General features: G+C 42.1%; 58 protein-coding genes (2 of these 58 cut by a window edge). 38 read left to right on the plus strand and 20 right to left on the minus strand.

The window, feature by feature from the left end:
* The 3 genes from MKY77_RS04205 to MKY77_RS04215 form a co-directional block, all read left to right on the plus strand.
* Positions 1-106, plus strand: the 3' portion of a protein-coding gene (locus tag MKY77_RS04205; protein ID WP_339149040.1) for a spore germination protein. 1,346 nt of this gene lie to the left of the window's left edge; only the last 106 of its 1,452 coding nucleotides appear in the window; the start codon falls outside the window, past its left edge; the stop codon is at positions 104-106.
* A 63-nt stretch (positions 107-169) separates the two neighbouring features.
* Positions 170-1,264 (plus strand): endospore germination permease, encoded by a 1,095-nt coding sequence (locus tag MKY77_RS04210; protein ID WP_339149041.1) that lies wholly within the window; start codon positions 170-172, stop codon positions 1,262-1,264.
* Positions 1,261-2,382 (plus strand): Ger(x)C family spore germination protein, encoded by a 1,122-nt coding sequence (locus tag MKY77_RS04215; RefSeq protein WP_339149042.1) that lies wholly within the window; start codon positions 1,261-1,263, stop codon positions 2,380-2,382. Before MKY77_RS04210 ends, MKY77_RS04215 begins: the two co-directional genes overlap by 4 nt.
* Before the next feature lie 638 nt (positions 2,383-3,020).
* Here MKY77_RS04215 and MKY77_RS04220 read toward each other — a convergent pair.
* From MKY77_RS04220 to MKY77_RS04230, 3 genes are all read right to left on the minus strand, one after another.
* Complete coding sequence (locus MKY77_RS04220; protein WP_339149043.1) at positions 3,021-3,890, minus strand: cation diffusion facilitator family transporter; 870 nt, start codon at positions 3,888-3,890, stop codon at positions 3,021-3,023.
* Between the two features lie 149 nt (positions 3,891-4,039).
* Complete coding sequence (locus tag MKY77_RS04225; RefSeq protein WP_339149044.1) at positions 4,040-5,416, minus strand: HAMP domain-containing sensor histidine kinase; 1,377 nt, start codon at positions 5,414-5,416, stop codon at positions 4,040-4,042.
* Between the two features lie 10 nt (positions 5,417-5,426).
* The gene (locus tag MKY77_RS04230) at positions 5,427-6,137 is read right to left on the minus strand and encodes a response regulator transcription factor (protein ID WP_339149045.1); all 711 of its coding nucleotides are present in this window, start codon (positions 6,135-6,137) and stop codon (positions 5,427-5,429) included.
* A gap of 182 nt (positions 6,138-6,319) precedes the next feature.
* Between MKY77_RS04230 and MKY77_RS04235 the strand changes: the two genes are divergently transcribed.
* From MKY77_RS04235 to MKY77_RS04245, 3 genes are read left to right on the plus strand one after another with little or no spacing between them, the layout of a single operon-like run.
* Positions 6,320-7,087: an ABC transporter ATP-binding protein gene (locus MKY77_RS04235; protein WP_339149046.1), complete on the plus strand. Its 768-nt coding sequence runs from the start codon at positions 6,320-6,322 to the stop codon at positions 7,085-7,087.
* Positions 7,074-8,936, plus strand: coding sequence for an ABC transporter permease (locus tag MKY77_RS04240; protein ID WP_339149047.1), 1,863 nt, complete (start codon positions 7,074-7,076; stop codon positions 8,934-8,936). The genes MKY77_RS04235 and MKY77_RS04240 overlap by 14 nt, the downstream gene beginning before the upstream one ends.
* Entirely contained in the window at positions 8,936-9,301 is a 366-nt protein-coding gene (locus tag MKY77_RS04245; protein ID WP_339149048.1) for a YxeA family protein, read from the plus strand. Before MKY77_RS04240 ends, MKY77_RS04245 begins: the two co-directional genes overlap by 1 nt.
* A gap of 130 nt (positions 9,302-9,431) precedes the next feature.
* Here MKY77_RS04245 and MKY77_RS04250 read toward each other — a convergent pair whose 3' ends face one another.
* Positions 9,432-9,797, minus strand: a complete 366-nt coding sequence (locus tag MKY77_RS04250) for a helix-turn-helix domain-containing protein (protein ID WP_339149049.1) — start codon at positions 9,795-9,797, stop codon at positions 9,432-9,434.
* A gap of 157 nt (positions 9,798-9,954) precedes the next feature.
* On the opposite strand from MKY77_RS04250, the gene MKY77_RS04255 reads away from it, so the two are divergent.
* Entirely contained in the window at positions 9,955-11,184 is a 1,230-nt protein-coding gene (locus tag MKY77_RS04255; RefSeq protein WP_339149950.1) for an MFS transporter, read from the plus strand.
* A gap of 4 nt (positions 11,185-11,188) precedes the next feature.
* A complete protein-coding gene (locus tag MKY77_RS04260; protein ID WP_339149050.1) occupies positions 11,189-12,031 on the plus strand; it encodes an aldo/keto reductase in 843 nt (280 codons plus the stop codon).
* Between the two features lie 30 nt (positions 12,032-12,061).
* On the opposite strand, the gene MKY77_RS04265 is transcribed toward MKY77_RS04260, so the two are convergent.
* On the minus strand, positions 12,062-12,340 hold the full coding sequence (locus MKY77_RS04265) for a hypothetical protein (protein ID WP_339149051.1): 279 nt from the start codon (positions 12,338-12,340) through the stop codon (positions 12,062-12,064).
* Between the two features lie 183 nt (positions 12,341-12,523).
* Between MKY77_RS04265 and MKY77_RS04270 the strand changes: the two genes are divergently transcribed.
* The 3 genes from MKY77_RS04270 (at position 12,524) to MKY77_RS04280 (ending at position 13,747) form a co-directional block, all read left to right on the plus strand.
* Entirely contained in the window at positions 12,524-13,180 is a 657-nt protein-coding gene (locus MKY77_RS04270; protein WP_339149052.1) for a hypothetical protein, read from the plus strand.
* A gap of 1 nt (position 13,181) precedes the next feature.
* Positions 13,182-13,424 carry a hypothetical protein gene (locus tag MKY77_RS04275; RefSeq protein ID WP_342515657.1) on the plus strand — a complete coding sequence of 81 codons (243 nt, stop codon included), beginning with the start codon at positions 13,182-13,184 and terminating at the stop codon, positions 13,422-13,424.
* A gap of 140 nt (positions 13,425-13,564) precedes the next feature.
* Positions 13,565-13,747, plus strand: a complete 183-nt coding sequence (locus MKY77_RS04280) for a hypothetical protein (protein WP_339149054.1) — start codon at positions 13,565-13,567, stop codon at positions 13,745-13,747.
* A gap of 147 nt (positions 13,748-13,894) precedes the next feature.
* Here MKY77_RS04280 and MKY77_RS04285 read toward each other — a convergent pair whose 3' ends face one another.
* Positions 13,895-14,446 carry a hypothetical protein gene (locus tag MKY77_RS04285; RefSeq protein ID WP_339149055.1) on the minus strand — a complete coding sequence of 184 codons (552 nt, stop codon included), beginning with the start codon at positions 14,444-14,446 and terminating at the stop codon, positions 13,895-13,897.
* 169 nt (positions 14,447-14,615) lie between these two features.
* On the opposite strand from MKY77_RS04285, the gene MKY77_RS04290 reads away from it, so the two are divergent.
* Together MKY77_RS04290 and MKY77_RS04295 are read left to right on the plus strand one after the other, a co-directional pair.
* The gene (locus MKY77_RS04290; RefSeq protein WP_339149056.1) at positions 14,616-15,029 is read left to right on the plus strand and encodes a VOC family protein; all 414 of its coding nucleotides are present in this window, start codon (positions 14,616-14,618) and stop codon (positions 15,027-15,029) included.
* Between the two features lie 320 nt (positions 15,030-15,349).
* On the plus strand, positions 15,350-16,573 hold the full coding sequence (locus tag MKY77_RS04295; protein ID WP_339149057.1) for an MFS transporter: 1,224 nt from the start codon (positions 15,350-15,352) through the stop codon (positions 16,571-16,573).
* A gap of 27 nt (positions 16,574-16,600) precedes the next feature.
* On the opposite strand, the gene MKY77_RS04300 is transcribed toward MKY77_RS04295, so the two are convergent.
* Positions 16,601-17,071 carry a hypothetical protein gene (locus MKY77_RS04300; RefSeq protein WP_339149058.1) on the minus strand — a complete coding sequence of 157 codons (471 nt, stop codon included), beginning with the start codon at positions 17,069-17,071 and terminating at the stop codon, positions 16,601-16,603.
* Between the two features lie 625 nt (positions 17,072-17,696).
* Here MKY77_RS04300 and MKY77_RS04305 point away from each other — a divergent pair.
* From MKY77_RS04305 to MKY77_RS04315, 3 genes are all read left to right on the plus strand, one after another.
* Positions 17,697-19,367, plus strand: coding sequence for a T7SS effector LXG polymorphic toxin (locus MKY77_RS04305; protein WP_339149059.1), 1,671 nt, complete (start codon positions 17,697-17,699; stop codon positions 19,365-19,367).
* Positions 19,368-19,424: 57 nt separating this feature from the next.
* Positions 19,425-19,733 (plus strand): hypothetical protein, encoded by a 309-nt coding sequence (locus MKY77_RS04310; RefSeq protein ID WP_342515658.1) that lies wholly within the window; start codon positions 19,425-19,427, stop codon positions 19,731-19,733.
* Between the two features lie 1,496 nt (positions 19,734-21,229).
* Entirely contained in the window at positions 21,230-21,934 is a 705-nt protein-coding gene (locus tag MKY77_RS04315) for a hypothetical protein (RefSeq protein ID WP_339149060.1), read from the plus strand.
* A 59-nt stretch (positions 21,935-21,993) separates the two neighbouring features.
* Here MKY77_RS04315 and MKY77_RS04320 read toward each other — a convergent pair whose 3' ends face one another.
* Complete coding sequence (locus tag MKY77_RS04320) at positions 21,994-22,677, minus strand: type II CAAX endopeptidase family protein (protein ID WP_339149061.1); 684 nt, start codon at positions 22,675-22,677, stop codon at positions 21,994-21,996.
* Between the two features lie 85 nt (positions 22,678-22,762).
* On the opposite strand from MKY77_RS04320, the gene MKY77_RS04325 reads away from it, so the two are divergent.
* The 3 genes from MKY77_RS04325 (at position 22,763) to MKY77_RS04335 (ending at position 25,547) form a co-directional block, all read left to right on the plus strand.
* Positions 22,763-23,506, plus strand: coding sequence for a MerR family transcriptional regulator (locus MKY77_RS04325; RefSeq protein ID WP_339149062.1), 744 nt, complete (start codon positions 22,763-22,765; stop codon positions 23,504-23,506).
* Between the two features lie 119 nt (positions 23,507-23,625).
* Positions 23,626-25,020: a VanZ family protein gene (locus tag MKY77_RS04330; RefSeq protein ID WP_339149063.1), complete on the plus strand. Its 1,395-nt coding sequence runs from the start codon at positions 23,626-23,628 to the stop codon at positions 25,018-25,020.
* Between the two features lie 131 nt (positions 25,021-25,151).
* Positions 25,152-25,547 (plus strand): VOC family protein, encoded by a 396-nt coding sequence (locus tag MKY77_RS04335; protein ID WP_339149064.1) that lies wholly within the window; start codon positions 25,152-25,154, stop codon positions 25,545-25,547.
* A gap of 196 nt (positions 25,548-25,743) precedes the next feature.
* Here MKY77_RS04335 and MKY77_RS04340 read toward each other — a convergent pair whose 3' ends face one another.
* Entirely contained in the window at positions 25,744-26,310 is a 567-nt protein-coding gene (locus MKY77_RS04340) for a TetR-like C-terminal domain-containing protein (protein WP_339149065.1), read from the minus strand.
* 904 nt (positions 26,311-27,214) lie between these two features.
* Between MKY77_RS04340 and MKY77_RS04345 the strand changes: the two genes are divergently transcribed.
* Together MKY77_RS04345 and MKY77_RS04350 are read left to right on the plus strand one after the other, a co-directional pair.
* The gene (locus MKY77_RS04345; RefSeq protein WP_339149066.1) at positions 27,215-29,158 is read left to right on the plus strand and encodes an MMPL family transporter; all 1,944 of its coding nucleotides are present in this window, start codon (positions 27,215-27,217) and stop codon (positions 29,156-29,158) included.
* Complete coding sequence (locus MKY77_RS04350; RefSeq protein WP_339149067.1) at positions 29,158-30,963, plus strand: YhgE/Pip domain-containing protein; 1,806 nt, start codon at positions 29,158-29,160, stop codon at positions 30,961-30,963. The genes MKY77_RS04345 and MKY77_RS04350 overlap by 1 nt, the downstream gene beginning before the upstream one ends.
* A gap of 58 nt (positions 30,964-31,021) precedes the next feature.
* Here MKY77_RS04350 and MKY77_RS04355 read toward each other — a convergent pair whose 3' ends face one another.
* The 5 genes from MKY77_RS04355 to MKY77_RS04375 form a co-directional block, all read right to left on the minus strand.
* Positions 31,022-31,546, minus strand: a complete 525-nt coding sequence (locus MKY77_RS04355; RefSeq protein WP_339149068.1) for an FtsW/RodA/SpoVE family cell cycle protein — start codon at positions 31,544-31,546, stop codon at positions 31,022-31,024.
* 20 nt (positions 31,547-31,566) lie between these two features.
* Positions 31,567-32,319 carry an FtsW/RodA/SpoVE family cell cycle protein gene (locus MKY77_RS04360; protein ID WP_339149069.1) on the minus strand — a complete coding sequence of 251 codons (753 nt, stop codon included), beginning with the start codon at positions 32,317-32,319 and terminating at the stop codon, positions 31,567-31,569.
* The gene (locus tag MKY77_RS04365; RefSeq protein ID WP_339149070.1) at positions 32,316-32,753 is read right to left on the minus strand and encodes a PadR family transcriptional regulator; all 438 of its coding nucleotides are present in this window, start codon (positions 32,751-32,753) and stop codon (positions 32,316-32,318) included. Before MKY77_RS04365 ends, MKY77_RS04360 begins: the two co-directional genes overlap by 4 nt.
* A 3-nt stretch (positions 32,754-32,756) precedes the next feature.
* The gene (locus tag MKY77_RS04370; protein ID WP_339149071.1) at positions 32,757-33,305 is read right to left on the minus strand and encodes a sigma-70 family RNA polymerase sigma factor; all 549 of its coding nucleotides are present in this window, start codon (positions 33,303-33,305) and stop codon (positions 32,757-32,759) included.
* Positions 33,306-33,521: 216 nt separating this feature from the next.
* Positions 33,522-33,668: a hypothetical protein gene (locus tag MKY77_RS04375; protein ID WP_339149072.1), complete on the minus strand. Its 147-nt coding sequence runs from the start codon at positions 33,666-33,668 to the stop codon at positions 33,522-33,524.
* Between the two features lie 191 nt (positions 33,669-33,859).
* On the opposite strand from MKY77_RS04375, the gene MKY77_RS04380 reads away from it, so the two are divergent.
* The 3 genes from MKY77_RS04380 to MKY77_RS04390 all read left to right on the plus strand — a co-directional run bounded on the left by MKY77_RS04380 (position 33,860) and on the right by MKY77_RS04390 (position 37,142).
* Positions 33,860-35,986, plus strand: a complete 2,127-nt coding sequence (locus MKY77_RS04380) for a catalase (protein ID WP_339149073.1) — start codon at positions 33,860-33,862, stop codon at positions 35,984-35,986.
* A gap of 147 nt (positions 35,987-36,133) precedes the next feature.
* Entirely contained in the window at positions 36,134-36,493 is a 360-nt protein-coding gene (locus MKY77_RS04385) for a PadR family transcriptional regulator (protein WP_339149074.1), read from the plus strand.
* Positions 36,477-37,142: a permease prefix domain 1-containing protein gene (locus tag MKY77_RS04390; RefSeq protein ID WP_339149951.1), complete on the plus strand. Its 666-nt coding sequence runs from the start codon at positions 36,477-36,479 to the stop codon at positions 37,140-37,142. The genes MKY77_RS04385 and MKY77_RS04390 overlap by 17 nt, the downstream gene beginning before the upstream one ends.
* A gap of 150 nt (positions 37,143-37,292) precedes the next feature.
* Here the strand turns inward: MKY77_RS04390 and MKY77_RS04395 are convergent, their stop codons facing one another.
* Entirely contained in the window at positions 37,293-37,862 is a 570-nt protein-coding gene (locus tag MKY77_RS04395) for a biotin transporter BioY (RefSeq protein ID WP_339149075.1), read from the minus strand.
* A gap of 151 nt (positions 37,863-38,013) precedes the next feature.
* On the opposite strand from MKY77_RS04395, the gene MKY77_RS04400 reads away from it, so the two are divergent.
* From MKY77_RS04400 to MKY77_RS04425, 6 genes are all read left to right on the plus strand, one after another.
* Positions 38,014-38,397, plus strand: a complete 384-nt coding sequence (locus MKY77_RS04400) for a VOC family protein (RefSeq protein ID WP_339149952.1) — start codon at positions 38,014-38,016, stop codon at positions 38,395-38,397.
* A gap of 111 nt (positions 38,398-38,508) precedes the next feature.
* Entirely contained in the window at positions 38,509-39,291 is a 783-nt protein-coding gene (locus MKY77_RS04405; RefSeq protein WP_339149076.1) for an SDR family oxidoreductase, read from the plus strand.
* 215 nt (positions 39,292-39,506) lie between these two features.
* On the plus strand, positions 39,507-40,034 hold the full coding sequence (locus MKY77_RS04410) for an RNA polymerase sigma factor (protein WP_339149077.1): 528 nt from the start codon (positions 39,507-39,509) through the stop codon (positions 40,032-40,034).
* Positions 40,009-40,740: a hypothetical protein gene (locus MKY77_RS04415; protein WP_339149078.1), complete on the plus strand. Its 732-nt coding sequence runs from the start codon at positions 40,009-40,011 to the stop codon at positions 40,738-40,740. Before MKY77_RS04410 ends, MKY77_RS04415 begins: the two co-directional genes overlap by 26 nt.
* A gap of 141 nt (positions 40,741-40,881) precedes the next feature.
* Positions 40,882-41,415, plus strand: a complete 534-nt coding sequence (locus MKY77_RS04420) for an RNA polymerase sigma factor (RefSeq protein WP_339149079.1) — start codon at positions 40,882-40,884, stop codon at positions 41,413-41,415.
* Positions 41,405-42,244, plus strand: a complete 840-nt coding sequence (locus tag MKY77_RS04425) for a hypothetical protein (protein WP_339149080.1) — start codon at positions 41,405-41,407, stop codon at positions 42,242-42,244. Before MKY77_RS04420 ends, MKY77_RS04425 begins: the two co-directional genes overlap by 11 nt.
* 426 nt (positions 42,245-42,670) lie before the next feature.
* On the opposite strand, the gene MKY77_RS04430 is transcribed toward MKY77_RS04425, so the two are convergent.
* The gene (locus MKY77_RS04430; protein ID WP_339149953.1) at positions 42,671-43,576 is read right to left on the minus strand and encodes a macrolide 2'-phosphotransferase; all 906 of its coding nucleotides are present in this window, start codon (positions 43,574-43,576) and stop codon (positions 42,671-42,673) included.
* Positions 43,577-44,011: 435 nt separating this feature from the next.
* Between MKY77_RS04430 and MKY77_RS04435 the strand changes: the two genes are divergently transcribed.
* The 3 genes from MKY77_RS04435 (at position 44,012) to MKY77_RS04445 (ending at position 47,322) form a co-directional block, all read left to right on the plus strand.
* On the plus strand, positions 44,012-44,647 hold the full coding sequence (locus MKY77_RS04435; protein ID WP_339149081.1) for a lysoplasmalogenase: 636 nt from the start codon (positions 44,012-44,014) through the stop codon (positions 44,645-44,647).
* A gap of 125 nt (positions 44,648-44,772) precedes the next feature.
* Positions 44,773-45,513, plus strand: a complete 741-nt coding sequence (locus tag MKY77_RS04440) for a hypothetical protein (protein WP_339149082.1) — start codon at positions 44,773-44,775, stop codon at positions 45,511-45,513.
* Between the two features lie 246 nt (positions 45,514-45,759).
* Positions 45,760-47,322, plus strand: a complete 1,563-nt coding sequence (locus tag MKY77_RS04445) for an ATP-binding protein (RefSeq protein ID WP_339149083.1) — start codon at positions 45,760-45,762, stop codon at positions 47,320-47,322.
* A 33-nt stretch (positions 47,323-47,355) separates the two neighbouring features.
* On the opposite strand, the gene MKY77_RS04450 is transcribed toward MKY77_RS04445, so the two are convergent.
* On the minus strand, positions 47,356-47,868 hold the full coding sequence (locus MKY77_RS04450; RefSeq protein WP_339149084.1) for an acyl-CoA thioesterase: 513 nt from the start codon (positions 47,866-47,868) through the stop codon (positions 47,356-47,358).
* 356 nt (positions 47,869-48,224) lie between these two features.
* Here MKY77_RS04450 and MKY77_RS04455 point away from each other — a divergent pair, with 356 nt between their 5' ends.
* Entirely contained in the window at positions 48,225-49,673 is a 1,449-nt protein-coding gene (locus MKY77_RS04455; protein ID WP_339149085.1) for a YdiU family protein, read from the plus strand.
* A 190-nt stretch (positions 49,674-49,863) separates the two neighbouring features.
* Here MKY77_RS04455 and MKY77_RS04460 read toward each other — a convergent pair whose 3' ends face one another.
* Positions 49,864-51,609, minus strand: coding sequence for an ABC transporter ATP-binding protein (locus tag MKY77_RS04460; protein ID WP_339149086.1), 1,746 nt, complete (start codon positions 51,607-51,609; stop codon positions 49,864-49,866).
* 117 nt (positions 51,610-51,726) lie between these two features.
* Positions 51,727-54,192, minus strand: coding sequence for an excinuclease ABC subunit UvrA (gene uvrA / locus MKY77_RS04465; protein WP_339149087.1), 2,466 nt, complete (start codon positions 54,190-54,192; stop codon positions 51,727-51,729).
* 147 nt (positions 54,193-54,339) lie between these two features.
* On the opposite strand from uvrA, the gene MKY77_RS04470 reads away from it, so the two are divergent.
* Positions 54,340-55,056, plus strand: coding sequence for a MerR family transcriptional regulator (locus tag MKY77_RS04470; protein ID WP_339149088.1), 717 nt, complete (start codon positions 54,340-54,342; stop codon positions 55,054-55,056).
* A gap of 70 nt (positions 55,057-55,126) precedes the next feature.
* Here the strand turns inward: MKY77_RS04470 and MKY77_RS04475 are convergent, their stop codons facing one another.
* Positions 55,127-55,294, minus strand: a complete 168-nt coding sequence (locus tag MKY77_RS04475; RefSeq protein WP_339149954.1) for an AI-2E family transporter — start codon at positions 55,292-55,294, stop codon at positions 55,127-55,129.
* Between the two features lie 152 nt (positions 55,295-55,446).
* On the opposite strand from MKY77_RS04475, the gene MKY77_RS04480 reads away from it, so the two are divergent.
* The 3 genes from MKY77_RS04480 to MKY77_RS04490 all read left to right on the plus strand — a co-directional run.
* Positions 55,447-55,800 carry a PadR family transcriptional regulator gene (locus MKY77_RS04480; protein WP_339149089.1) on the plus strand — a complete coding sequence of 118 codons (354 nt, stop codon included), beginning with the start codon at positions 55,447-55,449 and terminating at the stop codon, positions 55,798-55,800.
* Positions 55,787-56,776, plus strand: a complete 990-nt coding sequence (locus MKY77_RS04485) for a hypothetical protein (protein WP_339149090.1) — start codon at positions 55,787-55,789, stop codon at positions 56,774-56,776. The genes MKY77_RS04480 and MKY77_RS04485 overlap by 14 nt, the downstream gene beginning before the upstream one ends.
* Positions 56,777-56,889: 113 nt before the next feature.
* Positions 56,890-57,671, plus strand: the 5' portion of a protein-coding gene (locus MKY77_RS04490) for an STAS domain-containing protein (RefSeq protein WP_339149091.1). 55 nt of this gene lie beyond the right edge of the window; 782 of the gene's 837 nt are visible here — the first part of the coding sequence; it begins with the start codon at positions 56,890-56,892; its stop codon lies beyond the right edge, outside the window.

The raw sequence follows: 57,671 nt of genomic DNA on the forward strand, positions 1-57,671 counted from the left end.
CAAATTGGAGTCCTTTAAGACTCCGTATATGTATCCAATTGCCCCTTTAGATTTTAATGGAATTAATAATGAATTTGTGCGTAATAGAAAAAAAGTTCATTCGTGAATGTGAATATGAAATTTTATCAAGATTAAAATAAATGGAAAGTGATAATGAGGTCTGAGTATTATGGGCACAAAACTTGGGTTAACAAAAACGCAAATTTTCTTCTTGATTGTTCATACACAGATAGGGATTGGAATGCTTAACTTGCCACATAAAATACAAGGTACCGCTAAACATGATGGCTGGATATCAATCTTATTGGCAGGGTTATGTATTCAAGGGATTTTATTTCTTTATTGGCTACTGATGAGGCGCTTTCCAAATTCTGATTTTTATAAGATAACGCAGAGTGTTTTGGGGATCCATTTAGGAAGAGTATGTAATTTAGCCATTTATGTCTACTTAATCATAACCTCTGCATTTGTACTGCTGGTAGCTACACAAATGATCCGAGAAATCCTATTAAATCGGACACCCTATTGGGCAGTAGGGCTATTAATTTTTATTATGTGCATGTACATATGTAATAGCAGCATACATGTATTGGCTAGAATCCTAACTGTTTTGTCCGTGACCTTTTTGTTTTTATTTCTTCTATCGTTGTTCCCCTTTACTCTGGACATGGATTTAAAGAATCTATTGCCGATTGGAAGTTCAGGGGTTAAAAATATAGTATTCGGAGTAAATGATTCCTTAATATCTTTATTCGGATTTGAAATTATATTGTTTCTATATCCACTCGCAGCCGAGAAAAACAAAGCGTTTTTAAAAAATATTTCGTATATTAATTTGTTTGTCGTTTGCATAACCGTATATTTAACGATCCTTGCGATGGTGGTGTTTTCCAATAAAGTTATAGCACAAGTGAAATATCCGGTGATCTACATATTTAGACCAATACAGCTTATGTCTTTAGACCGGATTGATCAATTATTTTTTTCTATTTGGTCCATTCCCATGGTATTATCCGTCTCCGTCTATGTCTTTTTTGCAAGTAAGTTCTTAAAGAATAATCGTAAACACAGATCAATACCGATTTTACTTACTGGTGGTTTGGCGTTTGTGTTATTTCTTCTGGCAGAAAAAACAGATGCCATGATAGAACAATATTCAAATATTGTTACCATATTTGGTTTTTTGATTATAGGTATTGTTCCCCTAGTACTTTTAGTGACGTCCATACTATTGAGAATTGAAGAAAAGGAGGATACAATTTGAAACCATTCCAATTGGCTGTTTTATTCATTTTAGCTACATTGATACTAGCTGGGTGCTGGGACAAAAGAAATATAAAAGACACAATCATAATAAATGGTCTGACTTTTGATACTTTTGAAGAAGATCCTGAAATGATCCAATCTTCCGTTCGAGCATTAAACATACAAGGTAGTGGTGGGGGGAAATTTAACATAAATGATGAACTGGTTACAACAGAAGGAAAAGATGTAATTGAAATAGATATCAACTTTACTAATGGAATTTCCGGTGAAATGGATATCAGTAAGGCCCATGTAGTCGTTATCGGTGAAGATTTAGCTAAATCAAAAGGGGTCTTACCATTATTGGAACCGGTAGTGAGGTCCAGGTTTGGTTATATCTCATCAAAATTGCTGATCGCTGAGGGTAGAGGCATGGATATCCTCTCTGTACAAATGGATAGTAGTCCCATAGCCTTTAGATTATTAAAGATGTTCAAATCCGCAGAAGAAAGGACACATATACCAGATGAAACGGTTTTTTCCATTTGGAACACAATTGAAGATGTTCAGCGAGATCCCATAATCCCTCTCGTGAAAAAATCTGGTGCCAATGAGATTGAAATTTCAGGAACTGCTCTTTTTAACGGGGATAAATATAGCGGGTATTCTCTTTCGCCTGAGCAATCAACTTTACTACTATTTATGATGGACCATTTTAATAAATTGAATTTCTTCCACATAGAGCACAATGAGGAAGATATGTCCCCATTTAGTATTATAATTAATGAAGTAAAACAAAAGAAAAAGTTAAAGTTAGATGAAGTGAATGATGTTGAGGAAATTGTGTATGAAGTAGATATTAAATTATTGGCTGAAATCAATAATTATGGTGGCAGTATATCCAAAACAGATATGAAAAAATTCAACAGTCTAGCTTCTCAATACATGACCGAAAAAGCGAAGGAAGTGGTAAATATATTAATTGCTGCTGAAAGTGATGTTCTAGGCATCCAAAAGGAAATCTCCGTCCATTATCCACAATATCTAGACAATAAAGAATGGAAAAATGTTTATAGTAACATTCAAATCAAACCGAATATTACTGTAGAAGTAACTGGTTCCCTAAATATAAAATAATACCATTTCAAAAGTCCTATTATTTCTTGGGTTTCGTTTGTTATATTTTTGTTTATTACCATTTACAGCAATTTTGCCACGAGTTTATCGTTTACCCCTATTATCCCATTTATTTAATTTTATGTAAGTGTAACCTATCAGTATACATGCAATCCCTATCTATTTTCCCATATGAATGTAATGAAGTCCTGATTACTTATTGTCTTTCATGATTTCCCCCCAATGCTGCAGTTTCATAAGTTATAATAAAAAAATTCCAACAGGTCATTGATGACTTGGCGGTCAGTAAGGTACGCTTTGTTTGAATGTACATGCAATCATTACGAAAATGGTTTGATGGAATTAGTGGATGTGGCGGACTTATCCAAAAGAATAGGAAATATGGAAAGATTTAAAAAGTGCCTGTTAGCATTTTGGCAATATAGATTCTATGCTACTCCTAGACATGAAGAAAAAGATACCCAACTATTGAGAACAGGGAACAATCCACAAAAATCATAAATAGATATAGTGTCAGTGATTTGACAGAGAATTGTTACCTAGGTTACTTTTTGTACTTCTTAGAAAATAAAAGACAGTTTCCCTTTAGTAGGGGGAATGGGTCAGCGTGCCTCACTCCCCCCGGGAACCCTGTCCTCTTAGTTCGGCTCCACATGTACATGAACGTCATGAACGCCATGCTCCATCATCAAAATCGTTTCCACACGGGTTGCGATATCATGTGCTTCTACTATATCCAGTGTGGATTTTACGAGGATGACGACATCGATGACTTCGTTGTTTCCGTAGTTGCGTCCGCGGATTTCCTTTACGCCTTTTACCCCATCAAGCTGTAAGATGATTGTGCGATAATGTTGGATCTTTTCTTCATCAAATCCGTCAGACAGTTCATGAGAAGCTTCACGAAAAATTCCCCAAGCCGTTTTACATATCAGTAATCCAACAAGAATCGCTGCCACACTGTCCAACCAAGGCATTCCAAGCTGCGAGCCGACTATCCCAATGGCCGCCCCGATACTCACCCAGGCGTCAGAAATATTATCTTTTGCCGCGGCCATCACGGACTTGCTTTTAATTTTTATGGCAAGCTTCTTGTTATAGATGTATACCAAATACATGACGACAGCTGAAAAGAAAGCAACATATGCTGCCATCACATTTGGTGCTTCCTTGCCACCTTCGAACATGGTGCGAAATGCATCTAAAACCACTTGAATCCCGACTGCTGCCATAATAAAAGAAGCAATCATGGCGGCGATGGTTTCACTTTTCCAATGGCCATAGCCATGGTCTTTATCTGGAGGTCTCTGCGAAAGTTTAAGCCCTATAAGCACGGCGAGAGATGCGATGATATCGGTGGTATTATTAAGTCCGTCCGCCTTTAAGGCAGCTGAATTGGTCATAAAACCAACCACTAGTTTTAGGATGGATAGACATATGTATGCGACAATGCTGATGATTGCTCCGCGTTCCCCTAATTTAAGGTTATTATATTTTTCTTGTTCCATGGTTTTCCTCCCTGATTTGCACTTACATATAATAGCAAGCAGCAATCGAGTGGGTCTAGAGCAACCTTTTTGCCCTGTGGTATATGAATGGGAGGCTTGCAAATAAGTTGTCTTAGGGAAAAATAAAAAAGTAGGGATTTGCTCCCTACCTACCCTAACAGCACCTTAACGGTAGTTCCACTACCAAGCTCACTTGTTATGGTGACTTTTCCGCCATGGGCTTCGGCTATATCTCTGGCGATGGCCATTCCGAGGCCGGTGCCACGAATGTTTTGGGTGTTTGTTCCGCGGTAATATCGTTCAAAAATATGCTCTAAATCGTGTGGTGGGATTCCTTTTCCAGTATCTTTGATTACGATGCCATTTGACATAACCTGTATGCTCACTTCAATATCCTCCTCATTATGAATGAGCGCATTATAAACAAAGTTAAGTATGGCCCTCTTCATTAAATGGCGGTCCATATTCCATTTTAATTCTGGTGACAAGCTCTCAAAAGAAATATGGTATTTGCCGAATTGAGGGTCATTCAATAGGTCGATGACGATTTCTCTTATAAAGCTCTCCACCCGTGTTTCCTCTAAATTTAGTGGCATCTCATGATTCCTCAATCTTATCGTGAGATTAAAATCATCAAGCAAATCCTTCATATAGATGGATTGCCGTTCTATGACTTCCGCATATTCCAATCGCTCTTCTAAAGTTAAATCCTGATAGCAGAGTAACTCCGCATATCCCCTGATGGAAGCAAGTGGTGTTTTTAAATCATGAGAAACGTTGCTGATCCAATCATCTCTCAATTTCTCAAGCTTTAATCGTTCATTCTCATGGTCTTGGAGGGTTTTGGATACATCATTCAGATTGGCGAATACAGGCTTGAAAATACCCATTCTCTTCATTTCCAAAGTAGAAAAATTACGTTTTTTCAATTGTGTTATACGGTCGATCATCCTTGTTATCGGCCTTGTTAATATAGTACTGAACAGTAACCCTACAATGGATGCAATGAGTAGGTCCACGATAAGAATGACAAGTATGGATTTGGAAAGAAAAGTGAAAATAGATTCAGCTTCCAGCATGAAGACCACACGTTGCTCTTTAGAGTTTGGAACTCCAATTAGATAGTCATATGGTTTAAACTCCCCAATAAAATACGTGACGAACTGATCATCCATGTATTTATAAATATGTATAAGTTCTAAGGGACTATAATGGTCAGGCGCATTTTCTGGTGCTAAGGAAGAGGTGACGACATTCCCGTTGGCATCAAGTATTTGAATCCATGCACCAAATGATTGCAGAGCTTCCATTCCTTCTTCGGAGACAGCAGGCTGTCCGTTTTCCATCACTAAGTACTTGTAGAAATGACGGGAAAACACCTCTCCAGAATGGCTTGAAACATCATCCATTCCTTGTCCTTGTTGATGAATGAACATACCGATAAGAATTACGGTGTTAATCAAGATCACAATAAAGACAATGATGAGAACAGACACTAAATAACGCCCGGTCAGTTTCCATTTCACAAGTACTCACCTACCTTGGGATGAATCGATAACCAAGCCCTTTTACAGTAATGATATAGGTTGGCTTGGACGGTGTATCTTCTATTTTTTCTCGTAAACGTCTGATATGTACCATTAATGTATTGTCCGCACCGTAAAATTCTTCTCCCCACACTCGATTAAAAAGTGTTTCTTTACTGAGAATATGATTTGGGTTTCTCATGAAGCATGACATTAACCCAACTTCTTTGGCGGTTAATTCTAGCATTTCCCCATCCTTCATCACTTCCGTTTCCTCATGATTGATGGAAAAGGGACCAACGGAAATCACTTTTTCAATTTTGTTGGAAGTTGGTTCGCTAACCGTACTGTAGCCTGCACGACGAAGCTGGGCCTTTACTCGAAACGCCACTTCTTTTGGACTGAAGGGTTTTGAGATATAGTCATCGCCGCCGATTGCCAGCCCCAAAATCTTATCCACTTCTTCCGTTTTGGCTGATAGAAATAACACAGGTACCCGCGATATCTCACGTATTTTTTTGCATAAATCATAGCCTTCACCATCAGGTAGCATGACATCCAGAATGACGATGTTTGGGTTGTAGTCGGTGAACTCTTCCCATCCCTGTTTAACGGTCCCGGCCATTCTTATTTCAGAAAACCCCTCTTTTATCAGGGCGGTTTTAATCAATATACACAGATCCTTTTCATCATCCACTATTAATATTCGTGGCTTGTCCATTATTCCAATCACCTCCTCATATATATATAGCTATCTCATTTCTACTAGTATAAATCAATGCCTGAACTAAATGTATGTCTTTTCCACCTGTCTTGCGTTATTTAAGGATTTTGTAAGGTACCGTTGATTTTGATGTAAGGTTGGCTCGTTATAGTAAGGACATACGAAAGAGGTGCATATTATTGGAACCATTATTAGTGGTAGATAAAGTAGAAAAAATATATGGCAAGGGAACAAATACTTTTAACGCACTTCAGGATATCTCATTTGAGATACATCCTGGGGAGTTTGTTGGGGTGATGGGTCCTTCAGGTGCCGGGAAATCCACCTTGTTAAACGTCTTGGCGACAATTGATTCTCCGACCAAGGGAGATATTTTTCTTGGAGAAGAAAATATTTCAAAGCTGAAGGATGAAGCACTTGCCGATTTCCGTCGTGACCATCTGGGGTTCATTTTTCAGGACTATCACTTACTGGATTCTCTAACAGTAAGGGAAAATATTTTGCTGCCATTAGCGATTGCAAAAAAGCCGGCAGCGGAAATAAAGGGAAGGGTAGAGGCGATGGCAGAGACATTTGGTATTTCATCCTTGTTAAATAAATATCCTTATCAGCTGTCAGGCGGGCAAAAGCAACGGACTGCCGCAAGTCGTGCCCTTGTTACAAATCCGAAGCTGATTTTTGCGGACGAACCAACAGGTGCACTTGATTCTAAGTCTGCATCCGATTTACTCACAAGCTTAAGTAATCTGAATGAAGAACATGAGACGACTATCATGATGGTGACGCATGATGCTTATGCAGCAAGCTACTGTCGCAGAATCTTGTTCATAAAAGATGGGGAATTGTCTAAGGAGTTATATCGCGGAACAAAGTCGCGTAAGGAGTTCTTTCAACATATATTAAGCGAGCTCGCTACATTGGGCGGTGACGTGCATGACGTTATTTGATTTAGCTTTAAAGAATATTCAACGTAATGTAAAGAGCTATTCCCTTTATATTGGTACTACCATCTTTTCCATCGTCATTTACTTCACATTTGTGACACTTAAATATAGTGGGGACATTAGTGCCCTTGCAGAAACATCTAAGCAGATTCAAGGGATCATGAGTGCTTCCGCATTCGTATTGATGATATTTGTGGCAATCTTTATCATTTATTCAAATTCGTTCTTTATGAAAAAGAGAAAAAAGGAAGTAGCGCTCTATTCTTTATTGGGCGTACGTAAACGTTCGATTGGATTTCTACTCTTTTTTGAGAACATGGTGATTGGCCTGTTGTCGCTAGTGATCGGAATCGGGCTCGGCTTTTTACTATCTCGTGTTTTGCTATCAATCTTGATGAAATTAATGAATATGGATATGATGGTCGGTTTTGCTTTCTCCATGGACGCCGTACTCAACACGTTGATGGTGTTCTTCGTTATTTTCCTATTTACGTCATTGCAAGGATATCGGGTTATGTATCAATTTAAGCTTATTGATCTTTTCCATGCTGAGAAAAAGGGGGATGAAATACCGAAGGCCCGGCTGATCCCAGCGATATTGGGAGTTGGTGCTTTAGCTGGAGCGTACTGGCTCGCTCTTCAGGATCTTTTGACATCAGAAGCGTGGCGTACCCTTGGACTAGCAATGCCCATCGTCATTATCGCTTTGACTGTCATTGGTTCAGGCCTTATTTTCCACAGCGTTCTGGTCTATATATTGTCCTTTTTACAAAAGAGGGAAGCTTGGGCTTGGAAAGGGCTTAATCTGATGACGGTATCACAGCTGCTCTACCGGATCCGCGGCAATGCCAAAACTCTTACGATCATCGCCATATTAAGTGCCACTACCATCACTGCAGGTGGGGCGGTCTTTGGCATTTACTATAATGCGGAAAAAAGTGTCCTGGAAAACGCACCGTTCACCTTTATGTGGGAGGGTGACCCAATTGCGATTGATGCTAATGTGATCGAGCATGAAGATACCATAACAAGTAAAGCAATCCGTGTGACAGAGGATGGATATGAAAGAGAGTATTCGGTCATCAGTCAATCTACTTTTGAGAGGATCGCCGGCTATCTGGAATGGACTGATTTGCATGCCATCAAAGAAGGTGAAACCCTACTGATTGATGCTTTTTATGACGAAAGGTGGTCTTTCAAACAAGAATCGCTTGTCATTGATGAAAAGGAGCATACAATCGTCAAGCAATACGACAAAGCATTATTAAATACCTTTTCCTTTGGAAGCATCACGGTTGTCGTAACAGATGAGGAGTATAGCAGCATCGCATCTGATGAGCGTACTTTTCAAGCGGTACAGGTGGAGGATTACAAAAATCAACTGGCTTTGTCAGAGGAATTAGAAGCTTCACCTGTCTCAGAAAATTTTTCTAGTGCCACAAAGGATTATCAAGATTCTATTGAAGCATTTGGCTCACTACTGTTTGTCGGAAGCTTTCTAGGATTGGTCTTTCTAGTAGCGACAGGGAGTATCATCTTTTTCAAAATGATGACAGAGGCTGAAGAGGATAAAGAAAAGTATGTGATGCTTCATAAGCTTGGTGTTTCAACTCGGGAGAGAAAACGCACAGTTCGAAATCAAGTGGCGGTTATCTTTACGGCACCGCTCGTGTTAGGTCTGATTCACGGTGGGGTTGCCCTGACCGCATTCTCCAAGCTGTTCATGATGAATCTGCTCGTTCCTGTTGTCCTGTGGATGCTTGCATACACCTTTATCTATACCATTTACTATTTTGTGACTGTTAGAGGCTTTAATAAAACTATTCAACAACACTATTTGGGGGGATCTTGATGAAAAAGTTCATCATTTTTATTAGTGGTATGTTCATTCTTCTTGTGGGAATCGTCCTTGTCTTGGCAAACGTTGATTTCAATAGGCTAGCAAAAGACAATGCATATGTCCAAATTACAAAGGCCACTTCTGTGGAGGAAATGAAGTTGGATTCTGGTGAAATCATTACTACCTACTGGTACACGTTGCCCGCATATCATGAAGACGGAAGGATGATATCAGTAGAATTCTCAGCCACCAAAGAATTGCGCGAAGATGCCTACCTCATGCTTTACCTAACAAATGACGACAACGTAACATCATATGACGAAGTTTCCTATGAGGAATACCAGAGGGCTGTGGGTGGAGGTTCCGCCACTCAGTAAACATTATCTTGGTCTTCTTTTGCTCAGGGGCAGAAGTTATTTGGAGCTCCAGGGGCCATGGGTGTTGCAAACTCTTGAAGGTTAAATAAATTTACAAATGGAGCAGGGATTTCTTTCCCTGCTCCATTTTTTAATTCTGATTTAAAATGCTTTCCTCCAGGTATCCTTCTTTTGTGCCATGCACTTTGATGATGTGCTGCTCGCCCCAATCGCATAGGAGCGATAAGATCCCTTCTAAAGAACGGCCGTAATCGCTTAGCTCATATTCCACACGCGGGGGAACTTCATGATACAGAGTACGAATAATCACGCCATCTTCTTCTAGCTCCCGGAGCTGTTGCGTCAACATTTTTTGTGAAATGTTTGGCATGAGGCGCCGCAGTTCATTGGTGCGTTTTTTACCATGTGTTAAATGGCAGAGGATGACGCATTTCCATTTTCCTCCGATTACTTCGAGTGTTGCTTCTACGGATATATTATATTTTTTTGCTTTCAAGTCATTTCCTCCCTTGATATCACCCATTAGGAACAAAAAGGTACCTATATAACAAAAAAGTACGTACTTTTCAATTTGTTCTTTAGGAGTAATAATAGCATGTATCGATCGAAGCGTAAAACTCATGAGTGATTATTATAAAGGAAGGTTGATCAAGATGGCATTGGATAAAAAGAGAAGCACATTGGCATTGCTTGCATTGGCCATTACTGCTTTTGCGATAGGAACAACGGAGTTTATCAGTGTAGGTTTATTGCCGCTGATAGCAGAAGATTTGGAAGTAACAACGACAGTTGGAGGTTTGACTGTATCCCTGTACGCACTTGGTGTGGTGATAGGTGCTCCTGTACTCACTGCATTGCTGTCAAATATATCTAGAAAGACATTATTATTGTGGATTATGATCGTTTTCATCGCTGGTAATACGATTGCGGCATTCTCTACCACGATTGGCCTGCTACTTACTGCGAGGGTGATATCTGCCCTTTCGCACGGGGTGTTCATGTCGATTGGTGCGACGATTGCAGCAGATCTGGTCCCACCCAACAAAAGGGCGAGTGCCATTTCCATCATGTTTACCGGTTTGACGGTGGCTACCGTAACGGGAGTGCCGTTTGGAACCTTTATCGGCCAACAATTTGGCTGGAGAATCGCCTTTATGGTCATTGTGGCCATCGGTATCATAGCATTGGTCTCAAACCTGATCCTTGTGCCATCGAATTTAAAAAATGGGGTTCGCTCCACTTTCAGTGACCAACGTAAGCTTGTGACAAATGGCCGCTTGCTATTGGTGTTTCTGATCACAGCCCTTGGATATGGAGGCACATTTGTAGTATTTACCTATCTCTCCCCGTTATTGCAAGAGGTTACCGGTTTTTCCGGAACGAATGTCGCCATTATATTACTCGTGTATGGGGTGGCGATTGCCATTGGAAACATGGTTGGTGGAAAGCTTGCTAATGCAAACCCGGTCCGGGCTCTCTTTTATATGTTTATTTTCCAGGCGGTGGTCTTATTTATCTTGGCGCTAACTGCGCCTTTTAAAGTAGCCGGATTGATCACTATTTTGGTGATGGGGGTATTTGCCTTCATGAATGTGCCTGGCCTGCAGACCTATGTGGTGACATTGGCGGAGCGATTCGTTCCTAGTGCTGTTGACGTGGCATCTGCCATTAATATTGCCGCTTTTAATGCCGGGATTGCGATTGGATCTTATGTAGGCGGAGTGATTGCGGATTCCATTGGGCTCATTCATACGGCATGGGTTGGTGGTGTGATGGTAGTATTGGCCGTTCTATTGACAGGTTGGAGTCGTCAGTTGGAGAAAAAAGATAGAAAAGAAAATCAGACAAGTATTCATGCAGAAATTAAAATGGTGGAGGTTTAAGAATATGACAACACATTTACAAGAAAGAGTGACATTGAATAACGGAGCAAAAATGCCTTGGTTGGGACTTGGGGTGTTCCGGGTAGAAGAAGGGGCAGAACTTGTTGAAGCAGTGAAATCTGCCATCAAACAAGGCTATCGCAGCATTGATACTGCCGCGATTTATGAGAATGAAGCTGGGGTTGGGGAAGGAATTAAACAAGGATTGGAAGAAGCAGGATTGAACCGGGAAGAGTTATTTGTGACCTCTAAAGTATGGAATGCGGATCTATCCTATGAAGGCACCATTCAGGCCTATGAGAAAAGCTTGGAGAAACTAGGGTTGGAGTACCTTGATTTATACCTAATCCATTGGCCGGTGGAAGCTAAATATAAGGAAGCGTGGCGGGCACTGGAACATCTGTATGAAGAAGGCCGCGTGAAATCGATCGGTGTGAGCAATTTCCAAATCCATCATTTAGAAGACTTACTAAAAGATGCGAAGGTAAAGCCGGTCATCAACCAAGTGGAATATCATCCGCGTTTGACACAAAAGGACCTTCAGGCATTTTGTGAGCAGCATCAAATCCAATTGGAAGCATGGTCCCCATTAATGAACGGACAAATTATTGAGCATGATTTGATCAAGGACCTTGCGAGCACCTATCGGAAAACACCTGCTCAAATCGTCATCCGCTGGGATCTTCAAAATGGCGTGGTAACTATCCCTAAATCGACAAAGGCACATCGCCTAGCCGAAAATGCCGATGTCTTTGATTTTGAATTAAGTGAAGGGGACATGAAGCAAATTGATCAATTGAATGAGGACCACCGCATAGGTCCAGATCCTGATAATTTTGATTTTTAACCAGTTGACCAAGAGGCGCATGAGAAATATTCATGCGCCTTTTTCTAATGCAATCTTTTTCCCATTGAAAAAGATGATGACCTGGTTACGTCGTTTACGGGTCAGATTAAACTGTCGCAAGGTTTGAATCAGGTAAATTCCAAGAAAGTAGATGACTGCTATGATGTTGAGCAGAATGCGGAACTCGAGCATGGCTTGTGGTTCCACCATTCCACTGACCAAAAAAGAAATCGCCCAGCAGCCTACCAATAGCCAAAAACCAACCAAATATCCCAATGTCCCGTTGTTGCTTTTCTCATGCTGTACCATCCTGCACCTCCTTATGTGCCCTGCAATCACGGTATCGTTAAACAGGGTATGTTGGGTGGACGGTTATTAGAACGGGGGCAAGTTTTGTGAGCAAAGCGCTTGTCCCAGTTTCAAAATTGTGGAAAAATGTAGAAGGATGTAGGTTGTGTAGATGATTCTTTATTTAATGGGGGTTATTTTAATATGAAGAAATGGACGACCGTTCTTGCTTTTAGTATATCGATGAGCATGCTTGCAGGCTGTGCCGACGATGAGCGTACCAAAAGTGTTCCTCCTGCTGATGAAGTGAGAGAAGAAGCGGGTATTGAAACGTCAAGTAGTGAGGAAGGAAATGCAACTGCAAGTGAGGAAAAGGAAACTTCAACAAATGAAGCTACTAACATGGATTCAAAAGAAAATGAGTCTGCCAATGGGGATGTAGTAGAGGACCATGAGCCCTTGGCTCAGTACTCCAGTGAACAAATCGAATATGCAAGAATCTGGTTGCAACTTGGTCCAAACCAGGATGTGGACGGATTGTATGTCGAGCATATCCCGGCTGGGACAAAGCTTGATCCAGATGGTGATATAGAGGTTATCTACCCAGAAGATGTCATCCAGATAACTGGTAGCCGATTAGTGGATGGAATTGTCACATACAGGGGTAACGGCGATGGCTCAATCTATCTATATGAGATTCCAAGACGTTGGTATGGCGGCATGACTCCGCCAAAGGATATGGATGAAGATAAAGTTCGGGAAGACATGGAGGCAATTTTAGCAAATAAGGAACTTGTGTATGTAGATCCAGGGGACGATGAGGAAGTTATCAGGTTGATAGAGAAGATCCAGTTGCCTTAGGATGAGGAAACAAACTCTCAAGTTGGCGTCCCTGATTTGTTTTGTTATTTGTGTGCTTCTTTGGGTTCCTAATGTGTTGCTGGAGGTTGCTAGTCCCTTTTGGATGTTGACATTCCTAGTAGGACCAATTGGCCTTGCATTGGGACTTGTAGGCAAGCATTATTTTTTGGCGATATTAAACTTCATCATGACCTTCAGCTTCTTTTGGATCATGGCCATTGGTTATTATTTTCTAGGTCCTTAAGGTAGGTAAAGTGAAATAAGGACGGTGCTTTTCCTCCATGCGTAATGGATGCGGAGTACCGTTTTTTAATAAGTTTTCACACGGAATGCATATATCTTTTCTCCTTTTTCATACTAAGAATTGAAAAGGAGGGATTAGTAATGGCAAAACGTAATGGCAAGACGGACGCTGAGCAAAAAAATAAAAAGGGATTCGACTCCAGTCAGACGGATTCGGAGTTCTCCAAAGAAATGGGCAGTGCAGCTGCTAATCGTGCACATAAAGAAAAAGCCAAAGAAGAAAAGGCGTCCAAAAATCAAGGAGAATGGAATGGGATGAACTAATTATATTCTTGATTTCCTAAAGAAAGATAACAATCTAAAAATGCAAGGTAAACAAACAGGAAAAGGGCGGCACTTTAGTTCCATAAAGTTTATGGATGCGGAAGTACCGTCCCTTTTTGAAGAGGAGGTGGGGCGGGGTGCCTGTCCCTATGATACCTTGAAGGCCTCGAAGTTGGAGCTGTAGGCGAAGTCAGGGATTTCGACGTCTGGTTCGATGACTCCGTTGACGGTGCTTTGACCGAAGATTTCGACGAGGTCGCCGGCTTGGAGTTGAAGGACGGCAGAGACATTGACGACGTTGAGGTTAGGTAGTTGGTTCCAGAAATCATTATCGACTTGAACGGTGACGCCATTTACAACAATATCTGCACGCGTGCGATACGGAACATTTGCTTCCGGGGCAAATGTAAAGCTTGCTGCTACATAGTAGACGCCACTTTCGCGGGGAACAAAGGTGGAAGAGTTAGGATTATAAATGTTCCCGATATCAAATTGCTCCTGTTCAAACGTGATTTTAGTGGATTCGCCTGCTACAAGTGGCTGAATGTCTTCTTTCAATGCCCTGAACGCAGGATTTCGGCGGCTTCTACCATGATCGCTACCTCCACAATCAACTTTAATGGTGATATCTTTGGAGCCTTTCTTGTGGTTTTGATAAAAAGGAGTTCCTGGATCATTTTTATAATGGTAAGTTTTCATCTATTCACCTCTCTTTCTTCTATTATTGTATGGAAGTCTAGTAAAAAGGTACGGGTGTTTGAGAGGGAAGGTAGTTTTTTTATTGGAAAAAGTGCCCTTTGGTAGTGTCTATTGCTGGAACATTCGGATAAAATAGAGTTGTACATATTAAATACTAGGGGTGAAGTTAGTGTCAGTTGATGTTTATCTTGTATTTGATGGAAATTGTAGGGAAGCGGTCGAATTTTATGCGAAGGTTTTTCAAACAGAAGCTCCGCAGATTATGACTTTTGGGGAGAGCCCGCAGCATCCGGATTATCCACTTCCAGAGGAGGCCAAAGAACGCATCATGCATACCCGTCTTTCCATTGACGGTAGCAATGTTATGTTCTCTGATACCTTCCCGGGCCAGGAATATAACCAAGGCAACAATGTCACACTGGCTCTGGTAAGCCACAACATGGATGATTTGAAATCGTGGTTTGAGCAATTAAAAGAAGGCGGCAAGGTAGAAATGGAACTGCAAGAAACCTTCTGGAGCAAGCTATACGGACAAGTAACGGATAAGTTTGGTGTGCATTGGCAACTGAATTATGGTGAGTAATTATTTTAAGGAAATAGAATAGACTTTTGAAAAAAATGCCTTCACATTATGGGGGCATTTTTCTTTGTGTTTTTGCGCCTGGTCGATTTTTGTTGGTTTTTGTCGCTTCGTTTGTACTAAGGGTAGTTCGAACAGTAAGTGAGAGTGGTAAAAAAATGAAGCGAACTTTTTGCAGGAAAGCAACCGCTACATCTTAAGTTGTAGCCATTCCAACAAGTTATTGGTTACAAAGCAGTACTCAAAGTTCCTCCCTATGCTGAATGTTGCCCTTTCCCTTTCCATTTATGATAAAGGTATCAAAGGTGGAGAGGGAGACCGGCATGAACAGTTTATATAGGGATAGAAGGTTTCGGTTTATTATTTTGGCAAATGTGGCATCAGCGATTGGGAGCGGGATCACGATGATTGCGATACCGTGGCTGTTGGTGACGAGCGAGAATGGGAATGAAGTCTTTGGCTATGTGGCCATTTGCATGACGATCATCAACTTTATGCTTACACCATACTTGGGGTATTTGATTGATAAAATTTCCAGGAAAAGAATGATCGTAAGCAGTAAGGTGGTCAGTCTCATCGCATTAGCTCTATTTTCAGGTATCGGTTTCGTTGGGTTGGAATACGAGCTTTGGCATTACATCGTCATTTACATGATTGGCAGCCTTTATTACACGATTTTTTACCCAACGATGTTTGCCCTAAATCAGGAGCTGTTTCATAAAAATCAATTTAAGGTCCTTAATGGCACGATGGAGGTTCAGGGGCAGTTATCTAGCATGCTTGCTGGTGCTATTGCCAGTATCCTTTTATTGAAATGGGATCTTCATTACATTCTCCTTTTGGATGTGTGTACGTACGCACTAGCCATCTATTTTTTCGTGAAAATCCCGTATGTGAGGAAGCGAGAAGGGGGTGCACCGGCCGCCGGAACAAAGGTGAGCGCATCGGCGGCTATTGAATTTGTGAAAAGGAAACCAGGTGTGTTCCTGTTTCTGCTGGCATCATCCTTGCCGTTTATCGGTGTGATGCTCACAAACTATCTGTTCCCGGTCTATTTGGCAGATGTGTTGAAAGTAGAGGGGAATATTTACGGGATCCAGGGGATGGTGTATGGATTGGGAGCTGTGTTGGCTGGTATCTTTGTACCGATTGCCGCCCGGAAATTCGAGGACGAGAAGCTGATTGCGGCAGCCATGGTTCTTTTTACGCTGGCCATTTCTGTCATGGTGTATCTATCTGTTGGAGGCTATCTAATCATGATGTTATTCATCGCCATCGGGAACAGTGGTGCAAGGGTTGCCCGGAATGCCTTCATGATGGAACGCATTCCAAATGAAATTATCGGAAGGGTCGATGGCTTGCTGAGAGCATTGGGGCTTTTGCTGCGAATTGTGTTGTTGGGTTTGTTTACAGGGTTGGTTTCGATGGGGCAGATCTTAGTGTGTTTTTCCATTCTAACGGGGTTTCTGATGGTCGCTTCGGTTTATGTGGTCGTATTTTCGCGGAAAAGCGTTAGTGTGGCTGGGCGTGAAGTTGTAAAGGTATAGGGGGAGGGGAGGCGTGTCCCCCTTCCATTAATAATTCCACTTCTCGTATGTTCCATTCGGATAAAACGCCTTAATCTTTTCTAACTTTTCTTCGCTTATGTGAAACCAAAATTCGAAATTCTTGTGTTCGAAGTACCTTACTTCATCACCATTAATGGTTAGGTGAGAATAGACCGGTTCAAGTTTCCCGCAATAGATGGAAGGGGAGATGTTAAGGTTAGCATTCATTTTGGACTCGCAATTTACATTCTTTTTAAACTCCCATTCATTCTTGTCTTTTTCAAAATAGCTGATTTGCATGGAGTGATCAGGTTGATTTTTTGTAGAAGTGGTGTAAGCAACAATGCCAGTTAAATGCTCCTCACTTGAATACACAATAGTATAATCAGTTATTTCGTGGTTCTCTTCAACAAGAGAGATGATCTTTTCATCTAAAGACGGTTGATTACTACAACCAACTATTACTAGTAAAAATAAGGGGATCATTAACTTATACATACTCTTCCCATTTGCTCCTTTATCTTTGCTTATGTACTGGATATTACAGGATAATTATAGAGAAGGGAAATAGAGTGTTAATCTAAAAATATAGGTTACTGGGATTATATGATTCAAAAGTCATGGAATCTAATGTTTATTTAGTAGTTTCCTGTAAAATCATTGGAAGAAACTATGGTTTCGGTGAAATATTGCTTATTTTTATATTTTTTGTGAACGGGAGAATGGGCAGCCTGGGATTTTATAGTCCAACTTTTTGATTTATGAGCCAACTTTCGATTTTATAATCTACTTCTTTAATTTATAAGCCACTTTAGGTGATATAATTGCCATTCGATTAAAACCGCCATAATTCTACAAGTGTAATCCTGCCAGCTGTCGGAAACAGTGTTCCTCACCCCACTACAATCCCACGACCTTTAACCAAAACTAAGTTTTATTTTTCCTGTGATCGGGAATGTAAAAAAAAGGTAGTGCTTTTAATGATGGGAATTCTGACGGATTTTTTTGAAGTGAAAATGGGTCAGAGTACCTGCCTCTAGGCTCCTTTTTAAAGCATAACTCCTATTTTATATGGGTTTTGGAATTGGTAAAATTAAACTATCTATGCAGGTGGTGATGGTAATTGAAGACATTGGAAGTAGCTTCGTTTCTTTCAGATATTCAATTGATTTTGGAAAAGCTGGAGCTACAGAAGGAAGCTGTTGAAAAAGTACATAGGGATGTGATGGGAATCATTGGACTTGAAGATGCTTTAAAGGGCGCAGGGGGCAACGCGATCAGGTCCTTTTACCAGGATTGCCATATTCCTTTATTAACCTATTACCAAGGTTTGCTCGATGAGTATAAAGGTGTGTTGAATGGAATAAAAAGTGCCATACAGACAGTCGAACCAGCGAGCAATGGATATATAAGTGAAAGCTTCTTGAATAATGATCTTTCTCGTTCGTTGGATAACGTGAGAAGGATGGCAATGGAACTGACCAATGAGACCAATCAAGTCATGCACTCTGTCAATGACATTGTTTCTTTACCTCAAATGAGGGATGATAACTTTGTGGAACAGGTAAGGGTAGCAGAAAAACAGATTGATCAGTCGCTTGAAAAGTTACATGTTTTTGATAATGAGCAAACTAGAAAACTAGATACGGTCTCGGAAAGTAGTTTTGTTGCCAGTGGGTATATCGAACAAATTAACTCAATGTTTAAAGGGAAGAAAATAAGCATCAGCGGGTACGAGTCAGGTTCATTAATGAAAAAGCTGGCAGAGCAAGCCATTCAATCTGGCGTGAATTCTTCTGGCAATTCGCCGGGTGTTACGCTCACTAGTAATTCCACCAGTGAACGCGCGCTTGGCTTATTGATTTCCCATGAAAGCAAAATGAAACTTGTAGACGCCAGAGCCGAAGAAAAATCAGACGGTATTCTGCATGCAATAAAGGAAGGCGCATTCGATGCCTTTGCCCCACTTGCTGTTTTGGTGGCAGCACACAAATCAAAGCTTCTTCGGATTGAGTACACGAAAAAAAAGAATCATTATACGTTTAAATATAATAGGAAAGTTTCACAGTTTCTTAAAGGTAGAATTGGGCCGAAATGGTCACGGTTGCTTATTCAGAAGATTAATAGGACTTCTAAGCAGTATAGGAACTTAGAGAAAACCTTGAAGGCGCAAAAGGCTTCGCTTGGAAAGGAATTTAAGGATCCTAGAAGTACTGTGCAGAAAATAAAAGGGGCCACTTGGAAAGGTGTTACTGAGAACAGTACTTTAACAGGAGTTGTTAAAGGTAAGGTTGTTCAGCACTCTTCAACAAAAATGGTCATACCTAAGGAAGCTTTTAAGAGAGTAGCTGCAAGAGCGTCTGGATTAGGTGCTTTAATTGTTGGCGGCCTTTCAACTGGTTCAAGGATAAGAGGCAGATGGAGTGAAGGGGATACTTTAAAAGGGAAAGATCAATTCAGTGTAAGGGGGCGGGGAGTAGCAGAAGAACTAAATACATTTGCTGGAAGTTTAGCCGGTGCTACTGCGGGAGCTTATGTTGGTGCAGCAATCGGCGGTGTTCTTTCTGGTCCTTTGGCACCGTTTGGAGCTGCAGCTGGAGCAGTCATTGGAAGTGCAGTCGGAGCGACGGTCGGAGAATGGGCTTCAAAATATACCAAAAAATGGGTTGGAGATGCGGGAGCTGTAATCGGTGAGAAAGCTTATGATACAGTTGAAAAAGCAAAAGGTGCCCTAAAAAGTGCTAATAATGCATTAAGCGATGCGAAAGATTCTTTATTCGGCTGGGTTGGGTAATGTAGTAACTAATTATAAAAAATAGAGAAGGTAGTGTTTAAGGGTGTTAGATGCCTAGTGGGGATAATCGGTGATTTTTTCTTTCTAATTGGAATACTTATATTAATTAACTTCTTTTTCAGTCTTTTATATATATTTAGTAAAACAGTAGCAAATGGATTTTACCGTTGGATAGTTCTTGATATGGACTTCCTAGCGATTTTATTCTACCCAATTTTTGGTGTGACTCATTCTGTTGCTAATAGAATGTACGATCGATTTAATTGGTTTGTTGCAAGGTTGTTGCTAGTTTTATATGCAATATTACTATTGATTTTAGCGGTACTTAGCTTCATTTTATTTGGATATATTGCAGATAGGCATTGATTAAATGTGGGGTTATGGGTTATGGAAAGACCAAGACTAGAAATAGTATAGGATGTTAACTAAACAATGGAGTTTATCGGAACTTTTTTATTTATGATTGGAGTATTTCTATTATTTAATTTCCTGTTTTCCCTCTTATATTTACTTAGTAGATCAGCAGGAAATGGCTTTTATCGTTGGATAACTCATGACCTGGATTTCCTGATAATTTTATCTTTTCCCCTATTTGGATTGACACAATGGGTGGCAAGTAGTGTGTATGAGCGCTTTAATTGGTTTATAGCAAGGTTATTGATAATTATATATTCTGTTTTCATATTTATTATAGCGATAGTTTGTTTTTATATGTTTGGAGCAGTTGAAGGTTGGTGGTAATTTATTTTTGAAGCAACTGTAAAAGAAACTTCGTAAAGGTGGTGCTAACTACTTAATGGGATTAATTGGTACCTTTTTCTTTGTGCTGGGAGCATTCTTGTTTTTAAATATTCTCTTTTCCCTCTTATATATACTTAGCAAGTCCGCTGGGAATGGATTTTACCGATGGGTTACTTATGGTGGTCTTCTGAGGGCTTATATTCCCCAATGATGGGCTTAACTCAATGGGCTGCAACTAGTATTTATGAACGGTTTAATTGGTTTGTAGCGAGGTTGCTTCTAGTTTTTTATTCCGTATTAATATTTATTATTGTAATACTCTGCTTTATCGGGTTTGGGTATACTTTAGAAAATCAGTAATTGAATGTGATTTGAGTAATCTATTTAAGTAAGTTAGTGTCACAAACATTAATAGAGTTAGTTTAAAAGGATGCTAAATAATAATGCAATATATCGCGATTTTTTTCGGTATGCTTGGGTTTTTCTTATTGATAAATGTCTTTTTTTCCCTCTTATATTTACTAAGCCGGTCAGCAGGCAGAGGTTTTTATCGGTGGCTTACTCATGATCTTGATTTTCTGAAGACTATGGCTTCCCCGTTTTTCGGTTTGACTCAATGGGCAGCACCTAGTATTTATGAGCGGTATAATTGGTTTGTAGCGAGGGTGCTAATCCTCATATATGCCGTATTTATATTTATTATTGTGATACTCTGCTTTACCATGTTTGGTTATCTAGCAGATAAGGTGTGAGTTCGTTTTGAAAACTTGTATAGAGGTAGTGTTATAGGATGTTAGAAACTATTTACTTTGTAATTGGGGCAATGCTATTTACTAATTTCTTCTATGCCCTCTTATATTTACTTAGTAGAACAGCTGGTGACAGGTTATCGGATGGGTTTAGTAAGTATGCAGATTGTCTAGGAGTTTTGATGTTTTTCCCGTTTTTGGGATTAACGAATTTATCAGCAATGCTTATTTATGATCGATTTAATTGGTTTGTAGCTAGGCTGGTATTGCTCTTATATGCCGCATTATTATTTATTCTATTTTCCGTTTTAATATTAGTATCATAGATAGATTGTTGGTAAACAAGTTTGGAAAAAGAAAGGAGTTACTCAAATGACGTATACTCTTACTGCGGAAGAATACATATTATCGCTGTTATTGCTTGATGGGGCTGAAGTTGCAGCTTCAATAAAGGACGAGGTGTTTGGGGATATTTCAGATCAATTATTGGAGTGCCGGTTGGATAGTGCGACTAGTGGGTTAATTTCTAAAGGTTTATTGAAGGTTGACGGTAATCAAGATACGGTGGATGAAGAGTTCCGCAAGTTTTTGATGGGACTGACAAATGTGAAGCGCGTCATTCGTTGCCAACTCGCAACAGAGGGGGGAGCAAGCACCGTGTCGCTTTTTTGTCATGAAGAATTTACTGTCCAACAATCCTTGTATGATAATCGGGTCTTTAAGTTGTTTAAGGAAAACGATGAAGAGAAGCTTAGCAAATTAATTGACATGAGTACGATCAAGGTAAATGGGAACCAATTCACTTTAAAAGAATCTCAATTTGAACCGGTTGTGGACAAATTATTAGCGGGAATAGAGCTGAATAAAGAAGAGTCCGACTTGTTCTACCCGGACTTCCTTCGAGTGCTGGTTTCTAAAAAAGGGAAGTTGAATTCTTTATATGATTATCATCTAGGTGAGCAGGTGATGATTGGTACCCTGTTATACGTAACAGATGGGGAGCAGACATGGTTTATTGAAAATAATGATGATGTACTGGTAATTGCCCCATTTTCGTATGGGACTTTGTTTGAATAGTATACGGACAGGCACGGCAATCCAATCGGGTCGCCCTGCCTGTCCCCTCAACCCACCCCTCACCCCACCACCGTCAACACCACCGCTAATCCATTAAACACTCCATGAACAATTATTCCCGGAATGATCGACCCTGATCTCTCATAGGTCCACGCAAAAATCACACCAGAAATGAAGTTGACCGGCAGCGTATTGTAGGTCGGAATATGGACGAGGGTGAATATGAGTGAGCTGACCAATATACCTGCCCCCATACCCCACCTACCACGAAACCACTTATACAAAAACCCTCGGTAAAAGATCTCCTCGTATATGGGGGAGACAACGGCGGCTGAAAGAAAAGCGATGGTGAAGGTGAACCAGGTGACCTGTGCATTCAAAGATTCTGTTTTATGGTTGTCGACGCCGACTCCCAAACCTTCCATAACGACTACGAGTAGAATACTAGAAACAATCAAGATAACGGTCCAGACCGGGATCCATTTCCAATAGCTTCTTGAAAAGGTACGGAGGCCGACAATATCCCATCCCAACCTTTGTGGCATAAGTGCTACCAAGTAAACACTTAGTGTAAAGATAATGGACATGACAAAACCTGTCATAGTGCCTGCGTAGAGTGTGTTCTCAAATAGACGCAATAAAAATCGGTGCAGCCAAAACTCAATTAAGATCGGCACAAAAACGAGTGCCATTAAGAGTAGCAGGATCAATTCTTTTAAATTCCATTTTGTGTTAATATTCAATGTGATTTCCTCCAGAATTTTTGTATGATAGATGTAGGATAAATGGTGACGTTACGTAACCTGCAAGTAGTTTAGGGGGGATTGCATGAATTATTTTTCATCGGGAGAGGTAGCAAAGAAATTAGGAGTTTCTTTGCGAACGGTACGGTATTATGACGATATTGGATTGGTAAAGCCGACAAGCAAGGACGACAGTGGAAGGCGGTTGTATACGGCAAAGGATATACTGAAGCTTCAAAAAGTAATGCTTTTGAAGGAAACCTCCATGCCTCTGAAGGACATTCAAAAAGTATTGAATCAGATCTCGATGGAGCGGATTCTTCTTTTACATAAGGAAAAGTTGGAGAGGGATCTTAAGCAGTTAAGTCTGTCCCTCGATCACACACATTCTTTGTTAAACATGTTCAAGCTTGAAAAAGAGATCCAATGGGAGCATCTCATTCCTTTATTGGGAGAGGACTTAGAAGAAAAACGCCAGCAACGATCGGCAGCAATGGAAATGGTGTTCAGCGGGGAAGAGCAAGAGATTTTACAAAGGTACATGCCTAAGTTGGAAGATAAATCGATGGAGGTTGCAAAGTGGATCAATATCATCAAGCGGATCGAGCTTTGTATTGCGGATGGAAAATCTTCGGAATCCGCAGAAGCCCAACTGATCGCCGAGGATGTGATGATTTTGTCGGAGGAAACCTTTAGTGGTAATACTGAACTGGCAGAAAAATTTTGGAGAGTGAGGAAGTCGGAAGAAGAGTCAGCAAGGTTGGGGTTATATCCGTTGAGTAAGGAAGTTTTGGAGTTTTTGGAGAAGGCATTTTTAAAAAAAATTTAGGTATCTAAAACTAAATAACAAAACTTTTTCCGTATAGTTTCGTCTATTAATTGTAGCCAAAATAATCCAGTGATAGGCTACTCCACATACATACATAATGCAGGATTAGGGTGAGAGAGATGAGATTAGAAGAAATTACAGGGATACTTAGTCGATATTTTGAGTTGGCATTGATTGCGGTCGTTGTAATAGGGGCAGTATTAGCTGTCGGCTATTTTTTTGTTTATCGAAAACTATTGGGTGGAAAGAAGCGGCTCTCTATAAAAAGGTGGCTCGTTGGAGGAATGTTTACGGGCTACATCATCATGGTGTTAGGAGTTACATTTCTGAGCAGAGGGCCAGGATTTGAGAACGAAATGAATCTCTCGTTGTTTTATAGTTATCGCGATGCGTGGTATACCTTTAGTGTTCGGCCTTGGCAGTTTGTCATCCTTAACATCGTCATGTTTGTTCCGTTGGGAATCTTATTACCACTATTGCATCCACGTTTTCAAAAGGCTGCATGGACACTTGGTGCTTCCTTTTTGTTCACGCTATTTATTGAAAGCACTCAGTACGTGACGAAGTTTGGAAGATTTGTCGTGGACGATCTTTTTAATAACTTTATAGGTGGCGTGATCGGGTATGGCATTTGCATGGGCGTGATGAAGTTGAGGGAGAAGCGGGTGAAACCGGCCATTCTATATTTCTCGCCTATGTTGCTTGTAGTAGCCATGTTTGGCGGGATTTTTGGATATTATCATTTGAAAGAGTTCGGGAACCTCGCGATAGTGCCGGCAATAAAGGTAGATATGAGTAAGGCATATATCACTACAGATGTGGAGTTTGATGATAGGAAAGTTACTTCCACCGTGTATAAAGCACCGTTTTATACACAGGAGGAAGGGGATGCTCTCGCTTTAGACTTGTTTGATAGAATGGGTGTGGATACTTCTGACTTGGAAACTATCTATTATCCAAATGAAGGGATTTATAGGGCAGGAACTAACGGTTCATATAGTTTATGGTTTTATGGTATAGATGGAAGTTACAATTATTGGGACTGGTCAGCCAATGGTGAAAGTGTAGAACCAAAAGAAGTTGAAGAGGAAGACCTTAGAGGGGAATTGGTAGATTTCGGGATTGTCTTGCCAGCTGAAGCTTCTTTTAAGCAAGTAGAAGATAGTGGCCATTATAACTTTACCGTAGACAAACTGCTAGATGGGGACAACCTGATTGACGGAAATTTGACAGTCGGCTACTACAGCGACGATACAATAAAAGTGATAGATAATTCTCTTATCACCTATGAAAAGGTCAGGGACATTGAAATGAAGAGTGAACAGGAAGCCTATGAGCAGATATTAAAAGGGAAATTCCGACACTTTTCTCATGATAGAAAGTTAGAAAGGTTGCATATTTACGACGTAACGGTCAGCTACTTTTTGGACTCAAAAGGATATTATCAACCTGTTTATGCTTTTTATAGTGAGTTGGATGGGGAAGAAGTGACTATTTTGGTTCCTGGAATATAAAGGCTGAGTTACAATTGTTTTTGTTTTCCCCTCAATCCTCTATTGAACTCTTGTCCTGGGGTGACTTATGATAGAGAAGTAAGTTGGTATATATTAGAAATGGAAGCAGAAAATCCAATAGGAGGGGTACTATGGGAAGATTAATTCATTTCGAAATTCATGTGGATAACATGGAGCGTGCAAAGGGGTTTTATGGAGAGGTATTCGGTTGGTCATTTCAAGATTGGAGCGAGTATGCCGGAACGCCTTATTTTGGAGCCGTGACAGGGGACGAGAATGAGCTTGGAATTAACGGGGCGTTGATGCAACGAAAAGGTGCCGCGCCTGCAGGAAATCAGCCCTTAAATGGGTTTGCCTGCACAATGGGAGTGGAAGAGTACGATGTCACAGAAGAGTTGATCCTTGAGAACGGCGGTAAAGTGGCAGTGCCAAAGTACGCATTGCCTGGAATGGCATGGCAGGGGTACTATGTGGACACAGAAGGAAATGTGTTCGGCATCCACCAGCCAGATCAGAATGCAAAATAGATAGAGTGGGAAACAAGACCTTTTTTGGTCTTGTTTTTTTTGGGTGTTTGGGATTGGTGTGATTGCTTTCCGGATTTCAGGGTTTTATCGTCTGTTCACGTGAATTATTTTCCATCCCAAAAATTAAGTGCTTTTCGAGGTCCCCCAATCATTCCCAAAACCCAGCACGTCTGCCCCCCTCAGCCCTCATCCTCCATCACCGCAAATCCGACAACCCGCGATTCAAGAACCCGTTCAGTATCCCCGCCATTTCCTTGGGTGACTTGTTCATCCCGCTCTCCAGCCAGTTTTTGATCAAGTAAATACTTCCGCTGACGAAGAATATACTTAAGTATTCAAAGGTTTCGGGGTCAAGCTGCTTGTTTGGACTCCAATTGTTCAATATGTACTCCTTGGCGATCATCATGCCTTTTTTCTGGAATTGCACTTCGGTGTTTTCACTTAATAGAATCCGGCAGATATCGCTTTTGGAGGCGATGTAGGCGAATATCTTTTCGGTCATTTGGTATGCTTCGTCTTCTTTGGAGAAATTATATTGGTTAAGTGTTTTGACCATGTCCTCAGTAAATTCGTCGTCAATTGCATTCAGCAGGTCATATTGACTGGAATAGTGGGCGTAAAAAGTGGAGCGGTTTATATCCGCCTTTGTACATATCTCTTTTATAGTAATACTTGCAATGGATTTTTCTTTTAATAAATCCAACAAACTTTCCTTCAGTACCATGCGTGTGTACTGCTTTCTTCTGTCCATCTTTGCACTCATCTTCCACACAACCTTTCATGAAAAACAACACAATAGAATCATTTGTTGTCTATCTAACATTCAGAACACAACTGTCTGTTGAATACCCAACACCGTGTCTAATATAATAATAAGATGTAAAACTGTTTTCGTAAAGCTGTTGCTTTTTCGTTTGTGTAAACCAGTCATTAAATTACTGGAAGACCGTATGGAACCACGAGAGCCCGAAAAAAGGGAAAGTCAGTCGTCATAGAGGGCGAATGGAACCACCAGAGCCCGAAAAAAGGGAAAGTCAGTCGTCATAGAGGGCGTATGGAACCACCAGCACCCGAAAAAAGGGAAAGTCAGTCGTCATAGAGGCCGTATGGAACCACCAGAGCCCGAAAAAAGGGAAGGTCAGTCGTCATAGAGGTCGTATGGAACCACCAGAGCCCGAAAAAAGGGAAGGTCAGTCGTCATAGAGGGCGTATGGAACCACCAGAGCCTGAAAAAAGGGAAAGTCAGTCGTCATAGAGGCCGTATGGAACCACCAGCACACAAAAAAAGGGAAAGTCAGTCGTCATAGAGGTCGTATGGAACCACGAGAGCCCGAAAAAAGGGAAAGTCAGTCGTCATAGAGGCCGTATGGAACCACCAGCACACAAAAAAAGGGAAAGTCAGTCGTCATAGAGGCCATATGGAACCACCAGAAACACAAAAAAAGAGAAAGTCAGTCGTCATTGAGAGAAGCTATAAAAGTCCTAATGCCGACAGAGCTACAATACTTTGAAAAGAGCCTCGCAAAGGGGAAAGACACAAGAGAGGATGAAAAACGATAAATATTGCATCACGTATTATTAAACATAAAAAGGCTGTCCTGATCATATTTGCTTTGGTGACCATCATCTCGACCGTGGCGCAGTTTTTTGTCTCGGTCAATTATAATATGGTAGATTATCTGCCCGAGGATGCCCAGTCGACCAAGGCGATGGAGATCATGGAAAAAGAATTTACAGGCTCTGTTCCGGATACGAGGGTCATGGTGACGGATGTATCCCTTCAGGAAGCAGTTTCGTATAAAGAAAGATTAGAAGCCATAGAGGGCGTGGCTGAAGTGATCTGGCTCGACGATGTGGTAGATTTGAAGACGCCACTCGAAATGGCGGACATAGAAATGGTGGAATCATACTACAAAAATGAGAATGCCCTTTTTTCCATCAGCGTCCGCAGTGGGGATGAGGTGGCGATCACGGATACTATCTATGAATTGATTGGAGACAATGGCGCGATTGCTGGGGAAGCGATCAATACGGCAACCTCACAAAAAATGGCGGGGAACGAATCGATGTATGCGGCCATGCTGCTTGTGCCGATCATCATTTTCATTCTGATCATCTCCACGACCTCATGGGTGGAGCCGGTTTTCTTCCTGACCGCCATTGGGGTGTCAGTGCTTATCAACTTAGGAACCAACATCTTTATAGGAGAGGTTTCCTTTGTGACGCAGTCGGTTGCTCCGATTTTGCAGCTTGCTGTGTCACTTGATTATGCGGTGTTTCTGCTACACAGCTTCGCAGAATATCGTAAAAAGACAAACAATCCGGAAGAGGCCATGGAGCTTGCGATGAAAAAGTCGTTCCCGGCCATCACTGCAAGTGCGGCGACGACATTCTTCGGATTTATTGCCCTTACGTTTATGGAATTCGAGATTGGTTCTGATCTTGGATTGAACCTGGTGAAGGGGATTGTTTTGAGCTTTATTAGTGTCATGGTGTTTTTGCCGGCATTGACATTGTTCTTTTATAAATGGATGGATAAAACCCAGCACAAGAGCTTTATCCCAAGCTTTGAGGGAATCGGGAACTTCGTGGTGAAGTTAAGGGTTCCTAGTTTACTAATCGTACTCGCATTATTGGTTCCGGCGTTCCTTGCGCAGACCAATACATCTTTTACATATGGATTTGGTGAACTGCCAGACCATACGAGAGCGGGTTCGGATTATAAGCGTATCAATGAATCCTTTGGGGAAATCACCCCGATCGTGCTCTTGGTGCCAAAGGGTGAGGTGGCCAAAGAGGAGGAGCTTGTTGCGGAAATCGAGGCCATGGATTATGTCACAAGTGTGGTGTCTTATGTGAACATGGTGGACCCGGTGATTCCGCCGGAGTACCTGGATGAAGAGGTCCGGAGTGAATTCTATTCGGTGAATTACAGTCGGATCGTTATCAACACCAACCAGGCGACAGAAGGAGACATTCCTTTTGCCATTGTGGAAAATGTGGATAAAGCCGCATCTGACTATTACGGGGATTCTGCGCTCAGCCTTGGGGAGAGCGTGACCTTGTATGATATAAAAAATACAGTCACCAAGGATAATATTCTCGTCAATGTGCTGACGGTCGTAACGATTGCCATTGTGCTACTGATTGGTTTCCGGTCGATTTCCATACCGGTCGTGCTGCTGTTGACTATTCAGTCCGCGGTATGGATTAACCTGTCGATTCCGTATTTTACGGAGACTTCCCTCGTGTTTGTGGGGTACCTCATCATCAGTACGGTGCAGTTAGCAGCAACTGTAGATTATGGGATATTATTTACAGAGGCCTATACGCACCATCGTAAGGAGATGTCTGCGAGGAAGGCAATTATAAAAACGCTGGATGAGAAGACCTTCTCGATTTCAATCTCGGCAGCCATTCTATCGAGTGTCGGGTTTATTTTATGGATTACGTCTTCTAACCCGATTGTCGGATCGATCGGACTGTTGCTTGGAAGAGGGGCGCTGCTGGCGTTTATCATGGTACTATTCTTCCTGCCGGCGATGCTGCTTGTGTGTGATAAATTCATCAAAAAAACAACATATAAGTCCAATTTTAAAGAGGAGAAGTGATGATGAGAAAGAAAAAACTACTTTATGCTGTACTTGCCGGAATGATTTTCTTGCCTTCATTTCTTGGGAATGCGAGTGGGGTTTGGGCTGAGGATGAGAGGAATGTCCGGTCCAAGGAAGAGGTCGTGTATGCCACGTTGAAGGCGAACGGGGACCTCGGACCGATCTATGTGGTGAATACCCTTGAGGTTGCAAAGGCTGGGGAAATCCTGGATTTTGGAAACTATAAAACAGTAAAGAACCTTACAGATAGAACAGAGCTACAGCAAGAAGACGAACGGGTTGTAGCGGATGTGGAACAGGAAGGAAAGTTCTACTATCAAGGGGACTTGGAAGAAGGAACGGAACTACCGTGGGATGTGACGGTTACTTATCTGCTGGATGGAAGTAAAGTGGAACCTACTGAACTTGCAGGAGAGAGCGGTCATGTTGAGATTCAAGTGGAAACGAGAGCCAACGAGAATATGGACTCCGTCTTTTATGAAAATTATTTGCTGCAAGTATCCCTGACGCTGCCAAATACGTACAAGAATATTGAAGCATCCTCTGGTGGCATGCAGGCGAATGCCGGGAAAAATAAACAAATTACGTTTACCGTGATGCCTGGAAAAGAAGAGCAGCTTAGTGTGGAGGCGGATGTGGATAACTTTGAATTCAATGGAGTGGAGATTGCCGCAGTCCCATCCAGCCTTCCGATTGATACAACCGGAACGGAAGGGATGACCGATGATATGGCAGAACTGTCAGATGGCATCGGGCAATTGAATGATGGGGTTTCTGAACTTCAGGACGGTGTTTCGCAGTTGAATGACGGTGCTGGGAAGCTTCGAGATGGCTCAGGAAAATATAAAAATGGCATCAGCCAACTGAATGGGTCCTCTTCACAGCTTGTTGGGGCATCGAATTCTATAAAAGAAGCGCTTGGGACCATTAACCGTGAGCTTTCCGGTGGTGCGGCTGACGTTGATTTGAGCAGTTTGATGGAATTGCCGGCTGGGTTGCGTGAGCTTGCGAAAGGCTTGAATGAAACGGCAAACGGCCTCGCTACTTTACAGGAAAACTATGGAGCGGCATATGCTGCACTTGATGGTGCGATCACAGAAATCCCTGCTGGAGACCTTTCTGAAGCAGAGATTACCTCGTTATATGAAAGCGGAGCAGATCCTGCCGTTGTGGATAGGTTAGCAGCCAATTATGCGGCTGCACAAAAAGTAAAGGGGACTTATGCACAGGTTCGGGAAGCATTTGCTGCAGTGGAGCCATCTCTCACGCAGGTCGATGGAGCTGTAAGAGGAATGAGTGGCACGTTGACGACGATTGCCGATGAGCTCTCTGCTTCCTTAAAGGAAACCGACTTGAGTGGGTTTGCGGAACTAACGAAAGGGATGGAAACATTGGCAGCCAATTATAATCAGTTCCATTCAGGACTTGTGAGCTATACAAACGGGGTCGGAGAACTATCCACATCCTATTCACAGCTTCATAGTGGCTTGATTGGCTTGACGGATGGTACGAGTGAATTGTCTTCTGGTGTCGATGAGTTATCTGAAGGTACAAAGGAATTGCATTCCGAAACAAAAAACCTGCCTGAAAAAATGCAAGCCGAAATCGACAAAATGATTCAGGAGTACGATAAATCGGACTTCAAGCCGGTGTCGTTTGTATCAGAAGAAAATGAGAAAGTCACTTCGGTTCAGTTTGTGATTAAGACCGAAGCAATTAAAATGGAAGAAAAGAAAACGAAGGAAGCGGAACCTGAGAAGAAGAAGGGGTTCTGGACTTTGTTGAAAGAGTTGTTTCAATAAATTAAAATGAGGGAGGTTTCTACTGATGCACAGAAGAAACCTCCCTTTCCTTATAGGGCTAAATTTCACTTGGCTCGACGATATCTTTCCGTCTGTAAACACTTAAGATAATCCCTAAAACGGCGGAATAAAAAATCAGTGTGGTTCCGCCATAACTGATAAAAGGTAAAGGCACATTTATAATTGGTGCAAACCCTAAGCCCATTAGTATATTCCATATGGCTGGGATAGCGATTAAGGTAACTCCGCCCACTACTAGTATCCTTCCATAAGAGTCCTTTGTCTTGAATGCATTTTGTGAAATTTTCCATATAAACACTATCAATAGCATACAAAGAAATATTCCGAATGCCCAGCCGAGTGAGTGAACAAGATAGGGGAAAGCAAAATCTGTATGGGCGTCCGGAAGGGATTGAATGGCACTGTTCCCATTTAGCCCATTTCCGAACCAGCCTGCGTCAGCAAGGAGTCCCTTGATTAAGATATACATATAACCCGGTCCATTTAAATATTTTTCAGGAGAAAGAAAAGAGAATAATCTTTCACTTAAAAGGCTGCCCCGAGAGCTGATTAAAATCGGCAAAATAAAAAGTAGACACGTGGTCAGTTTTCTGTGATCATGATGAATTTGCTCTTTTTCGGTATATGGGAAAAAGTGAACATTATTAACACACAGAAAAAATAAAAAATACTGTAAGGAAAGGAAGGAAGCATCATGTAAAGAATGACTGGTACCCAAAATAGACCAAACATCATTCCTTGTCTCCACCCGTTAAACAATCCAGGTTTAGTAAAAATACCAGACCACGCAAGGAAAATCAAAAGCATAGAAATAGTAGCTGCATCTATCGTAAATCCGCCAAAAGAAACCCATCTCTTGACTCCGCCTACTGAAACGCCGAATACAAGAAGGTATAAAAGCAAAAGCACGCCACTACTATAAAAAATGAACCACCAATTTTTCAGTTTTCTATAATCAAATAATAGGAACGAAATCAGGACGACTGTTCCCAGGCTATACCAGATTGCCTGCTTCTCCAAAAATAAAGAGCCTGGTGCATTCCCGATTAAGGGGAGAAAGCTAATCGCTCCTATAATGGTAAACAGAATGATGAGCATCCAATCCATTCTAGGTTTATGAAGCTTATTTAATTTCTCCCCGATTGAGTAAGGATTCCCCATTTCTTGAACGGCTTTTTCCTCAGCTTTTTCTTTGGAATCCTCACGATTCTGGAATGACTGGCTTAGTTCTAGGAGGTGATGATAGAGTTCTTTTTTTATCATGCTGTGAGCATCTTTGGATTTTACTTTTGACATTACTTTTGTTAAAAATTCATCAAATATTGGCGAACTCATAAGGCTGCCTCCTCTAGCAAATCTTTTAATAGAAACGGGTGTTTAGCATATTCTTTTCTAGAGGCGGCTGCCAAGTACTTCCTACCTTTTGTGGTTAGTGCATAATACTTCTTATCCGCTCTCCACATAGAAACCAAAACTTCTTTATTCTCTAACAAATGTAAAAGTGTATAAAGTTGTCCTTCATTGTGCAAAAAACTGTGTTCTTCTTTTTGGAAAAGTTGTGTGGAAATCTCAAAGCCGTGTTTGGCCACCAGTTGTAGAGATTTCAAAATTTCAAGGACGGTATCTTCATTAAATGAGTGAAGCGTAGAGGATGAACGCTTTGCCTGTATCGCTTCGTTCACTCTAGCTTTCCTTTCTTCCGTAAAAGAGAGATCCTTGAAAACATTCTTCTTCATAGATTTTCTGAAATTTAGAAATGGATCATTCATCCTTTATACCTCCACCATCATGTGTTCTTTTAATATTTCCCTTGCACGTTTCAATCTGGTTTTTAATGTATTGACATTGACTGAAGTAATAGCACTTATTTCAGTCAAAGGGAGATCCTCATAGTAATGAAGTATTACCACCTCACGGAATTGTATCGGTAATTCCATTACTGCTTTGGTCAGGCTGGCTTCTTCACTTTTAGCTATTACTTCAAGCTCTACATCTTTAGCTTTGGAGGGTATATAGTTCAATATTTTCTCATTGAGTAATAGCTTTCGATAATGCCAGCTCTTTAGATAGTCTTTGCAATGATTGCTTGCAATGCGGTAGAGCCAAGTTTTTATAGAAGACTGATGATGGAATTGCTCTATCTTTTCATAGCATTTAATAAAAATCTCTTGTGTCAAATCCTCCGCTATCGTCCGGTTCTTAACATATGTAAAAACAAGGTGGAGAACCGCGTCCCCGGTCTCATTCATTAATTCATTGATAAGCTGTTCTTTATCTGAAACAAATTCTTTAGAAACAGCCTTATGTTCTAGTTCGTTCATGTAGATATCCCCCCTCTCACCATTTTAGACGAAGCACCTACTGTTTGGGTTTGGGTAAAAAAGAAAATATTGTATTTATCATTTTTCAGTGACGCTCTTTTCCAAAGATTGTTGCTATATACTAGTAAAAAGTCGGTAGAAATACGCAAAAACAACAAAGTTTACGAAACAGCCTTCAGTAAAAAAGCCAATCCCACCAAGGATCGGCTTTCTGCGTTATAGCACTCTATCAATAATCTTCTCGAACTCATCACTCACAGATTTTCTATCATTCAGAATCTGCTCATTCTTAAACGTGACGCTGCCTCTTGTTTTATCCAAGGTCAACTTATCCATCATGGAGGATAATGGATTTCTCCGCAACTTATCTCCTATACTAATTAGTACGATACACTCTAAAAGGTAAAAATGAAATGAATACAGTTAATTGAACATTTAAAAGTGATTTTATCAATTTCCAATTTTTTCAGTATAACTTCAGCTTGTAATGCCAAACTATTTATAGGGTAATTTTTCCTGTATTCCTTAATAAATTGAATGGGGTGTTAAGTAAGTTGAGGAAAAAAGAGCAATCAAGAAATTTAGAAAATAAAAAGGATGAACAGCTGGAAGACTATCGGGTTGATCACAAGGATACAAAGTTGACGACAGATCAGGGAGTGAAGGTTTCGAGTACGGTGGACTCGTTGAAGGCCGGTGACAGGGGACCGACACTGATGGAGGATTTCCATTTTAGGGAGAAGATGACGCATTTTGACCATGAGCGTATTCCTGAGCGCGTGGTTCATGCGAGAGGATTTGGTGCCCATGGTTATTTCCAGGTGTACGAGCCTATGACAGAACTGACCAAGGCAGGATTTTTACAGGATCCTTCCGTTAAAACTCCTGTATTCGTGAGGTTTTCAACGGTTGTAGGTTCCCGTGGTTCAGCTGATACGGTTCGGGATGTCCGGGGATTTGCCACAAAGTTTTATACAGAAGAAGGGAACTATGATTTGGTGGCTAACAATATGCCCGTTTTCTTCATTCAGGACGCGATAAAGTTTCCAGATGTGGTACATGCGATCAAGCCGGAGCCTGATAATGAAATACCTCAAGCCTCCGCTGCCCATGATACGTTTTGGGATTGGGTGGTCAATAACACAGAATGTGCCCACATGATTATGTGGCTGCTCTCAGACAGAGGGATTCCACGGAGCTTCCGGATGATGGAGGGCTTTGGGGTACATAGCTTCCGCTTTGTTAACGAACAAGGAAAGGCACGTTTTATAAAATTCCACTGGAAGCCATTGCTTGGTGTTCATTCCCTTACATGGGACGAAGCGCAAAAGCTTGCGGGCAAGGATCCGGACTATCTTCGCCGCGACCTTTGGGATGCAATTAACAAAGGGGAATATCCTGAGTATGAATTCGGCGTGCAAATCTTGGAAGAGGAAGACGAGTTTAAATTCGACTTCGATATTCTCGATCCCACGAAGATATGGCCTGAAGAGCTAGTCCCTGTGAAAATTATCGGAAAGATGACGTTGAACCGGAATCAGGATAATTTTTTTGCGGAAACGGAACAAGTGGCCTTTCACACAGGGAATGTCGTGCCAGGAATTGATTTTACGAATGATCCGTTGTTGCAGGGCCGTCTGTTTTCTTATACAGATACTCAGCTACTCCGGCTGGGTGGTCCGAACTTCCACGAGATTCCGATCAACCGTCCGATAGCGCCGATCCATAATAATCAGAGAGATGGATTCCACCGGATGACCATTGATCGTGGAAAAGTGAGCTACACAAAGAATTCGCTTCAAGGCAACACGCCGGATGTCGATAAGGAGAAGGGGTTTGTTCACTATGCCGAGAAAGTGGAGGGGCATAAAATCCGAAATCGTAGCGAAAGCTTCAATGATCATTATTCGCAAGCGACCCTTTTCTGGAATAGCATGTCTGACTATGAGAAGCAGCATATTATTAAAGCGTTCCACTTTGAGGTCGGAAGTGTAAAAGATAAAACGATCAAGCAGCGTGTGGTGGAGATGTTCAACAATGTGGATGGTCAACTGGCAACTGAAATTGCCAAAGGGGTAGGGGTTGCACCTCCAACCGCTGTTGGTGGTACCGGTGTGACTGCTGCATCCCCTGCTGTGAGCCAGGCAAATACGATTATGGGGGCAAGAACAAGGAAAGTGGCCATTCTGGCCTTTGATGGGTTTGCCCTGAATGAACTACAGCAGGTTCAAGCCGCATTGCAAACTGCCGGAATACATGTGGATATAATCAGCAAGAACCTTGGAATGATCCAAAGCGCAAACAATCAGGAAGTCGAAGTCAACAAGAACTACGCCACTAGCGGAGCGATCATGTATGATGCCGTCTATATCGCCGGTGGTCAGCAATCGGTTGATAACCTGATGATGCATAAAGAGGCAAAAAACTTCATTAATGATGCATTTGTTCATGCCAAACCTATCGGAGCGACAAATGAAGCAGTTGACCTCCTAGCAGTAACCGACATAAAGAACATTACTCTTGCGGATAAGGAAAGCAAAGGAGCGGTGTCTGCAGACATGGGAATCGTGACTGCACGTAATATGAATGACCTGGCAGGGTTTACTGAGGCTTTCGTATCCGCGATTGCCCAACACCGCCATTGGATGCGGGAAAGTCTGGACGGGAAAATGTCAGGATAAAGATAAAGTTGAACGAAGAAAAACACAAGGACGGATCTCTTGCTTAAGAGAGGCCGTTCTTTTTATTTTGTGATATTACTATTTTTAATAAATTACTTTGACACACACAGTAATGTGTTGTAAATTAATAACAGGAGGTGATGTAATGTGGTCAATAAAATATCAACAGATCTGATACGAGGACACACGGATACCATTATTCTGAATGTCTTGCGCCAAGGGGACAGCTACGGCTATCAGATCTACAAGACCATCATCGAACTGAGTAAAAACCAGTATGAACTGAAAGAGGCAACCCTTTATACGGCTTTTCGGCGCCTTGAGAAGGAAGGATCTATTGCTTCTTATTGGGGAGATGAAACGCAAGGCGGGCGGAGGAAGTACTACAAGCTTACCGAAGACGGCAGAGCACGCTATGATCGATACAAGGAAGAATGGAAATTTGCAAAAGAGATATTACATTACTTAATAGAGGGAGGAATCGAAATTGATGAGAAACCAGAGTGACTTGGATAAGAAAATTCATGCATATGTGAATGGCCTGTTTTCCGGCGTAGGGGAAAGTCAGCAGTTATATGATCTAAAGGAGGAGCTGGCAACCAATCTGAAAGAAAAAATTGCGGACTATAAAAAAGAAGGAATGGATGAGTCGACTGCATTCAAAGAAGCAGTAAGTTCGATGGGGGACCTTAGCGGACTTGTGGATGATATGCGTGAAGTGGGTCAGAACAAAGCGAAGCAAGCGGTCTATTCGTCGATGACAGAAAGAATAGCTGTCGCCGGATTGATTACGGGAATTTTGCTAATTATATTCGGGGTATTAACATCTGCCATGTTGTTTTTCATGGGTCTGCAATTGGAAACTGTCACAGGTACTGCGATATTCGCCGTTTTTGGGATTGCGATCATTACGTATAGTATGCTTACAAGAGAAACGAGTAAGAAGTATGGGATGAATAAGGTACGGGCTATTTTTTATGCTGTTGCAATAGGGTTGATCGCTTTTAGCCTGTATGTGGCATTCACTTCAGGATTTGCGACTGGCGAGGTGTATATCGCTATCAGTTCCTTCATGATTTTCTTTATCATCGGACTCGGACTATGGTTAGGGCTTTTATTTACGGGAACGGACCGCAGGAAGATGGTGTCGAGGTAGTGATTTCACGAGTAATCTGGACAAAAGAAAACCACCTTATGCTTCGGTAAAAGAAAAAGGTGGCTTTCCTACTAAGATTGAATCGGAGAGAGAGGTGTTGGCGCACTTCTCTCTTTTTTAATATACCCCAGAGTGTTAGATGCACCTAGCTTAGGCAGCCACATCCCCTTTAACCTGTAAAAGGTTCGCCTGCTTCAGACGCCTTCTTACGGTTATACCTATCCAGCTTGCCAAGAATGCTTTAATCAGACCCACCACAATAAAAGGATAGACCCCGAATTTTAATGCATCTGCCCATGTCATAGCCATCACCATTTTTAACTGGATGGTTCCTGCAACTAAGGTAATGATCATTCCAACGGTGTTTGCGATCATGGCCCATTTTAAGGTGAAAGATGTTTTCTCCAAAATGTACCCAGTAAAGAAAGCTGCTAGGATAAAGCCGAATATGTAACCACCAGTTGGACCGACGAGCACACCAGCTCCGCCCTTCATTTCAGCAAACACCGGCAAGCCGACAGCTCCAAGAAGAACGTAACAGACCATCGACATTGCTCCGTATCTGCTTCCGAGGATGGTTGCCGCAAGCCCCACCGCAAGGGTTTGCCCGCTGATCGGTACAAGCGGTAATGGGATTTCCATTTGTGCCAGCACTGCCGTGATGGCGGCGAACATTGCACATAATATAAGCCATCTTAGTCTTTCGTTTTTTGCGTTCATTTGATGTTCCTCCTGATTTGTTAACTTAGTTTATAATTAAGTTTACATAAACTTTTGGATAATGAAAAGGCTTTTTAATCCATTCTATTAAAGGATTTTATTGAAATACATAGAATTTGTTACCACATAAACCTTAAAGGAGGAAGAAATGATGATCACTAAACTCGGCCAAATCATGCTTTATGTTAATGACCAGGATGAAGCAGTTAAGTTCTGGACGGAAAAAGTAGGGTTCCATGTTATTTCAGAAGAAGACAATGGGGAAGGGATGAGATGGATTGAAATAGCAGCCTCTAAGGAATCGGAAACAAGCATCATCATTCATAATAAGGAGTTTGTTGCTAAAATGTCACCAGGCCTTAACCTGGGTACACCTTCTTTGATGTTTTTCGCGGAGGATCTTGAAGGGCTATATGGAGATTTGACGGGAAAAAATGTAACGGTTGGCGAGATGGTGAATATGCCTTCCGGAAAGGTGTTTAATTTTGCCGATGGGGAAGGGAATTATTTTGCGGTGATGGAGAAAGGAAAATAACAGTCGGCTTGATATGCCTGGCTCTAAACGGTCCTCAATGATAGCTCCTTGTTTTGTCACTACTCCTGCAGGGAAGATAAAACGATAACCTATTTTACAGGAGGAGTTCAAATGGCTAAAACAATATTCATTACAGGAGCGGGAACCGGGCTTGGAAGAGGGGCTGCGTTAGGACTTGCGGAGAAAGGCCATAGAGTCATCGCAACGACGGAACTGACATCCCAAAAAACCGATTTGATGCGGGAAGTTGAGACCCGAGGGCTGGATATGGAAGTGTTCAAGCTCGACATTACCAACCCTCTGGATTTGGAGCAGATGGAGAAATACGATTTTGACGTGTTTGTGGCGAATGCTGCAATCAATGAGGGAGGGCCGCTTGGGGAAGTGCCGATGGAAAGATTCCGCGCCCTTTTTGAAATCAATGTTTTCGCGACCCTTGAAACTGCCCAGATTGCTGCAAGGAAGCTGGTGAAAAGGGGAAGTGGAAAGATAGTCTTCATGAGTTCCATGGCGGGCATTTCCGCGACTCCATATGTGGGTCCTTACACGGCAACCAAGCATGCATTGGAAGGCATCGCGCAGACAATGAAATCGGAGCTGGAAGAGTTCGGGGTAAAAGTGGCGACAATCAATCCAGGGCCATACGCCACTGGCTTCAATAAACGAGCTGCTGAGGAAAAGTGGAAATGGTTTGATGAAGAAAAGCATTTTACAAGAAAAGCAGATATGAAAGAGCAGGAAGAGCAGTTGAAAGAGTTCCATCCTGAAGATATGATCGAAAAGATGGTGGAAATCATTCCGGCTGATGACCATAAGTTCCGTACCGTTTATCCTGAGGAAACGGAGAAGCAGTTGAAAGAGACGGAGCGAGAGCGATGGGATATGAGAATATAAATAGAGAATGTAGAAACCGGTGACCTTCATTCCAGGAGGTCGCCGGTTTTTTTACATCTATTGAATAAATATAGAGTATTTAAAGTTATTATAGGGATGGTTCTTCTGCTTCTAATTGGGTTGTGGGAGTGCCATCCTATTATTTTTCCTTTTTTTAAAACTTTTTCGAAGTTCGAGCGTCTATACAGTGTCAAAAAAATGAGGGGGAAAACCTGGTGTCATTTTATAAAGAAAATGAGATAGAGGAATGGTATAGCCAATACCATCAGACTATCTTCAAATATATTATTCTCATGGTCAAAGACAGTCAGCAGGCAGAGGATTTGACGCAAGAGACTTTTTTAAGGGCATATAAGCACCATCATACATTTAAAAGGGATTCTTCACCGAAGACATGGCTATTCAAAATCGCACATAACACTACTGTCGATTATATCCGTAAAATGAAGCCGATTAGGTTATTCCATCAAGTATTTAACAAGGAACTGACAACATCAACAGAGGATATCGTCATCCTTAAAGAGAATTCCCGAGAACTTTACGAGGCTCTAAGTAATATGAAAGCTACATATAAGCAGGTAATCATTCTTAGGAAGATCAAAGGATTTTCCATTGTGGAAACAGCTCATATCTTGGAATGGTCCGAAAGTAAAGTGAAGTCTACTTTGTTTCGGGCGATGCAGACCTTGGAGGAAAAAATGAAGGGGGAGGTAAAAGATGATGAAAAGCAGGTTGGAAGGTGACTCCCGGTTGGAGCAATCATTGAAGAGATTGGAGCATGATTTGGAGTGGAATCAGGAGCGTGCCGGTTTGGTAAGAGATCAAATTGGGTGCAATATCCGAAGCATCAAAAAAAGGCGAGTTGCCTCAAAGTTTCTAATTGCCATTGCAACATTGTTACTGATGATAAGTATTCCTGTTATCGTGATAGAAAAACAGGAAGTGTCTGTGAAAGAGGAAAATCTTTATCAAGCAGTTCCAAATACGGAGAAGAATGCTGAAACTAAAGGTATCGAATTTGACCCAATATTTCAAGTGTTTCCGATGAATGCAGAAGATTATATTGATGCCATCATTGGTGAGCCATTAATTACGGAGGATAGTATCTATGGCGCTTACTTTTACCAGCTTGGTAATCGTTCTCCTGAATTACTTCATATTAACACTTATGAAAATGAGTATTCCATAGAACAAAGGATGGAAATGTTATTACCACACCCGAAATTTCCATCAGCATCCTATGAATCTACAGAGATTCTAGTAGGGGATCACCGGGCAGTATTGACTGTTTCAAATCAAGAATATGGGGGAGTGAAACTAGACGTCGTAAGCGACAATTATGTATACAGTTTTTTCCCACCCTTTCAATTTAAGGATATGACAGACAAAGAGGCAGAGCAGCTGAAAAGGGATATAGTCGAACTTGCAAAGCTTTTACAGTTTAAATAAAGGAAGATAAAGTTCCATTTGCTTTCTAGTGTAAACTAGAGTTGCAGGTGGACTTTTTTTGTAAAAGTGTAACCAAAGCACGTTCCTCACGTCCTTAAAGTAAGCAAATTTGCGATAGCTATAGAGAGATAGGTGAAATACATGGAGGGAGAATGGTCAATTCGAAAGCTGAATGATTGGTATGAGCGGTATAGCGATGAGGTTTTTCGTTATGTTCTGATGATGACCGGTGATCCAGAGATGGCGAAGGACTTGACGCATGATACGTATATCAAGGCTTATCAAGCAATAGATCGATTTAAAGGGGAGACAAGTGAAAGGAATTGGCTGTACCGGATTGCGCGGAATGCGACAATTGATGAGTTTCGGAGGAGGAAGCCTTTTCGTTTTGTGGCAGATTCTTTTGTAGCTACTGCCATGCTTTCGACATCTGAATATTTACCCGAACAAGTGGCGCAACAAGGCGAGTATGAGGCATACCTGTATCGTGCCCTGCAGCAATTGAAAAGATCATATCGGGAGGTCATTATTTTACGAAGAATAAAGGATTTGACGGTGCGGGAGACAGCAGAAATCCTGGGTTGGAGTGAAGGTAAGGTGAAGACCACTTTGCATAGAGCGTTGGAAGCCTTGAAGAAACAAATGCTGAAGGAGGGCTATAACCATGACGCATGAGAAAGAGGAGAATCGCCTGGATCGGACATTGAAAGGGTACCAGGCAATTAAGTTGGATGATGAAGGGAAAAAGGAACTTCATGAAAGAGTGATGGGGTCGGTTAGGCAACCAGAGAAAAGACAACAAAGGAGATGGGATATGAGGCCGGTCGTTTCATTTATGTTAGCTGGGGTGTTATTGGTGATAGGTGGGTACTTTCTTGCGACAGAGGTGATTTTTTCAGATACGGAAAAGAGCTTGACGGTGGAGGACGAGACTGAAACTGGTTTGGATGCTGGCAATGGAGGGGTGACTCCGTATACCAATTTAGAGAAAATTGCATCTGCCAAGCTAGGGACAGAGGTTCATATACCGTTTCATGCTGATGTTCCTTTAAAGGTGGCTACCATTATAAAAGACGGGTACATTATTGATGATGAAGCTCATATCGGCGAGCCAGTTTACGGAGTTTTCATTTATAGTACATTGGATGCTGGAGAAGAGGAAAAGGAGCAGTCAGATGAACTGGAGAAACGATATGGGGGCGTCTTTGGAGATATCATTTACGGTGAGCCATTGGTTGTTGATAAACACATGGTTAGTCTAAGCATCTTAAATGGAGATACCAATCATATAGATAATATCAATAGAATGTTGATTGGAGAAGAAAAGAGAATCGCCGGCAAAACTGTCTACTATAGTCATAGAAAAGACTCTATACCAGATTCATTAAGGATAAGTTTCCGGGTCAATGACGATGTATATACATTCTATTTTAATACAAAAAGAGTGTCTGAAGACTATGCGTATTCTTTTGTGGAGAAGTCGTTGAAGCAGATTCAGGAATGAGGGAAGGACGGCTCCATTATGATTTCTAACTTTTGTAGGTATGAAGACAATCTGGAAGGTGATTTTTAGTTAAGATTGTCATTATACTGCTTATGAAGACAATCTGAAAGGGGCTTTCTAGTTGAGATTGTCATCATACCGCTTATGAAGACAATCTGGAAGGTGATTTTTAGTTGAGATTGTCATCATACCGCTTATGAAGACAATTTGGAAGGTGCTTTCTAGTTGAGAATGTCAACATACTGCTTATGAAGACAATTTGAAGGTGCTTTCTAGTTGAGATGGTCATTATACTGCTTATGAAGACAATCTCGTAGCTTATTTCTTGTTGAAAAGGACTTCATATCGTTTATGAAGTCCTTTCCACTGTTATTTTCATGCCAAAATGGTCTTCATCTTACCAAGTTAGATCTCTACTACTAAATCCTATTCCCCGTTTCCTCCCAGCACCTGCTTCGCCATATCCATATATTCTTCCAAACCAGATTTAATCGCAAACTCAGCTATGGCGATCGGATAGGCTGCAGTCAGTTCCACCACGTGCTGCGCCATCCCTGGCCATACATAGCCTCCAGCCTTTTCATAGTGATGGATCAACTCTTTCAACACATCTTCTCCAAATGTGCGGTAGTGAGCTACAAAGTCGATGGCGATGTCTCCTACGGCAGCTTCGGTCCAGTCGATAAAGCCAGTGACCCTATTCTCTTCATCAATCAATATATGACCGGCATGAAGGTCGCCGTGAACAAGTGCGGTTTGTTTTGGCCAGAGGGAGTCATTCCCCAACCAGTCCTGCCACCTTTGCCAAAGCTCCGGATTAACATGGAACTCCTCTTTCACTTTTTTCATTCTTTTTGCCATATTTTCACGGGTCTCCTCATGCGTTTCTACAGGGAGCCCGGCAGCCCGGGCTTTCTCACGGTCAATACGGTGTAAGGATACCAAGGCTTCTGCAAGTGTTTCATTAAACAAAGTTGGAACGTTCTTTTCGTCGAGTACCCAGATATATGCCTGAGCCTCGGGATCGACAGTAGCGGCGGGTACTCCGGTAAGTCGATTATACGCAATCAGTGAATCGTTATAGATCAACCAGTTTGGCGCTTCCACAGTTAGCTGTTCCCTTACTAAATCAAGGGTGCGCTTTTCTTTTTTGGTGGAAGCCATTACATCTTCTCTTCTAGGGAAGCGTAATACCCATTCCTCCCCTTTGGCATCTTCAGCAAATACTACAAGGAAATCTAGTCCGGATTCGTTAAATGTCAGTGAGTCGGCAAGGATATCCAAGCCATTATCCTTTGCTATTTCTATTACTTTTTCTTTTGTTAATGTCATCATTCATTCTCCTCTTAATTTTTATTTGGGCGTCCTGTGAGAAGAGTTGATGGGTAGGCAAAATAAGCCCTTAAAGGCTGCATTTAAAAAAGGCATAACAAAAAGAGGGTAGACTGTCCCCCTCTTTTTTCTACAATCATATTAGCATCGTAAAATAAAGGTTTCCTAAAAGTAGGCAGACCAATCCCATTTACCCTGCACACAGGCAGAGCCTTTGAACGTATTTAATTAACGGTTCAAAGCGTGGAATCGAAGTCGCATACTTGCAGTCATAGGAAAACCCTCCATTTCTTTAAAAGTTACTATAAGTGTAGCACGGGAGATTGAAGGGAGGCAAGGGAGTTTTGTTAGAAATCACTCCATTTACACCTTTCACGGTTATTAATAGTGGATTAAAATGTATAGTATATAAAAGTTCTGAAGGAGGTTTTGGAATTGTTGCTATCCCTCTCATTTCTCACCATGCTACTCGGTATTTTTTATCTTATTGTGGTGGAAAAACATATTAAATCATGGACGTATCTTTTAAAGCCAGGGACCATGGTTATCATTATTTTGATAGGGATAATGGGAGTGGGGAATTCTCCCTCTACCTATAGTTGGTGGATCTTGGCGGGGTTGTTATGTTCTATTCTAGGTGATATTTTCCTGATGCTACCAAAGGATCGTTTTGTATATGGATTAGTTTCCTTTTTGGCTGGGCATATATGCTATGTCGTTGCTTTTGTAACCTTTCCAGGAAGTGGGGAGGTAAATAGATGGATTACTGGAGCGTTACTTGTTGTCGCTATTCTCTACCTTTTAAAGCTGTCAAAAGGGGTTCTGGATTCGGGAGGCATCTCTATTTTTCTTCCCGTCACGGCGTATGTAGCGATCATCACCACCATGGTATGGACCGCATTCTATAGTCAACAGCCACTTATAATAGCAGGGGCAATTTTGTTTTTCTTTTCCGATGCCATTCTTGCGTGGGATAGATTTATCGAAAAATTACCTTATAGAAATTATCTGGTGATGATCCCTTATTATTTGGCACAATACCTTTTTGCGATGTCCTTACACTGGATGTGACTAGTTATTAGATTTGAGAGGACAAGTGCCAAGTTTATGGAAAAGAATCATTTTAAAAGAAGGAATATGTAAATAAATGTCGAATCCTTTCTTTGTATCAAACTATAATGGAAGGGATTGATGTAATGAAGAAGTTTGAAACAATTGATAATGTAGTGGGGTTTGCTCAGTCGGCAACACATTCGGGAGAGTTTAAAAATGACTTGCCAATCTCCGAGGAGCTAAAGGCAGAGTTACTCACAGAGGTTTATAACGACTTTGCAAGAGAAGTAGTTGGTACCCATTTCAAAGATTTTCAGGAACTGATGGAGGGGTATATCGATGAACACCAGATCCCCGAGGAGAAAAGGCACTCCCTCGAACACAACCTCTTCTGGTGGAAGGTGCTATACCAGTCAAGCAATGGTATCGAAATTCCATTTGTGCAAGAATACATCGCAAAAAATTACTCAGTCCTCAAACACAAACCACTCATCATCTCCTGGCTCAAAAAATGGGAGGAAGCCACCACCAAATTCTACTATGTCGGCTATAAGTATAACGACCGCACCTTGGTACTCATTGATATGCTTACCGAAGAGACACTTGATGTGGTCATATACGACCGGAACGCCATCCCACCCCAAAAAGGCGAAATAGTGGTGGGAACCTTACTCCCCATCGGAGACGCCCTCTATTTCCCTATCCTTGACTTCTATCATTTTGACTACCAAGCAAGAGAACACATCGCAACCCTCCTTCCCCACTATTACGACCGTCATAAAAAAAACTCAACCGAACAAGAAGCCTTCATACACGTCCTATCTACCCTTCTGCAGGTTGAGAGGATGATACGGGAAGAGGAATCCATTGCTATAAAAAACTAAATAACATGATTTCAACCCCTAGGCATATGTATTGCTTAGGGGTTTTTTGATGCTAGTTTCATTAAACAATAGCCCCAACCTACATAATGAGATTTTTAGCGTTTTTTGAGATCGTTCGGCCGATTTCATTAATTTCCATATAATGGACTATTTAATCAAGTGGAAAAATCAAGCGAAAAGGACTTTAATATGGTAAATTTATTGTTAGAATAGTAGAAAAACTTTAAAGGCGTTGAGAGTCATAATATGTTGAATGAACTTTTACATAAAAATCCTTTTGAGCATGATGATACAGTGGAGAAGATTCTTTCGCGTTTGGTGGCGGAGTTGCAGGTGATGCTCTCAGAAGATGCCATCGTGACGACGATGATTTTTGATGAGGTTAAGCAAAGCTTAAGTCCAGGCCCTGGGTATGAGTCATTTCCCGATATATACGTAGAAAAAGTGAAGAACCTTCCCTTGGGTGTTGGCGGATGTGGGATAGCGGCGAAGGAAAAACGTGTAGTCGTCTGTGAAGATATGCATACAGACAAGGTTTGGATCCCATTTCTCGATCTTGCAAACAATGCTGGAGTACGAGCTGTCTGGTCGATTCCCATCTATTATCGGGAGAAAATCTATGGAACCTTCGCAATCTATCATCCTTATCCATATACTCCGACTGAAATGGATATCCGTCTTTCCATTTTAATGAGCAAGCATGCGGTGACCGCCTTTACCTTTTTACGAAAACAGGAACTTGAGAGCATGTATCAGCTCATATCTGAACATGCCAAGGACATCATCGCCATTTCTTCTCCGGAGGGTGTGGTGCAATACATAAATCCTGCTGTGACTGATATTCTTGGATATAGCCAATGTGACATAATTGGAAATGATTTTACTCAGTTCATCAGTCCGGAAGATATCGACACTATCAGAAGATACAACGGGGAAAACAATTATCCCCAACCCTCACTAAGTAAAGAATTTCGCGTGGTAGCAAAGGATGGGCGGCAGATCTGGCTTGAAACGGTGGCCAAGCCTGTACTTGATGAATATGGCCAATTAAACAAAATCATTAGCACCTCCAGGGATATTTCCGAGCGGAGGGAATCCGAAGAGGCACTTGTAAATTCAGAAAAACTCACTGCGGTGGGACAGTTGGCCGCAGGAGTCGCCCATGAAATACGGAATCCGCTCACTTCGTTAAAAGGGTTTCTGCAGCTAATCAAAATACAAGGCGGGGCAAGCCCTGAATATTATGCGATTATGGCAAGTGAGCTTGAGCGGATTGAGCTGATTTCTAATGAAATGTTAGTGTTGGCAAAGCCGCAAGCTAAATTGATGAACAATGTGGACATGGTTGAGGTGTTAAAAAACGTGGTGTTCCTCTTGGACTCCCAAGCGTTGATACTGAATATAGAAGTGAAGCTCGAAGTATATGAATCGTTGATGCTTGCTTGTGTGGAAAGCGAGATGAAACAAGTTTTCATCAACCTATTAAAAAATGCTTTTGAAGCCATGCCACGTGGTGGAGTGGTTACCATTCGGCTGAAGGAGACAGCTAAAGCGGTAATTATAGAATTCGAGGATCAAGGCGTCGGCATTTCTCCTGAGAAAATTCAGGAGCTCGGGAAGCCATTTTTCACGACAAAAGAAAAAGGAACAGGCTTAGGCCTGCTTGTTACAAATAAAATCATAAAAAATCATCGCGGCAAACTCGAATATGAGAGTGAAATAGGCAAAGGAACGACTGCAAGAATCACGCTAGAAAAAAGAAATCCGGAAGCCGGAGACCTGAAAAATGCAGCGGTTGTCGCCGAATAGAGAGAGAGTGCCGATGAAGCGGCACTCTCTCTTTTATTTTTCGGGGTTAAATCCACTTGTCAGCTTGGAAGCCAACGCTTTACTTTCCCTTCTTCTATTGCGTCGAGCCTTTGCCCGATCCTCTCCAGTTTTATTAAGGTAAAATTCTTCTTCTGTTTCTGGAGTGATGGAAGGGACCTGAGCAGGCTTGCCCTGATCATCGAGTGCAACAAACGTTAAAAAAGCTGTTGCGGCAATGTTTTTCGTTCCTTTTGTTAGATCTTCAGCTGTTACTTTCACAAAGACCTCCATGGATGAATTTCCAGTCCATGTTACAAATGATTCAAAGATAACGGCATCGGTTGGCCGGATGGGTGAGAGAAAATCAACCGAGTCCATAGAGGCTGTCACACATTCGCAACGGCACAAACGGGCTGCAGAAATAGATGCAAGCATGTCCACATCTGACAGCAGTTTCCCTCCAAACAGGGTGTTGTGGTTATTGATATCATTCGGAAATACCCGGCTGGTTCGGATGACACGGGTATCTTTGCAGGTTTTGTTCATGGATATTCTCCTTGTATGTAAATGTGATTGGTGATTATTTTAACATTATTTTCCTCAGATGCGAAATTTGAACTCTCTTTTTTGAAGGCTGTTTTCGTATACTTTGTTGCTTTTTCGTATATTCAAATCATCCGTTATATTGCTTACTGTCGTGCTCTTTTCCTTGTTGTGCTAAGAATACTACTTGCAAAATCAAGAGTATGTAAGAAGCAAAAAGTCCAATAGCCGACTTTTTGCTTGTGAATAGCAACAAACTTTGAGAAAAGAGCCTTTTTGAAAGTCTGATTTTATTAATATAGGTGGCATAAAGGGTATAATAAATATATGGACTAGACACATGATAGGAAGGGGATTAGATGAACACTACAAACGAAATAGGTTGGAAATTCGATAATAGCTATGAATCACTGCCCGAATTATTTTTTTCGGAAATTAAGACAAATCCTGTGGAAGCGGCGGAACTGATCGTGCTAAACGAATCAGTGGCTAATGAACTTGGATTAAGTGTGGAAGCTTTGAAAGAAGGCTCTGGGGTAGAGGTGTTTGCTGGCAATAAAGTCCCTGATGGTGGTTCAGGTATTGCCCAAGCTTATGCAGGACATCAGTTTGGCAATTTCACCATGCTTGGGGATGGGCGTGCTTTATTGGTAGGCGAGCAAATCACCCCGAGCGGAGAACGGTATGATATTCAATTAAAAGGTTCCGGGCGGACTCCGTATTCCCGAGGTGGAGATGGGCGTGCTACTTTAGGTCCGATGCTGCGAGAATATATCATCAGTGAGGCGATGCATGGGTTGGGGATACCGACAACACGAAGCTTGGCTGTGGTCACAACCGGGGAACAGGTGTTGCGTGAACGTTTGTTGCCTGGAGCAATCATGACCCGCGTCGCATCTAGTCATCTCCGTTTTGGGACATTTCAGTTTGCTGGACAGTGGGGAGATATGGAAAAGTTAGAAGCCTTGGCTGATTATGCAATGAAACGCCACTACCCTGAATTGGAAGCTGGCGATTATCTTGGCTTTTTTAGAAAGGTGATGGAACGCCAAGCGGAGCTGATTGCTAAATGGGAGCTGGTCGGCTTTATCCATGGTGTGATGAACACAGATAACATGACGATCAGCGGGGAAACCATTGACTATGGCCCATGTGCATTTATGGATGTGTACGATCCGGCGACCGTGTTTAGCTCCATTGATGTGCAAGGTCGTTATTCGTATGAAAATCAGCCGAAAATTGGGGGCTGGAACTTGGCAAGGTTTGCGGAAGCTTTGTTGCCGTTGTTTGAACAGGACCAAAATCGTGCTGTCGAGTTGGCGCAAGAGGAGCTTAATAAGTTTTCTGATTTGTATAGAGGACATTGGCTGGCAGGAATGCGTGCGAAGCTTGGATTGTTTGGTGAGGAAGGTTCAGATGAGGCTTTGGTGCAGGGTTTACTTGATGTGATGGAGGAGAGCAAGTCGGACTTTACGAATACGTTCCGTGAATTGACGCTAGGTGAGCTTGGTAAGAAGGCAGAGTTTCACAAGTGGCATTCGTTGTGGCAAGAGCGATTGGGAAGGCAGTCTGCGAGTGAGGAAGCTGTTCGGGAGCTGATGCAAAAGAGCAACCCTGCTATGATCGCACGTAACCACCGGGTGGAAGCAGCATTGGAAGCAGCTGTGGAGCATGGGAATTATGGAGTGATGGAGAATTTGGTGAGGGTTCTGCAGAATCCGTTTGCTTATTCTGGTGAACAGGAAGATTATTGTGTAGCGCCTGGTGCAAGTGTTACAGCTGGGTATCGAACGTATTGTGGGACATGATATGGAGTGGCATGAATGATGGGGGATTTGGCACGAACTCGGTTGATTTCGGCATGAACTCAACTGTTTTTGGCACGAACTTTATATAAAGTTGAGCCATTATAAAGAGGACGACAAAACGCCCAAACACAAATTGATAAAGCATTAATAATGCTCAAGGGTTCACCACCCTTGACCATCATTGTTTCAATCAAGTCAGCTGTTGCTCCGCAAATTCCCGATACAATTTATGCGACCCCACTAACTCCTGATGAGTCCCCATACCGGTAATCTCACCCTTTTCAATGAAAATTATCTTATCCGCATTCACGATGGTAGACAATCTATGTGCAATAACAAAAGTAGTACGGCCTTCCATCAGCCTCGTCAACGCTTGCTGCACAATTCCTTCTGACTGACTGTCCAGACTTGCTGTTGCTTCGTCCATCATCAAAATCTTAGGGTCGCGCAAAAAGGCTCTTGCAATCGCAATTCGCTGGCGCTGTCCGCCTGATAGCATGACACCTCGTTCGCCCACCTCTGTATCAAGCCCTTTTGGAAAGTCTTGAATGAACTGGTCGGCATAAGCCATCTTGGCCACTTCCCATAAGCGGTCATCTGTGAGCTCCTCTTTATTTTCCAAGCCATATGTTAAGTTATCTCGAATGGTTCCAGCCATCATCGGGCTGTCCTGGGAGACATAACCGATCTGTTCGCGCCAGGATTTCATGGATAACGAGCTGATTGGCAAAGTGCCTACGAAAATTTCCCCGTCTGTGGGCTCATAAAAACGTTCAAGTAATCCAAAAAGGGTGCTCTTCCCGCCGCCGCTCGGTCCTGCAAAGGCCACCATCATGCCAGGTTCTACATCAAATGAAACATTGTGCAAGATAGGCTCGTCTTCGTTATATCCAAAGGACACATCTCTAACAAAAACAGGCTGATTGGTGATATCCGCAGCCAATCCTTCTTGTCCTGGCTCGTCCTTAATTTCCAAAATGTCAATAATGCGTTCCGTCGCACCCTTCGCTTTTTGCAACTGTGTGAAGAACATCGTAAACGAAGTGATCGGAAAAATGATTTGGAACAGGTAAAGCAGGAATGCCACAAGGGCTCCGGTTGACATCGTTCCTTCTGCAACACGAATCCCACCGTAACCGATAATCACAACGATGACGAGCATGACCACCATATACATAAGCGGTCCAATGATGGCAAAAATACGCGCTTCTCTAAGTCCAAATGTCAAAAGCGTACGAATGCCGGACTGCCCCTTTGCTTCCTCTGCCATCTCAGCATTGGATGCTTTCATGAGGCGAATTTCGCTTAATGTCTGCTGAACGCTGCCGGTGAAATTGGCCGTCTCATCTTGCATGCCACGCGAAATTTTCGCCATTTTTGTGCCAAGAGGAATCATGACTAACGTGGTTACAGGAACAGAAATCAGCATAAGTAAGGTCATTTTCCAATCCATTATGAAGAGGATGGTGACGGCCCCGATAATGGTGATGATTCCTGTGATGAATTGGGGAAAATGCTGGGAAATCAAGTCTTTCACAATCCCTGTGTCATTGACCACGCGGCTGACCGATTCCCCGCTTGTTTTTGTATCAAAATAACTGACAGGCAGGCGGATCAATTTGAACCACATCCTCTCACGGAGGCCGGCAACGATGCTTTGGCCGACATAGGCGAGGGAGTAAGTGGATAGACCGTCAATGACCGCCTGTATGATAAAGACAGCTGCAATTGCGACAATCAGACCGACACTGAGTGCTTCCATGGAAAATCCGTCGACCAGCTGCTGGGTCAGTAATGGGATGGTCAATCCGACCAGTGTCGTGATAAGACTACCGACTAACCCAAGGGTCAAAGCAACCTTTGGTATATTAGTAGAAAGAATGAGTGATAAGAATTTTTTAAGATTGGTGTTTTTTTTTGTTGGTTCGGTTTGCATGTTATAAATAGCTCCTTTGGAAAAGTGGGACGGCTTCCTTCCCCCATTGCATGGTAGTGCTGGGAGAAAGGACCTTTCCTCCATTGTACGTTTTATATATGGTTAGTTCCCATCTGTTTATGACAGTTTCAGGAACCTTCCTGTGTGTGAGGCGTTTACTTGAGCAATCTGTTCTGGTGTCCCTTCCGCGATGATTTGTCCGCCCTGGTGTCCGCCTTCAGGTCCGATATCGATGACCCAATCGGATGCTTGGATTGCTTCTGTTGTATGTTCGACGATGATGACGGTGTTTCCTGCACTAACCAGTTTATTGAGCAGTAACAGAAGCTTTTTTACGTCCGTAGGGTGAAGTCCGGTCGTTGGTTCGTCAAGCAAATACAAAGTGTGGTTCGGTTTTTGTTTGTACAGCTCTTTTGCAAGCTTCAGGCGTTGGCCTTCCCCGCCGGAGAGGGTGGTGACAGATTGTCCCCAATTGAGGTAGCCAAGACCTACGTCGCACAACAGTTCAATGATTGGGGAGAGCTTCTTATCCGATTTGAATAAGGACCGACTTTCTTCTATTGTCATATCCAGTATGGATGATATCGTTTGTTTTTTATACGTAATGTCGAGAATGTGATCCTTAAAACGTTTTCCCTTACATGCAGGGCATGTCACTTCAAGGTCTGGAAGGAAATGCATATTGGTCAAGACGAATCCAAGACCCTGGCAGTGTTCACATCTTCCGCCCGGGGTGTTGAAGGAGAAATCTTTCGGTTTTAGTTTTTGCTCCTTGGATTGAGGGAGGCCTGCAAAAAGGTTCCTTATAAAAGTAAAAGCATCTGTGTAGGTTGCGATATTGGAACGTTGCATCCTAGTCAGTGGGGACTGACCCACTGTAATAACGTTTTCCACCTCTTCAAATCCGATGATTTTCTCACATCCATCTATTATTCCGGTTGCCCCTGATGCAAGTACATCGAATACCAATGTTGATTTTCCAGAGCCGGAAACACCGGTCACTGAAGTAAGGGTGCCGAGTGGGAATGAAACCGTAACATCTTTCAAATTATGTTTGTTAGCATGCTGAATAGTAATCGTTTGCCCGTTCCCTAGCCTTCTTGGAAATGTTTCAGCATTAGGCCGGCTCAAGTAGTTACCTGTGATCGATAGTTCCTGGACCATCAACTCCTTGAGGTTTCCTTCTCCGACCAATCTCCCTCCGAACTTGCCTGCTCCCGGTCCGATATCGATTATATGGTCGGCCCCACGCATCATCTCTTCGTCGTGTTCAATGACAAGGACGGTGTTGCCCAAATCCCTTAATTCTTTTAAGACCTTCATTAACCCATGTGTATCTTTTGAATGAAGTCCTGCAGTAGGCTCATCAAGAATATAGAGCACGCCAGTCAACGCTGATCCAAGGATGGTAGCCAGTCTTAGGCGTTGAGATTCTCCTCCTGACAATGTAATGGTCTGCCTGTCGAGTGATAAATACCCTAAACCAACATAAAGGATCCGTGTCACCTTCGTTTTCAATTCGTGCAGCAAGGGATTAAGGACATCCAAGTTCCCATCCTCGAAATAGGCAGGGAGTTCCTCTACCCAGAGAAGTATATGATCCAATGATTTTTTAGTAAGTGTGGTAATGGAGCTTCCTGCTACAAGTATTTGCCTGCACTCTTTTTTCAATCGCTCTCCGGCACAGTCTGGGCAGGTGGTATTGAAAAATAAATCCGCCTCGCTTGATTGGCCGCCCTTTTCTTTGTATCTTCTCCAGATACCTGTTACCACCCCTTCAAATTTCCCTTGGCCGACTTGCTTTGGCGGTTTGGTATCTGGACGATGGCTGAGGAATTGTTCGCTTTCCACCCCATAATATAAGAGGTCCTTCTGGATATTGTTGTATTTATTTAATGGAAGGTCGAAGTCGAAAGGGATCTCATAATAGGTTGATGCGGCTTTCAAGATGGCAAGCTGGTAATCGCGGAATTGACCTTTCCAGATAGTGACGGCGTCCTCGTTAAGGCTAAGCTCCCCAAGAAATACCGAACCCTCATGCAGTTCGCTTACCTTTCCAAGGCCATCACAGGTACCGCATGCCCCTTCCGGTTTATTGAAGGAAAAATGACTGCGTGTTAATCTTTCCATCCTGTGATTACAGTGAGGACAATTAATGAACTGTTTGAACCCAGAATTTTCTTCGTATTCCTCTTTATCAATCAATGGGGGGATGGACTCATGACATTTGGGACAAGGACGCTCCCCAAGCTTTTCAAAAATGACCCGGAGGTATGTATACATATCTGTGATCGTTCCGACGGTCGAACGTGGGTTTCGGTTGGTGATATGCTGACCGATGCTGATGGAAGGGGACAGTCCGATGATGGAGTCGACTTTTGGCTTGCTTATAGCATCTGTGGTCATTCCCATAGACTCCATATACTGGCGCTGGCACTCTCGCTGCAACGTATCAAGGGCCAAGGTTGATTTCCCAGATCCGGACGGTCCGGTTATCAATACAAGCTTATTTTTGGGGATTTTAAGCGAAAGATTTTTCAGATTGTGCTCCCGTGCACCATGGATTTCGATAAATTGATTCAATTTCTTCACTCCTTTTTTTAGCTTACCTTTCTATTCTATAACATTGATGCAAATGGTAACCTTATGTGAAGTATATATTGATATGATAAAATGAACCTTATCATGTTACTTTAATGTTTTACAAGAATGTTTTTGGGGGGATGGGTCATGTTCAGGCCAATTGATATTGCCAGAAAGATTGGAGTGAGTACAAGTGCTTTGCGTCACTATGAAGATTGGGGTATTGTTCCCCCGGTGAGGCGAAATGAGAAAGGGTACAGAATTTACACTGAGCTGCATGTAGCGTACTTCGAATGTATAAGGGCAATGAGTCCAGGTTTTGGTATGAAGCTTATCCGCGACATCATGCCTCTAATACAGCGAAAGGAAATAGCGGAAGCGCTGTGGATGGTGAGTGAGGTACAGGCTAAACTGTACAATGAGAATAAAAAGGTAGGAAAAGCGCTGGAATTACTGGAGAAGGATCAAATGGAAGAAATGGAAGAGAAAACGCCTATGAAAAAGAAAAAAAGGTATTCCATCAGCGAGGCGGCTGATGCGATTGGTGTAGCAAATTCCACACTCAGGCACTGGGAAAAAGAAGACTTGATTGTGCCAGAACGTGACCCGGATAGCGGTTACAGGCTTTATTCCGGGAGCGACCTCCGGAAGTTACTAATCATTAGAACTCTTCAAAATGCTGTTTACTCACTTGATATCGTCAGGGAGGTCCTTGCCGAAATGGACCACCATAATATCTCAGAAGCTATTAAAATAACCCGTGAATCACTGGAATATCTGGATTACTTGATAAAGCAACAGCTACGGGGGATGAGTTATTTGTATTATTTATGTGAGCAGGTGGAGAGGGAGTCACCAGCATGAAGAATGAGCGGTGAACTCTCTCTGTTCCAGACAATTGATAATCTTCATTCCAGAGCTTGACTTTTTGCCACTAGGCTTTCCTTAACCGATAAATACCAAATAGATTTTTCGTTACAACCTTTAACACCGAATACACCGGGACCGCCAACAGGATTCCAATAAATCCATACTGCTTTCCTGCTGCAAGAAGAAGCAGAACGACTGTCAAAGGATGAATGGACAGTTTGTTTCCGAGGATTTAGAAATGTTCATTACATAGTACATGCGCCTACGAAAAAGTTGTGTAAACGCACATATCAAAAAAATGGCTTTACTTCCCTCACTTCCATACTGTATGATACATAGTATAGATCATACTGTACGACATATAGTATAAAAAGAGGTGAGCAGATGGGCGATGGGTTATTGCAATCTTTGACGACGGAATTGAGAAGGGGAACGTTGACCCTGGCGGTATTAAGTCAGTTGAGAACCCCGCAGTATGGGTATTCACTTGTCCAATTGCTTGAACAAAGTGGAATCACTATCGAGCAAAGTACGCTTTATCCGTTACTCAGGCGGCTGGAAAAGCAGGAAATGGTGACAAGCAGTTGGGACAAAACAGAAAGCAGGCCTCGCAGGTATTATGTGTTGAGTGAATATGGGACAGTGACTTTCGAGAAATTGAAAAAGGAATGGGAGAAAACGTCTCAGGAGTTAGCGATTTTGTTAAGGGAGGAGAATGAGGAAAATGAAACTCATTGATCTATATGTTCAAGAGGTGACAAGAAGGCTGCCTGAACGCCAACGGGAAGATATTGCACTCGAACTGCGATCGACCATTGAGGATATGTTGCCAGATAACCATCAGGAGAAAGATGTCAAAGCAGTCCTTTCCGGTCTTGGCCACCCGGCTAAACTTGCTAGCGCTTATCTGGATAAGCCGATGCATTTGATAGGACCGCGATATTTTGATGTCTATGTCAGTCTGTTAAAGTTAATCATTCCACTTGCGATGATCATTTCGTTTTGCGTGGTGACCTTTGTCGGTATTTTCTCTTACAGTGGAGAAGGGGAAGTGATCCCGGTACTATTGGGCATGATTGGGGATGGGGTCTGGAACAGCCTTAGCGCAGGGATGCAGACATTTTTCTGGATAACACTTACGTTTGCGATCGTGGAAAGGTACGATACCTCCAATAAAACCAACCCGATTACATCAAACTGGAAAGAATGGACACCTGAGGATTTGAAAGATGTTCCATATATACCAAAAGAAAAAGCAATTACAAAGGTGGAATTGTTCGGCAGTGTAATTTGGACGGTCATTTGGGTAGCTGGCTACTTCAATGCCAATAGACTGCTTGGAATCTATGAAAAAGGAGTAGAGGGACTGACACTTGTGACGCCACTTTTCAATCAAGCCCAATTAATTTCCTTCTGGCCACTGGTAATGTTGGTGATCCTGTTGGAGCTTGGATTGGTAGCATATAAATGGAAACTTGGTCAATGGACCATGAAGCTTGCCATTGCCAATGCGGTTGTCCATTTGGTATCGCTTGCAGTATTCATCCTCGTTTTCAGCAATTTAGCCGTGTTCAATCCAGCATTTTTTGACTATTTTCAAGAGCTATTTGGCTTTACCCACCAGCTTAATCTGATTTATTGGGTGGCGGTACTGATATTTCTCCTTTCTTCTATATCGGATATTTATCAAGGTGTGAAAAAGGCGAAGAAGTGATACAATAAGTCTTAAATACAAGTAATGATGAACAAGGGAAGGGTTATTAAGACTTCTTTCCCTGTTTTTGTCGAATAAAAGAGGAAGTAAATACATGAAAAGGGGATAATGAAATGAGTGTGAAATTTATCAGCAATGGAGAGGTAACCGATTTTCTTAGTGAACATAAGGATGAGTTTGAGGCGATTCTGTTATCAGAAGCTGTAAATGTCGCATCCAAAATCAATGATATTTTGCAACAGGGAAATATCGATCTTCTTAAAAATGCTCAAACCTTGATTCAACGAGTGGTGGAGCAAAAAGAATCAGAGGTTATCGCATTCGCAGAACAGGAAGGGGTAGCCTGGGCAAAACACGCCCTCACTTTATCTTTTAAGCTGGAATGGGTGCAGGCGATCAGAAGGACACTGTGGAAATTCCTACATAGATATATTGAGGAAAGAGGAACATACCTCACCCCGGAAGACTTTTTTGAAATGGAGAAGAAAGTAAATAACAATATCGATTACTTCTTGAACAGTTTCTTCCTGAGCTATTCTCATTACAAGGATGAGTTGCTTAATTCTCAAAGAAAGCTGGTGGAGCATCTATCTGTTCCCATCATCCCTGTCAGTCCGACCGTTGCGGTGTTGCCATTGATCGGTCATGTGGACGACTATCGCATTCGTATCATTGAAGAAAAGGCCTTGTTGGAAATCTCCAATTTAAAGCTACAGACACTTGTCTTAGACCTCTCTGGTGTCACTACTATGGAGGAGAGTGTCATCTCAAAGTTTGAAGATATTCTTACTGGCGTGTCGATGATGGGGTGCAAGGCGGTGCTGACTGGCTTAAGGGCAGAGCTGGTTCGTGAGATTGTCAGCTTGGGAGTGACCTTCCATCAGTATGCAGAAAC

This window comes from Sutcliffiella sp. FSL R7-0096 (genome assembly GCF_038595065.1).
In the GTDB taxonomy this organism is placed as follows: domain Bacteria; phylum Bacillota; class Bacilli; order Bacillales; family Bacillaceae_I; genus Sutcliffiella_A.

Coding starts and splice junctions, on each gene's coding strand:
- MKY77_RS04210 (WP_339149041.1), top strand. CDS start 170: ATGGGCACAAAACTTGGGTTAACAAAAACGCAAATTTTCTTCTTGATT.
- MKY77_RS04220 (WP_339149043.1), bottom strand. CDS start 3,890: ATGGAACAAGAAAAATATAATAACCTTAAATTAGGGGAACGCGGAGCA.
- MKY77_RS04230 (WP_339149045.1), bottom strand. CDS start 6,137: ATGGACAAGCCACGAATATTAATAGTGGATGATGAAAAGGATCTGTGT.
- MKY77_RS04240 (WP_339149047.1), top strand. CDS start 7,074: ATGACGTTATTTGATTTAGCTTTAAAGAATATTCAACGTAATGTAAAG.
- MKY77_RS04245 (WP_339149048.1), top strand. CDS start 8,936: ATGAAAAAGTTCATCATTTTTATTAGTGGTATGTTCATTCTTCTTGTG.
- MKY77_RS04255 (WP_339149950.1), top strand. CDS start 9,955: ATGGCATTGGATAAAAAGAGAAGCACATTGGCATTGCTTGCATTGGCC.
- MKY77_RS04260 (WP_339149050.1), top strand. CDS start 11,189: ATGACAACACATTTACAAGAAAGAGTGACATTGAATAACGGAGCAAAA.
- MKY77_RS04265 (WP_339149051.1), bottom strand. CDS start 12,340: ATGGTACAGCATGAGAAAAGCAACAACGGGACATTGGGATATTTGGTT.
- MKY77_RS04270 (WP_339149052.1), top strand. CDS start 12,524: ATGAAGAAATGGACGACCGTTCTTGCTTTTAGTATATCGATGAGCATG.
- MKY77_RS04275 (WP_342515657.1), top strand. CDS start 13,182: ATGAGGAAACAAACTCTCAAGTTGGCGTCCCTGATTTGTTTTGTTATT.
- MKY77_RS04280 (WP_339149054.1), top strand. CDS start 13,565: ATGGCAAAACGTAATGGCAAGACGGACGCTGAGCAAAAAAATAAAAAG.
- MKY77_RS04285 (WP_339149055.1), bottom strand. CDS start 14,446: ATGAAAACTTACCATTATAAAAATGATCCAGGAACTCCTTTTTATCAA.
- MKY77_RS04295 (WP_339149057.1), top strand. CDS start 15,350: ATGAACAGTTTATATAGGGATAGAAGGTTTCGGTTTATTATTTTGGCA.
- MKY77_RS04300 (WP_339149058.1), bottom strand. CDS start 17,071: ATGTATAAGTTAATGATCCCCTTATTTTTACTAGTAATAGTTGGTTGT.
- MKY77_RS04315 (WP_339149060.1), top strand. CDS start 21,230: ATGACGTATACTCTTACTGCGGAAGAATACATATTATCGCTGTTATTG.
- MKY77_RS04325 (WP_339149062.1), top strand. CDS start 22,763: ATGAATTATTTTTCATCGGGAGAGGTAGCAAAGAAATTAGGAGTTTCT.
- MKY77_RS04330 (WP_339149063.1), top strand. CDS start 23,626: ATGAGATTAGAAGAAATTACAGGGATACTTAGTCGATATTTTGAGTTG.
- MKY77_RS04335 (WP_339149064.1), top strand. CDS start 25,152: ATGGGAAGATTAATTCATTTCGAAATTCATGTGGATAACATGGAGCGT.
- MKY77_RS04340 (WP_339149065.1), bottom strand. CDS start 26,310: ATGAGTGCAAAGATGGACAGAAGAAAGCAGTACACACGCATGGTACTG.
- MKY77_RS04345 (WP_339149066.1), top strand. CDS start 27,215: ATGGTAGATTATCTGCCCGAGGATGCCCAGTCGACCAAGGCGATGGAG.
- MKY77_RS04350 (WP_339149067.1), top strand. CDS start 29,158: ATGATGAGAAAGAAAAAACTACTTTATGCTGTACTTGCCGGAATGATT.
- MKY77_RS04360 (WP_339149069.1), bottom strand. CDS start 32,319: ATGAGTTCGCCAATATTTGATGAATTTTTAACAAAAGTAATGTCAAAA.
- MKY77_RS04365 (WP_339149070.1), bottom strand. CDS start 32,753: ATGAATGATCCATTTCTAAATTTCAGAAAATCTATGAAGAAGAATGTT.
- MKY77_RS04370 (WP_339149071.1), bottom strand. CDS start 33,305: ATGAACGAACTAGAACATAAGGCTGTTTCTAAAGAATTTGTTTCAGAT.
- MKY77_RS04390 (WP_339149951.1), top strand. CDS start 36,477: ATGAGAAACCAGAGTGACTTGGATAAGAAAATTCATGCATATGTGAAT.
- MKY77_RS04395 (WP_339149075.1), bottom strand. CDS start 37,862: ATGAACGCAAAAAACGAAAGACTAAGATGGCTTATATTATGTGCAATG.
- MKY77_RS04400 (WP_339149952.1), top strand. CDS start 38,014: ATGATCACTAAACTCGGCCAAATCATGCTTTATGTTAATGACCAGGAT.
- MKY77_RS04405 (WP_339149076.1), top strand. CDS start 38,509: ATGGCTAAAACAATATTCATTACAGGAGCGGGAACCGGGCTTGGAAGA.
- MKY77_RS04415 (WP_339149078.1), top strand. CDS start 40,009: ATGATGAAAAGCAGGTTGGAAGGTGACTCCCGGTTGGAGCAATCATTG.
- MKY77_RS04420 (WP_339149079.1), top strand. CDS start 40,882: ATGGAGGGAGAATGGTCAATTCGAAAGCTGAATGATTGGTATGAGCGG.
- MKY77_RS04425 (WP_339149080.1), top strand. CDS start 41,405: ATGACGCATGAGAAAGAGGAGAATCGCCTGGATCGGACATTGAAAGGG.
- MKY77_RS04430 (WP_339149953.1), bottom strand. CDS start 43,576: ATGACATTAACAAAAGAAAAAGTAATAGAAATAGCAAAGGATAATGGC.
- MKY77_RS04440 (WP_339149082.1), top strand. CDS start 44,773: ATGAAGAAGTTTGAAACAATTGATAATGTAGTGGGGTTTGCTCAGTCG.
- MKY77_RS04445 (WP_339149083.1), top strand. CDS start 45,760: ATGTTGAATGAACTTTTACATAAAAATCCTTTTGAGCATGATGATACA.
- MKY77_RS04450 (WP_339149084.1), bottom strand. CDS start 47,868: ATGAACAAAACCTGCAAAGATACCCGTGTCATCCGAACCAGCCGGGTA.
- MKY77_RS04455 (WP_339149085.1), top strand. CDS start 48,225: ATGAACACTACAAACGAAATAGGTTGGAAATTCGATAATAGCTATGAA.
- MKY77_RS04460 (WP_339149086.1), bottom strand. CDS start 51,609: ATGCAAACCGAACCAACAAAAAAAAACACCAATCTTAAAAAATTCTTA.
- MKY77_RS04470 (WP_339149088.1), top strand. CDS start 54,340: ATGTTCAGGCCAATTGATATTGCCAGAAAGATTGGAGTGAGTACAAGT.
- MKY77_RS04480 (WP_339149089.1), top strand. CDS start 55,447: ATGGGCGATGGGTTATTGCAATCTTTGACGACGGAATTGAGAAGGGGA.
- MKY77_RS04485 (WP_339149090.1), top strand. CDS start 55,787: ATGAAACTCATTGATCTATATGTTCAAGAGGTGACAAGAAGGCTGCCT.